Here is a 49,052-nt window from a genome sequence, read left to right as displayed (position 1 = left end):
GAAATGGCCACGCGGTATTAGATGTGTTCAATCAAGAGCCTTTACCGAGTGAACATGCTATTTGGCAATGCCCTAATGCGATCATCACTCCCCATATCGCCGCGCCAAGTTTTCCTGAACAAGTCGTAGAAGTGTTCGTCGAAAACTACCACTTATGGTGTCATCAGCAACCTCTTAACCATCAAGTCGATTTTATAAAAGGTTACTAGGGCCAGCTGATCTTTGCTGGTTAAGTTTTGTTCGAAATAAAAGCGTTTTTAATCGAGGCGAATGAATTGATGCATAGTCATCTAAGCACCTTTTATTTACAAAGATACATTCAACAAAGAGTAAAACGCTTTTAGTCGAAGCCTTCGGGCAGCAAATAAACGGGGAAGCTCAACAAGCCCTGAACATCTTCAACTCTCTCACAGCACACGTAATGACTGATTTTGTGAGCTAGTCAGCAGTTTGTAATAACCATTACTTTTCGATATTTGCCAGATTTGTTCAAAAAGTTATTAGCAATGAGAACTGTTTTCATTTACAATTGCATTATTGTTGATTAGTTAGCATATTTAATTTTCCAAACTCTGTTAAATATGTCATCAAACTTTACGAAGAGGCTTTATGTACGTTTGTCTTTGTCACGGAATTACTGATACCCAAATCAGAGAAGCAGTAAGCAAGCATGGCGATAGCTCTTTAGCTGACGTTAAAAAACGCTTAGGTGTTGCTGATCAATGTGGTAAATGTTCGCGTATGGCAACAAACATCATTAAAGCTCAAGTGGATGTTGAACCTAATTTCTACGAAGTCGCTTAATCTCTATTATATTTTCAGTCCTTCATTTCTCAATAAATATAAGCGTTAACTTCAAATCTAATTCATAAAAAATGCTGCCCTGAGGCAGCATTTTTTGTTTCAAGCGATTATTTAGATTGGAGTGTTCTAAATGCCCGACTCTTCTGTTTCATCTTCAGCGGTTTGAGCACCTTGCTCAATCTGAACACTATCGACACGCTGTAAACCTCTTGGCAATTTAGCGCCACGACGGCCTCTTTCACCACGATAATGCTCTAAGTCAGATGGTTTTAAGGTTAACTTACGTTTACCAGCCCACAGAGTGACTGACGCATCCTCAGGAATAATATCCAAATGAATGAGTAGTTCTTCACGATTTTTAGCGCGATCCGTTGGAATACCAATAATCTTGTTGCCTTTACCTTTCGATAATTGCGGCAATGCATCCACATCAAATATCAGCATGCGGCCTTCATTGGTAATGGCAATAATCGATTGCGTTACCCCTTTATTGACTAGTTTAGGCATCAATGACTGCGCATTGGCAGGTAGACTCAGTAATGCTTTACCCGCTTTGTTACGACTAATCATATCCGCGTATGAACCAATAAAACCATAGCCTGCATCACTAGCCAGTAAATAGCATTGGCTGTCCACACCCAGTAATACATGGCGCATGACTGCATCAGGAGATAGATTAAAGCGAGTAGTGATGGGTTCGCCCTGACTTCTGGCTGAAGGCAAGGTATGGGTGTCAGTTGCAAACGCCCGCCCTGTAGAGTCAATAAATACGCTTGGCTGGTTACTCTTACCACTAGCACTGCAAAGGAAAGCATCACCCGATTTATAGTTCAGCCCTTCACCATCAACATCATGGCCTTTAGCGCAGCGAACCCAACCTTTATCAGACAATACAACAGTCACTGATTCTGCAGGAGTAAGCTCTTGCTCTGTTAACGCTTTAGACTCTACACGTTCGATAATTGGAGAACGTCTATCATCGCCAAACGTTTCACCATCTTGAATTAACTCTTTTTTCACTAAGGTTTTTAAACGACGCTCAGAACCTAGAATTAATTCCAGCTTATCACGCTCAGCTGCGAGCTCTTCTTGCTCACCTTTAATCTTAAACTCTTCGAGCTTAGCTAAATGACGTAGTTTTAAATCTAATATCGCTTCAGCTTGCTTCTCTGACAACTCAAAGCGAGCCATTAACTCGGCTTTTGGCTCATCGTGGAAGCGAATGATTTCAATCACTTCATCGATATTCAAGAAGGCAATCATTAACGCATCAAGAATATGCAATCGAGCCAGTACTTTATCTAATCTGAACTGTAAACGACGGGTCACCGTTGAAATACGGTAGGTCAACCACTCGGTGAGTAACTCTTTTAATCCTTTAACTTTAGGACGGCCATCAAGACCCAAGACGTTTAAGTTAACGCGAAAGCTTTTTTCTAAATCGGTTGTAGCAAATAAGTGTGCCATCAGTTGATCGCAATCAACTCGATTAGAACGAGGAACAACCACTAAACGAACAGGATTTTCATGATCTGATTCATCACGTAAATCCGCTACCATTGGCAGCTTTTTCGCTTGCATTTGATTGGCAATTTGCTCAAGAATTTTGCCACTACCCGCTTGATGAGGCAAAGCAGTAATCACAACTTCACCATTATCGATATCGTAAACAGCGCGCATTTTGATTGAACCGCGACCTGTTTGGTAAATCTTAGCAATATCTTTACTTGGGGTAATGATCTCAGCGTATGTTGGATAATCAGGGCCTGGCACAAACTCCATCAGGCGCTCTAATTCAGCTTTAGGATTTTCAAGTAGCTCTACACATGCAGAGACTAATTCGCGCACGTTATGTGGCGGAATATCTGTTGCCATACCAACAGCAATACCGGTAATACCATTCAATAAAATATGCGGTAAGCGTGCAGGTAATGACTTGGGCTCTTTCATGGTGCCGTCAAAGTTAACGCCCCAATCTACAGTCCCTTGACCCAGCTCAGATAATAATACTTCAGAGAATTTTGATAGTTTTGCTTCGGTATAACGCATCGCAGCGAAGGATTTAGGATCATCTGGTGCGCCCCAGTTTCCTTGACCGTCGACCAAAGGGTAGCGATATGAAAATGGCTGTGCCATTAATACCATTGCTTCGTAACACGCGCTGTCACCATGTGGGTGGTATTTACCTAATACATCACCAACGGTACGGGCAGATTTCTTATGCTTTGACTGAGCTGATAAGCCAAGCTCACTCATTGCATAGATAATACGACGTTGAACAGGTTTTAAACCATCGCCAATATGCGGCAAAGCACGGTCCATAATCACGTACATTGAATAGTTTAAATAAGCCTCTTCAGTAAAGCGGCGCAGAGGCATTTGCTCTACACCATCAAGGCTTAATTCAATCGCATCACTCATTATTTCATATCCTGTGATTGTTCTGTCGCTTTGTAAAACAAGCGATATATATTGCCTTTTAAGTCATCAGAGATGAACATTGCTCCATCAGGTGCATTTATCAGGTCATAAGGTCTGGCGACGGGGAATTCTCCGTCTAAAAAGCTAACTACTCTCTCACGTTTGGTTATTTCATCACCATCAAGCGTTAACATGACAACTTGGTAACCAATCTTACTTGAACGGTTCCAAGAACCATTTTCAGCAACAAAAAGTTGATTGTGGTAACGTTCAGGGAACTGTTTACCTTCGTAAAACAGTAAACTGGTAGGTTTAACGTGCGCGGGTAATTCAAATTGCGGTACTGACACATTTAAGGTGTCAGGCTTTTTAAAAGCGGGTTCGGCGACATCGGTACCATGTATATATGGAAACCCGAAATGACTGCCTTTTACATCGATACGGTTAATTTCATCTGCGGGCATATTATCGCCCATCCAATTTCGTCCTTGATCGGCAAACCATAATTTGTCAGTACTTGGCGACCAGTCAAAACCGATAACACGACGCAACCCTGAAGCCACCTGCTCTGTGTCACCCGATTTAATATCAATCGCTAACATGCTGCCAAATGGCGCTGGCGCTTCACAAACATTACATGGTGAACCAATCGAGATATAAAGGCGACCATCTGGACCAAACTCCATACCGCGGGCATGCTTGCGTTCTATGCTAGGTAAGCCGGAATAGACTTCTTTAGGTCGACCTGGGCGGCGAAGACGGTTTTCAACATCTTGATAGCGCAGAATGCGATCATCTTCGGCTACGTATAAATCACCGTTATGAAAAGCGATAGCTTCCGGGTATTCCAAACCTTTGCCAATCAAATAACGTTTATTCACTTGGCCATCGTTATCAGAATCAACTAACGCGTAAATTGTGCCGCTCTTTCTTGAGCCAACAAATAAGGTCCCTTGGCTACCAATTGCCATCTGCTTGGAGTCACCCAAATCAGAAGCATATAAAGTGAGTCCAAATCCTTTTGTAACAGTAATCATCATAGGATCGGCAGCAAGCGCCTTAACTGCAGCAAGCTGAGCTAAAGCTATTACAGACAGTGTTTTTAAGGCTGTTGAAATTTGCTTGATATCCATTTTAATTATTATTCTCGACATTATAATTATTCTTTGCCTTTCTCTTTTTGGGCAATGTGCAATGTAATAGTACGGGTCTAACTACCCTTTTAGATCTCTGCTAAATCACCTTTAGACTCTAACCACACTTTACGGTCTGGTGAACGTTTTTTAGCTAATAACATATCCATTAATGCCATCGTATCTTCATTGTCATCAATAGTAAGCTGTACTAATCGACGTGTATTCGGATCCATGGTGGTTTCACGTAATTGCAATGGATTCATTTCACCCAATCCTTTAAATCGAGTAACCTGCACTTTGCCTTTTTTCTTTTCTGCAACAATTCTATCTAATATACCGTTTTTTTCGCCTTCATCTAGGGCATAAAAAACTTCTTTACCTAAATCAATCCTGAATAAAGGCGGCATTGCGATATAAACATGGCCTTTTTCTACTAATACGCGATAGTGCTTCATGAACAAAGCACACAATAACGTAGCAATATGTAATCCATCAGAATCGGCATCCGCTAGGATACATATCTTGCCATAACGCAGTTCAGAAATATCTTCACTGTCTGGATCGCAACCGATCGCCACTGAAATATCATGCACTTCTTGCGAAGCTAACACTTGAGATGCATCAACTTCCCAAGTATTTAAGATTTTACCACGTAGCGGCATAATCGCTTGAAACTCTCTGTCCCGTGCCTGTTTGGCACTACCACCAGCAGAATCCCCTTCCACTAAGAATAACTCACCTCGCATAGGGTCTTGGCCGCTACAGTCGGTTAATTTACCTGGTAATGCAGGTCCTGAAGTCACTTTCTTACGCGCGACTTTTTTAGCAGCTTTTAAGCGGCGCTGTGCATTACTAATACACAGCTCAGCTAATTGCTCTGCTTGCTCTGTGTTTGAATTTAACCAAAGAGAGAATGCATCTCTGACAATACCCGACACAAATGCTGAACTTTGACGGCTCGATAGCTTCTCTTTTGTTTGCCCAGAAAACTGAGGGTCTTGCATCTTAATAGATAGAATAAACGATGCTTTGTCCCAAATATCTTCTGGTGATAACTTAATGCCACGAGGAACCAGGTTTCTAAATTCACAAAACTCACGCATTGACTCTAATAAGCCCTGCCTGAAACCATTCACATGAGTTCCACCTAACGGCGTCGGGATCAAGTTTACGTAACTTTCGTAAATACTATCACCGCCTTCAGGCAGCCAAGTGATTGCCCATTCAGCCGCATCTGTCTTACCTGAGAACTCTCCAATAAAAGGCTCTTCTGGTAATAGAACGGAACCCTTCACAGCTTCTTTCAAATAATCTGTTAAACCGCTTTCGTAATACCATTCGTTAACTTCACCATTTTGCTTGTTAGTGAACTTAATACGTAAACCAGGACACAACACTGCTTTAGCACGTAATTGATATAACAGTTTAGAAATTGAGAAGTTACCCGAGTCAAAATAGCTCGCATCGGGCCAAAAATGTACTCGTGTACCTGTGTTACGTCTGCCACAGGTACCTGTCACTTTTAGGTCTTCAACTTTATCGCCATTCTCAAATGCTATCTCGTAAACTTGCGCATCACGACGGACACTAATCTCAACTCGTGCCGACAAGGCATTTACAACTGAAATACCCACCCCGTGCAGGCCACCTGAAAATTGGTAACTGTCATTAGAAAACTTACCACCAGCGTGCAATTTAGTTAGGATAAGTTCAACACCGGGGATCCCTTCTTCGGGGTGAATATCTACCGGCATACCACGACCATCATCGATAACTTCTAAGGAGTTATCAGCATGAAGCACCACATCAATTTTTGTAGCATGACCCGCCAAAGCTTCATCGACACTGTTATCAATGACTTCTTGACCTAAATGGTTAGGTCGAGTGGTATCGGTGTACATACCAGGACGGCGTTTTACAGGGTCGAGTCCATTAAGAACCTCGATAGCATCAGAAGTGTATTGATTGGTCATAGTCCACACATTTGGTCAATTGTTAGCCCACATTATTGGGCCCTAATGAAACTGATTAAGAAATCTGTAAAAAGTCACAAATCTTATCTAGCTGATTTTTATAGCCAATAAAACTGTGATCACCATTGGGCTCTAAATGCAGCTCACAACAATGATATTTGGATAACGCTTGACGATAATCTAACACTTCATCGCCAGTTTGCAAAAATACTAAGAAACGGTCGGGACGAAATATCACTTCAGTATCATACTCAGCCACATCTAACTTGTGTTGTGGCAATACTTGATAGTGCTCGTCAGTATAGGGATTATATTGAGGCCCTAAAAACTCATCAAAAAGCTCAAATGGCTTTACCGCAGGGTTAATTAAAACAGCTTTACCGCCATAGGTCTCAGCTAAATAGCTCGCAAAATAACCACCTAAAGAAGAGCCAATAAAGCCTAATGATTCACCTTCTGCTTTCGCGCGCTCTACAATACCACATAATAAGGCCATCGCTTCTTTTGGCGATGATGGTAATTGAGGTTGAATGAAGTTTAAATTAGGAAAACGGTGTTGAATATACTGAGCCGTTTCTACTGCTTTATCTGACAGAGGGGAACTATTAAATCCATGTATATAGAGAAGCATACTTCCTCTCGCTTTAAATAACCTGAAATGCCAAAGCATCAATAAAATCAGGCTAACACATGAATATTTAGCGCTTAATAACCGCTAGCATCATTGTCTGGAGAGAATTTTTCCCCAGGCACCCGATAAACGTTTGTTTGAATGCTACCATTGCTTGCTAACTCCAGCAAACGATAGCCAGGTTGAAGTCCATCTAAAGCAAAATAGGATGATTTTGGTTTAAATTGTATACAGGTGGATGGCGTGGCCATTAAATAAATCCCCCCCTCAGCAGTAGGGTACTGGGTATCTATGGTTTGATGGACATGCCCCCAAAGTGCGCCTTTAACTTGCGGATATTGACTAACACGCTTTAAAAAAGCGTCGCCATTGCTCATACAGTGCTGATCAAGCCAACTACACTCAACTAAAATGGGGTTGTGATGCATCACCAGTAAAACATGCTTATTCGGTTCAGCTTTAATGGCAGCATCAATAAGCGCAAATTGCTGCTCAGCCATATAACCGCCAGGCTTGCCCCGCACCGTAGAATCCAACATTAAAATTTGCCATTCACCAGCTAGAATACGCTGCTGGCCAAATAAATGTGGCCCTTGCATATGTAAACTCATCAAGCGTGGATCATCATGATTACCAGGTAGGTAATGACAAGGAAGGTTTAGTTCTGCAATAGTCGCGGAAAAATGTTGGTAAGACTGTGGAGAATAATCTTGGCTTATATCACCCGTAGCCAAAATCATGTCAGCTGGGTATTCGGTCGCAAGATAAGTATTTAACACCGCCTGAAAACTGGCAGCCGTATTCACACCTAACAGCTTTGCTTCAGGATCAGCAAATAAATGCGGGTCAGTAACTTGAATAAGTCGCACGACATCCGTATCAGCAATTGAATAAGACACTGGCTCTTTAAGCACTAATTAATCCCAACATAAATTAATTCAATGTTTTAGAGTGATGAAGAACAGACTTGCACTGGGCGACATCCAATCTTTAACAGCTCTTCTAGAAATGCATTAACTTGATACTTCTCATCCGTTTGATGCATATGTACATTTGGATAATCATACACTGCTTTTAACCGATAAATCTGTTGACTAGTTAACACTTCTGCTAATTGAGCATCATGATAGACTCGCACACAGGCTTTAGGTGTGATAAGGAAATCACTGTTAGGCAAATGGCGCGTTATTTCAATTAATTGAGTATATTTTGTGTTCTCTAAGATAGTGACATCCAGTAGGCCAAATTGACCTTCTACAGTCCAAGAGTCATTAACGTCAGCAACATCTGGTAGCCACTTTAAAATCAACGCATAATTACGCCCACACAATGCTAGGAAAGCACTGACGTTAGGTTGGTATTTATCTTTAGTGGTTTGTTGCTTCAAAATTAACTCACTTACTTTTGCTTATTTGACTGCAATTCTTTAACGATAAACCTATTAAGCTATGCTTGTCTTACTGTATCTAGGTTTAACGCTAACCATTGCAAGCCAATAACAGTAGATGCATTATCTATTCGACCTGAATTCACCATAGCCATCGCAGCGTCAAAGCCAACAACATGCACTTTAATATCTTCATGTTCATAATCGAGTCCATGAATACCTTCAGCTTTAGTGGCATCAACTTTAGCCCAATAAAAATGAAAACGCTCAGAAGAACCACCTGGTGTTGCTAAATAACTATTGACCAAATGCACTTCGCTGGCCGTCAAGCCAGTTTCTTCCATTAGCTCACGCTCTGCGACTTCAGCTGGAACTTCGCCGGCAGCAATCATACCTGCCACAAGCTCAAGAAGCCAAACAGAATTAGTCGTTGCTAATGCAGGTAATCTAATTTGCTCTATCAATACTACTTGGTGAGTGACTGGATCATAAGGTAAAACAACGACGGCATTGCCTCGCTCGAAAACTTCCCGTGTGACAACTTCACTCCAGCCACCAGAAAATAGCTTATGTTTGAATTTATATTCATCTAATTGAAAGAAACCTTTATATAAGGTTTTAGTGGAAATGACTTCAACATCGCTTTTTGCGTTAAATTGTTCTATTACTTCACTATCTTTCATATTTTTTCTTACAGTTTGTAAGCCCTTTGAAATATTTAATGCATTATTATATTAGCTAAGCATTTAAGCATGCGAGTTTAAAAAAGTCTGTTACAACTTGAAAGTTGATATTTAGCTTAAAGATGATAGTCTTTTTATCATACACACTAGATACATAGCGGGATTGCACAAAGTTTTAGCTGGTTCACAATATGCTAAATCAATCTTGCTTAAAATTTAAAATTGTGAACAAACAAGATCATCTTACCTCCCAAGCGGAGACTATGTCTAAAAGGGCAGCAAATGAAATTTAAAATACGTTCTTTATACGCAGCACTAACACTAGCTGTTGCTGCACCTGCAGCAAATGCTGACGATTTATTGCAAATTTATCAGCAAGCGCTGACAAGCGATACCATCGTACTTCAAGCTCAGTCTCAACGTGATGCACTATACGAAACGATTGAAGAAAACCGTGCTCCCTTACTGCCTACCATCAGCGCAAACGTAGGCTACTCTAAAGCATGGAATGATACAGATGATGGTACACCTACAGATAAACCAGAAGGCTTCACTGGTGGTGTAACCTTAAATCAAGTGATTTATGATCACAGTGCATGGGTAGGCTTAGACCTAGCTGAAATGGCAGCATCTCAGGCTGATTCAGCCTATGCATCTGCGCTTCAAGCATTAATCATTCGCGTAACTACTGCTTACTTTGATGTATTAACGGCAAAAGACAACTTTGAATTCCAAGGTGCAGAAAAACGCGCAATTGAGCGTCAACTAGAGCAAACTAAACAACGTTTTGCTGTAGGCCTTACTGCAATTACCGACGTACATGAAGCTCAAGCACAATACGATTTAGCTTCTGCAACTGAAATTCTTGCTGAAAACACATTAGCGAACAGCTATGAAGCATTACGTGAAATCACAGGGATAGATCATAAATCGATTAATACCCTTGATACCAACCGTTTCTCAGCTGGTGCTCCTAGCCCAACCAGTTCGTCTGAATGGTTGAAAATTGCTGAAACTAACAGTATTGATTTGATGACTCAGCGTATCGGTCGTGATATCGCTAGCGAAACTATCACTCTTTATAAAGCAGGCCACATGCCTTCGCTAAATTTAGGTGCTGGCTATACTAAAGGATTCGATCAAAGCCCTGGGGCTGACTACGATAATGCCAACATTGCAGTGACTTTAAGTGTACCGATTTTTGAAGGTTTCAAAGTGACTTCTCAAGTTAAGCAAGCACAGTTTGCTTATGTTGAAGCAAGTGAAAAACTGGAACAGGTTCATCGTGGTGTAGTTAAAGATGTACGTAATAACTTTAACAACGTCGGCGCATCAATCAGTTCAATCCGTGCTTATGAGCAATCAGTGATTTCATCTGAAAGTGCTTTAAAAGCGACTCAAGCAGGTTTTGAAGTGGGTACACGTACTATCGTTGACGTATTAAACCGTACACGTGACTTATATGATTCAAAGCGTCAGTTATCTGATGCTCGTTATGGTTACATCAACTCTATCTTGGCGCTTAAACAAGCTGCTGGTACCTTGAGTGAAGATGACATCATCTCAATCAATAACGGCTTAATCGCTCAGTAATATTGAGCAGATAACGCAGTAAAAAACCGCCAGTTGGCGGTTTTTTTGTTTCTGTAAACCAGCTAATCAGAAAGTCATTTCAACTCCTGCAGCTTATCTATTCAACGACAACAATTAACATCAACGCTTACTGAGTTCTGAATTAAATTGCAGGCACTTCAAGTTCGATGACATCTGCTAAAACAGCGGCTTAATGACTGAGTAAATAATATTAAATTTGAGCCACAAAAAAGCCGCCATTAGGCGGCTTTTATTGCTAATAACTTACTGGTTAGAAAGTCAGTTCAACACCGGCAAATGCACCTTTAAAGGTCATATTCTGTGTCGTACTTGAGAAGTCATCAACATCGAAGTTGAACTCACGGTAACCGACACGAACAGCAGTATCTAAAGCAACACCATCAAACTTCCAACCTAGACCTGCGTTGTAATCATAAACACTGGTTTCATCGACACCAAGCATCACATCAGCAAATGCATATAAACCTAAACCAGGTACGCCAACCTCAGCGCTTGCATATACCATAACAATACCACTATCTACGTCCACTTCTTCAGGATGACCTGGGTCTTGAACGCGCAATGAACCGTGCATTTGCTTGTAAGCAGCACCTAAATCTAACGCCACTAAATCGTTATCCAGGATTTCATAGTAAAGTACAAAATCAGTGTTACTTAGGTCGTTATATACTGTGGTGTCAGATTCAAATTGATGACCATTGAACATAAAGTTTGAGCCAACTTGACTGCCCTTACCTTCTAAACGGTTTTCACGAATTTTGATATTCGGTACCAATGGAATTGGATGCTCAATCGCAATCCAAAGGCTACCTTGAGATTTAGACTCATAGTTATAAGTTTGCGCTACACCATCATCGCTGTTGAATGAACCACTGGTGTCAGCATCCCAGTAATCACCACCAACTTTAAAACCAACAACAGTAGCTGCATGAGCAGAAGAAACGCTCAACATACCTAATAAGGCAGTGGCAAGAAGTGTCTTTTTCATCATTATCCCTGAGAGAGTAAGTTAGTTAAATCAATCACCGCGGCATTTGCACGGGATATATAATTAGCCATCACCAACGAGTGATTCGCTACCAATCCAAATCCATCACCATTTAAAACCATTGGGCTCCAAACGGTTTGCTGAGTTGCTTCCAGTTCACGAATAATTTGTCGCAAACTCACTTCAGCATTTTTCTTTTCTAACACATCGGCAAAATCAACTTCGATAGCTTTCATGAAGTTTAATAAAGCCCAAGCAGAGCCTCGACTTTCATAAAGCACATCATCAATTTTCCACCAGCTAGTTTTAATTTCTAAATTAGCCAAAGAAGGTGTCGACTGCCTTGCAGTGTTATCACCAGCTAAATCAGTATTTAAACGATCTTGACCTACGCTGGCAGATAACCGCTGCGACATACTGCCCAAACGTTTCTGAACCTCTTTTAACCATTCATTTAGATTATCAGCACGGGCATAAAACTGTGCATTACTGTTTTCAGTATCGCTAATTTTAGCGCGATATAGTTTCAGTAATTTAATTGCTTCACGGTACTCGCCTTCAGCACTTGGCACTAACCAGCTAGTGTGTTCAATATTTAACTTTGAATGTGCGGCAAGTAAATCAGCATCGGCAGTTGACTGCGATTGTGAACGACTAAACTCTTTACGCATGATTAAGGCTAAGTCACGAGATTGCTCAAGTGCACCAAACTCAAAAGCCGGCATATTATCCATCATTACTGACGGCGGCATAATATCATTGGATAACCATCCACCTGGTTTGTCCAATAGGGTTTCCATAGTCGAAATTAATGAAGATGTCGTGGCATAACCAACAATGTCATCCCCGCGTTCATTTTGAAGTACTTCTGGCTCAAGAATATCAGGCTCAATACTCCACCAAACAGCAATGAAATAACCAATTAATAAGATTACTCCAACGACTCCAAATACTTTATTCCTTGTCATTTGCATCAATACAACTCCTTAATGATGATGGTGGTGATGATTGCTTTCTTGAGTATCGTTATTCGATCTTTTTTCTACAGCCAATTCAATAGCGAGGGTTTGGCCGTCTTTAAAGGTCAATACCAACGGAACTTTATCGCCTATTGTAAGTGGCTTGGTTAATGATAGCAGCATAATATGGTCACCTGATGGCTGAAGATTCAGCGTGCCATGAGATGGAATATCGAACCCCTCAACTTGACGCATTTTAACCATGCCATTTTCTTCAACCAAGGTATGTAGTTGCGCTTCTTCAGCAACTGGCGTCGTCACAGAAACTAAAGTCACCGCATCATCGGAATGATTCATTAACGTTAAATAAGCTGCGGTATTTGGCACACTCGCAGGCATAGCTCTAACATGCCCTTCACTTAACATTATCCCTGCTGAAGCAGAAAAAGAAAATACACTTAATGCTAAAAAACTAAACAGTTGTTTGAATATTGCTTTCAATGTCATAAACTCCATTTACACCCTACTCGTGTCCATAAGGAAAACAACGAATGAGTCAGATTCAGGTTAAGGATGATCAAGGCGTACGTATTATCAGTTTCAATCGCCCTGAAAAACGTAATGCATTTAATCTTAAAATGTACCAACAGCTTACAGAATACCTGATCCAAGGTGAGGCCGACAACGACATTCGTACCTTTATGTTGCGCGGTGAAGGCAACTGCTTCACTTCAGGTAACGATATCGCAGATTTCCTTGCCAGTGGTGAGCTAAATGATACTCATCCTACTGTGAAATTTCTGCATTGCCTGCTAAACCTCAAAAAACCTATCGTTGCTGCGGTTTCTGGCGCAGCTGTCGGAATTGGCACAACCATGTTACTGCATTGCGATCTAGTTTATGCTGATAATAGCGCCAAATTTCAATTGCCTTTTGTTAATTTAGCCTTGGTTCCCGAGGCCGCATCAAGCTTGTTATTACCCTTAATTGTCGGTCAGCAAAAAGCGGCTGAGCTCATTTTATTAGGTGAAAGTTTTAGCGCTAATACTGCGAGCGAACTTAACATTATCAACCGAGTGATTGAACAGTCTGAACTAGATAGTTTTGTTTTGGCACAAGCCAAAAAACTCGCAGCGCAACCACCACAATCTCTGCAAGCATCTAAAAAACTACTACGCTACAACCAAACAGAAGTTAAACAACAAATGCTAGCTGAGTTAGACGTGTTTGGAGAAAGACTTAAAAGTGATGAAGCTAAAGCACGCTTCCAAGCTTTTTTAAATCGGTGATATTTTTTTTATTCATCACGCTAATGAAATAACGCTATAAGGCTTAGCTTTAGGAAGAATGTAACTGCACATTTAACAATGCACTGTTAATAATGCACTTTGAAGATAAAAGATAAGAAGTAGCAGCCTCTTCCTTGTACGGCCATGATGTTAGGGTATAAAAACTTACCCTAACATTAGTATTTTGTTTTTTGCAGGCTCATTACAATAGCTGTGACAAAGTAAGCTATCAGACCCATCGTCGGATTCAGAAAAATAGCGATTAACGTTAATACTCGTGTCCACATCACTGACCAACCAAATTGCTTTGATACTGACAGTGTGGTGCCACATATAATGCTTTTATCTGCTTTTAAAAACTTTTCAACATCGGACATGTTCATTTTGTTTCTCCAGCGAAATCTAAACTTGTCATCTCTTGAGAAATCGCTTCAACACTTTTAAATTGGTACCACTGCAACCCGCATATCAGTAGTGAACAAACTATAAAACTAACAACGGGAAGCAGAAGTAATGAGATTAATGGATCTGCTAAATGAAATATCATCATTAAATCCATAAATTAGTCCTCGTTACTTGCTAATACTGAATCTGTAGTCGCTTCTTGCGCTGTTTCAGCTATCTCAAGTGAGTTGTTTAACTCAAATACTTGCTCTGCAATTTGACTATGTAACGACAATACAATTTCTTGTTTTGCGGTTTGCAGCATTTCTGTTGCTGTTTCACTCATGCGTGTTTCTAGCACATTGATCATATCGTTACTGTTCAAGTCGTTTGCTTGTGCACTAACACTTGCGGTAGCAATTAATGCCACTAGAGCTGCTTTTTTCAATGCACTTTTAGCCGTTGAATTTGCGTTAGTGTCACTAGTAGAAATTAAACCAGTTGTATTATTAGTTGAGTTAAACATGATGTCTTCCTTTTCAATTGTTGGGTACACCATGGTTATTACAAGCTGCGTGCCAAGTTTTAAAATTATTTCTAACAACTGATTTTAAAGTGTTTTTTATCAACTCAAGATTTTCAACAACAAAACTTCATTGAGCAAATTTTAAACTGTTAGTATTTTTAACCACTAAAATAGTGAAATTAGCTAAAACTTAATTAGCCAAATAGCGCCCACAAAAAAAGCGCCAATAATTGGCGCTTTAAATCTCGTTTAAGACCCTTGTTAAACAATTATCTTGCGATGCTTTTACACATTATTATTAGGGTAAAAAGTCACATCCGCTGGCGGGCGGCTCTGCTCCATTCTCGCCACGGCATCCCATATAACTGAAACTCCCGCTCCTGCTTTATGGGCGTTCTCACTTAAATGTCTACGCCAGCCTCTTGAACCTGGTAATCCCTGAAATAAGCCAATCATGTGACGAGTAATATGGTTTAGCCTACCACCGTCTTTTAAATGCTGCTCAATGTAAGGCATCATTTGCTCAATCACTTGCTCACGGGTGATAACCGGCTTGTCTTCACCGTAAATCAATTGATCCACTTGCGCTAGAATGTAAGGGTTCTGATAAGCCTCACGTCCAATCATCACGCCATCAAGCTGCTTAAGATGAGTTAATGAATCCGCTAGCGTTTTAACGCCACCATTAATACTGATATTCAAATCGGCATAATCACGCTTGAGCTGATAAACACGTTCATAGTTAAGTTCAGGTATTTCACGGTTTTCTTTCGGGCTTAAGCCCTGTAACCAAGCCTTACGGGCATGCACAATAAACGTATCGCAACCAACGCCCTTAACGGTATCAACAAAATCAGTCAAAAACTCGTAGCTGTCTTGTTCATCAATACCAATGCGAGTTTTTACCGTCACCGGAATATCTGCAACTTGTTTCATCGCATCAACGCATTCAGCAACTAAAGTAGGTTCGCCCATTAAGCAAGCGCCAAAACGGCCATTCTGCACCCGATCAGATGGACAACCGACATTAAGGTTAATCTCATCATAGCCACGCTCAAAGGCCAATTTGGCACACGTCGCTAAATCTTTTGCATTGGAGCCACCTAACTGCAAAGCCACAGGATGTTCTTCTTGGTTATAGGCTAAGTAATCACCTTGACCATGAATAATGGCACCCGTGGTGACCATTTCGGTATACAGCACAGTATTTGCCGACATCAGTCTAGCAAAATATCGATAATGCCTATCCGTCCAATCCAGCATTGGGGCGATTGAAAGCGCTCGGTTAAGTGTTACAGGTGAAGTCATAAAACAACCATAATGAAGATAAGGTCAGCACACACGAAGTTGTGCTGATTTAGTGCAGCCAACATTTATTGGCTCAATTTTAAGTAATTATACCATTAAGCTCGAAGGGAGTTATAGCCATTAATCTCCGTGTTTTTTATTGTTCAATAAGCAAGCAGTTGAACTTCATACTAGACTGTTATTTTATAGCCCATATCATTGTCATTCAAACGGATACCCTAAAATGAATGTTGAGTTTATCAACCCTTTTTTGTCATCATTGCTCAACGTTACCACCACGATGGCAATGATAGAACTCACTCCAGGTAAGCCACAGCTAAAAAATCATGACCAAGCAAAAGGCGATATTTCCGGGCTAATTGGTATGATTGGTCCACAAACTAAAGGGTCACTATCAATAACATTTGATCAAGCATTAATCTTAGAAATAATGAACAAGATGTTGGGTGAAAAACCGACTAAAATTAATCAGGAAATCAGTGATTTAGTTGGAGAGATTACCAATATGGTAACAGGTGGAGCTAAGAATCTACTAAGCGATAAAGGCTATGATTTTGATATGGCGACACCGGTTGTTGTCGCAGGAAAAGATCACACCATTGCCCACAAAGCCAAAGGAAAAAAGATTTTAATGCCTTTTACTCATGAGCATGGCAATGCCTACATCGAAATATGCTTTGAAGATCTTCAAATGGATTAGAAAGGCTGATTGACCATTACCCAAAACTGGCTTTCATCACCGCCACTGACAAAATCACTTCTAATAACAATATCTTCCACTTCAAAGCGAACACTCACACCGTAAGACGTTTTCATGTCTTTGTGTAAGTCATCAAGAGTAAACTCGTCGGTCACATTCCCCGCTTCAATTAATAATGCCCACTGCCACCAAGGCACATCATATAAATTAAAAACCGGTAAATTTTGTAGTGGCTGCCAACGAGGAGTCATACGATACTCTAGCGCATAATTGACCGCGCTTCGTCCAGTAAACTGCTTAGAGTCATAACCTCTTAACCTATCGAATCCTCCGAGTGAAACACCTGCAAATGTTGGTGGTCGATGATACTGCTGATTTTCGTCATCAACACTGTTCCAACTTGGTGTATCGGCAATGTAAAAGTTGGCTGCCACTACTTGGTTTTCAAACCAAGCATTACTGCCTAGTGACATAAAAGCACTTTGCTCAAATTCCCACATAAACCAACTGGGATCGTCATTGATCTCAAGACCACGGGTGAATCTTAGGTTCGTTTGCCCGCCGTCACTGGTGTTATTAGCAGAGTCTCGATTGTCCCAGTTTAAAGCAAACTCAAAGCCGCGAGCTTCATCGGGTAGATAATCTAGCGCTTCTAATTCTCGGTACTTATTGAATGGCGTTAAGCTGAGTGTTGTAACACCTGATTCTAACGGATTCCAATTGATTGCATTTTTCTTTCTGGCTAGAGACGCAGCGGCGCCATTCACACCGCCACCAATTGGCAATACATACTTAATGTGCAGCTTTGAAAAACCTTCATCTCCCACACTGACAATACGTTCAGCATCGTTAGCTTGCTGGGCTTGAGGTAAATAGTAAATACCTTGTTCATAATGGCCACGGAATAACTCAGCGCTAAACAACCATTGATCGAGTTGGGGTATTTGATAATTGTATAATCCAGCATAGCCAAGCCAGCTGTCATTGGCAGAATATAAACCTATACCCAGTGCAACGGCTTGAGCTTGCCCTGCATGCTTTATGACACCAGCAGCGCCAAAGGTGGTACTCAGGGTTTCGGTTGAAAATACAATCGGTACTGCAACAAACTCTGGATCATATTGATGAGATGCTTGGGCTGCTTCAGACACTTTCTCTGACGAACCTTTCTGAGATGACGTCTGCTCAACAGCCTCTTTTTCAGATGAGAGCTCAACTGAAACCAGTGGACCTTCTGAAACCAGTGTACCTTCAGAAGCCAGTGTACCTTCAGAAGCCAGTACGCCTTCTGATGCCACAGTCTGAATCATGGGAGTTTGATTAGGTAGAACTTGTGATGTAGCAGATCCTGCAACAGCGCCCACGCTAAATACTACGCAATAAATCATTACGGCTGATTTATACAACTGCACTTATCTTTCCTTCTAATACAAAGCCGCCACCGTTAAACGTCTGTGGCTTTGCAACATCTAGATGCCACTAAGGGCTTTATTCTTGTAAATCGACAACAACTCGTGGGGTCAGCTTAGTGACTAATTCGTAAGCAATAGTACCAATGTGCTCGGCCACTTCCTCAACAGCAAGCGCTTTACCCCAAAGCTGAACTAAGTCACCAACGCTGTCAGTCGCATCGGCACCTAAATCAACAGTCAGCATATCCATTGAAACTCGACCGACAATAGGTACTCTTCGTCCATTTAACCATACAGGTGTACCTTCAGGCGCATTACGGGGATAGCCATCGCCATAGCCAATCGCGACGACACCTAATTTAGTATCTTTATTGGCTGTCCAATGAGCGCCATAACCCACGCTTTGACCTGCTTTATGATCGCGAACTGCAATTAAATTAGATACTAACTCCATTGCAGGAACTAAACCGTGATGGCTGCCTTTATCTCCGTAAACAGGTGATACACCATATAAAGCAATACCTGGTCTTATCCAATCACATTGGCTTTGGGGCCAAAATAATGTGCCAGCTGAATTTGCCAGGGTTCTGTCGCCGGGTAATTCTGCAATAAGTTGATTAAAGCTATCCATTTGCTGTTGGGTGAGACTATTTTCAGGCTCATCGGCACAAGCAAAGTGCGTCATTAAGTGAATCGGCTTTTTAACATTAGGACAAGCCAGTAAACGTTGATAAACGTCATTAAACTGCTCAATGCTAAAACCAAGTCTGTGCATGCCAGAATCAACTTTAAGCCAAACAGTAATTGGGGCGCTTAAGTGAGATTGCTCGAGCATTTCAAGTTGAGATTCATGATGCACGACAGTATCGATCTGATGTTTTACCAGTAAGGGCAAATCCGACTGACGAAAGCAGCCTTCAAGTAGCAGTAATTTTGCACTCACACCGCCTTCACGAAGCTGTAGTGCCTCTTCAAGCCTTGCTAAACCAAATCCGTCTGCACTTTCAACACATTGAGCTACATTGAGTAAACCATGGCCGTAGCCATTAGCTTTAACAACCGCCATAACTTTACTGTTCGGTGCTATCACTCTTAACCTTGCAAGGTTATCTTGTAAGGCTTGTTGGCTGATTTCTGCACGGGGAAACGGTTTCAAATAATTAACCTTACTTGGCAAACGGGCGCAGATAAACAGCACCATGAAAAACTAAAAAAATGAGCCTCTGTTTTATGTAAACAGAGGCTTGTTTGATAATAGCAACTTGCTAACGAAAGTCTGTTTTATGAAACAGGATTAATCTTCGTCAAATATTTGCGTACCAGAGTAATTATCAAACCGAGAAAACTGACCTTGGAAAGCTAACGGAACACGACCAATTGGGCCGTTACGTTGCTTACCAATAATAATCTCTGCGACACCTTTTTGCTCAGAGTCATCGTTATACACTTCGTCACGATAAATAAACATGATCAAGTCGGCATCTTGCTCAATCGAACCTGATTCACGCAAATCCGAGTTAACAGGTCGTTTATCAGCACGTTGCTCCAATGAGCGGTTAAGCTGTGACAGTGCAATAACAGGAATTTCGAGCTCTTTTGCTAATGACTTTAACGAGCGAGAAATTTCGGCAATTTCCAAGGTACGATTATCTTTTAATGACGGCACCTGCATTAACTGCAAGTAATCAATCATGATCATGGATAGTCCGCCATACTCACGCGCAATACGCCTAGCACGGCTTCGCACTTCTGTTGGCGTTAAGCCTGAACCATCATCAATGTACATCTTGCCTTGCTCCAGCATGATCCCCATTGTTGACGACACGCGAGCCCAATCCTCGTCATCAAGTTGTCCTGTACGAATTTTGGTTTGATCCACTCGACCTAAAGACGCCAGCATACGCATCATAATCTGTTCTGACGGCATCTCTAAACTGAAAATAAGTACCGGCTTATCCTCATTCATCGCAGCTTGTTCACACAAGTTCATCGCAAAGGTCGTTTTACCCATAGATGGACGCGCTGCCACAATGACCAAATCGCCAGACTGAAAACCAGCAGTCATTTTATCTAGGTCGCTAAAGCCACTCGACACCCCGGTCACACCGTTTTGTGGGTTATTATATAACTGCTCAATTTTATCGACAGTCTTTTCAAGAATCGATTTAATTCCTTCAGGACCTTCATTGGCATTGGCTCGCGACTCTGCAATCTTAAAGACTTTGGTTTCAGCTAAATCGAGTAAGTCACCTGAATTACGCCCTTCTGGGTTGTAACCTGCATCGGCAATTTCATGGGCAACACCAATCATGTCACGCACAACCGCACGCTCACGCACGATATCGGCATACGATAAAATGTTACCGGCACTTGGGGTGTTTTTAGCAATCTCGCCTAAATAAGCAAAACCACCGGCATCTTCAAGCTGATCTTCAACTTCAAGTCGCTCAGATACCGTAATCAAATCGATAGGTTGGCCGGTTTCAACAAGACGGCTCATCGCCGCATAAATCATTCGGTGAGAGCGAGAGTAGAAATCATCTGCCACGATAGCCTCTGAGACTCTGTCCCAAGCTTCGGCATCGAGCATCAAGCCACCTAAAACAGACTGTTCAGCTTCAATAGAGTGAGGCGGTAATTTGAGGGCATCAACTTGTGCATCTCTTAACCTTTCTTTAGCCTTAAAAGGACCTTTTTGTGACATTAAAACTCCCAATTCCCAACCTGTTTGTAAAATATGGTATAACACCGAGGTCATGCAAACATGTTGCACCTTACAATGTGCAACATTACCGCTGATGCGGACTAACAATAATAATATTTAAGGAAAGAACATGCGTATTGCACTCGTTGCAGCCCTTGTGCTGTCTTCCGGGCTAGCCCATGCCGATGAAGGCCAATGGCAACCCTATCAAATGCCTTCTATCGCAGATAAATTAGCACAACGCGGCATTGAAATTCCTGCAAAACAACTTGCAGACTTAACACAATATCCTATGAATGCTGTTGTCGGTCTCGGCTATTGTACCGCCAGTTTCGTTTCGCCCCAAGGTCTAGTTGTCACCAATCATCATTGTGCCTACCGAGCAATACAATATAACAGTAAAACTGAGCATAATTACCTAGAAGAAGGCTTTCTTGCGAATACCAAAGCAGAAGAACCTTCAGCAGGTCCTAACGAGCGATTATACATCACTGAAGCCGTAACGGATGTAACTAAAAGCGTGAATGCCAATTTAAGCGAAGAACCGTTAGCACGTTACGAAGATATCCAATCAAATCGCAAAGCATTAATTAAAGAATGTGAAACTGATGAGAACTACCGTTGCTCAGTCAGTAGCTTCCATAACGGTTTAGAATATTACTTGATTAAGCAGTTAATCATTCGTGATGTACGCCTTGTTTACGCACCACCTGAAAGTGTTGGCGCATTTGGCGGCGACATCGATAACTACGAATACCCTCGCCATTCTGGTGACTTTACCTTTTTACGCGCATATGTTGGCAAAGACGGTAAGCCAGCAAGCTATGCTGAAGACAACGTACCGTTTGAGCCTAAAAGCTATTTAAAAATTAATGCCGATGGTGTTAAAGCTGGTGATGGTGTTTTTGCTGCTGGCTACCCAGGCTCTACCAGTCGTTACCGCCTAACCAGTGAACTAGAGTTTGCCAGCGATTGGATGTACCCAACGTACGCTAAGCGATACCAGCTACAAATCGACACCATTAATCAAATGGCCGCTGACAATAATACCATTGCGATAAAATATGCAGGTAGCCTTGCGTCAATGGCTAACCGTATGAAAAAGCTCAATGGATTATTAGATGGTTTCAAAGCCACTGATATCGTGGGTATCAAACAAGCTAGGGAAGACGATTTCTTAGCTTGGCTTAAAAAAGATACTCAAGCGAACCAAAACTTAATCAGCGAACTTGAGTTGCTGTTAGCTAAGCAGCAAAACCAAATTCAAACAGATTACTTCTTTAATAACGCCCAATCGAGTTCACTGCTATCTGCTGCTAAAAAGCTTTACCGCTTAGCAAAAGAAAAGCAATTACCTGACGCGAAACGTGAGCAAGGTTTCCAAGAGCGAGACATGAAAATGTTCGCAGCGCAGCTAAAACGTTTAGAGCGCAGCTTTGATGTATCTGTTGATAAAACGCTGTGGCTACAAGATTTAAATGCTTACATGGCTCAAAATCAACGAGTGGCTATCTTGGATGAAGCGCTTAACAAGATTTCTGATGCTGAAGCATTATCTGCAAAACTTGATGGCTACTATGCGTTAACTACCCTAACCGATAAAGAGCAGCGTTTAGCTTGGATGGATAAAGATGCACAAGCTTTTGAAACAAGTTCAGATCCGTTTATTCGTTTAGCCGTTGCCTTACATGACACCAATATGGCTCAGGAAAAAACGGAGAAGTCATTAAAAGGGCAACTTTCAACAGCTCGTCCTGAGTATATGAAAGCCATCATTGCTTACTACAAAGCCAATGACTGGCCTGTGTATCCAGATGCAAACCGCACTCTACGTATCACTTACGGTATGGTTGATGGCTATCAATCCAGAGACGCACTTTACAAGCAGCCGTTTACCCGCTTAGAAGGCATTGTCGGCAAGCACACTGGAGAAGCACCATTTAATGCGCCTAAAAAGCTATTAGATGCAATCGCAACTAATGACTATGGCAAACACACTGTGGCTTCTGTTTATCAAGATCCACGCTCATGGATCTGCAGCTTGTTTTCTTGTTTAGATAAACCAGAAGAATTTAACTCAGTACCGGTTAACTTCTTATCTAGCGTTGATACTACAGGCGGCAACTCAGGTTCACCGATATTCAATGGTAAGGGAGAGTTAGTAGGCTTGAATTTTGATTCAACTTACGAAGCGATTACTAAAGATTGGTTCTTCAATCCAACAATTACCCGCGCAGTCCATGTCGACTTCCGTTACATCCTATGGATGATGGATAAGGTTGATAACGCACAAAATCTAATGGATGAGTTAGAGTTAGTCAGAGACTAATTCTGTTGTTCATTACACAAAAGGCACTTTATTGAAGTGCCTTTTTTATTGGTATTTTCCATGAGTTTTTTGTCTGAGCTTTTACCTGAATTTTTGCCTGAGCTTTTGTCTGAGTAAGTCCAAATGACTTTCGTCTAAATTGCTTTCAATGCATTGTTTCAAGTCAAACTATACTGCCCATCAGTCGCAACTTTATTTATTGCAGGCATAAAAAAACACCGCCAATTGGCGGTGTTCTCTTTAAAGCAAATTGCTATTAGTCTTCTGCAACAACAGAAACATTAACAATAGCTTTAACTTCAGTGTGAAGCTGAACTTCAACTTCGAAGTCACCTAAAGTGCGTAAAGCACCTAAAGGTAGACGTACTTCAGCTTTAGCAAGCTCAACGCCAGCAGCAGTAACTGCATCAGCGATGTCGCGAGTACCAACTGAACCGAATAGTTTACCTTCGTCACCAGCTTTAGAAGCGATAACAACTGCGTCTAATGCAGCAAGCTTTTCAGCTCGTGCAGCACAAACACCTAATTCAGCAGCTAATTTAGCTTCTAATTCAGCGCGACGTGCTTCGAAAACTTTAACGTTTTCGTCATTAGCAACAACAGCTTTGCCTTGTGGCAAAAGGAAGTTACGTGCGTAACCGGCTTTAACTGAAACTTGGTCACCTAGGTTTCCAAGGTTAGCGATTTTATCAAGCAGAATAACGTTCATTATCTAATTCCTCTGATTAATACTGCGATTACTGATGTAAATCAGTGTATGGCAGTAGAGAAAGATAACGAGCACGCTTAATCGCGCGAGCTAGTTGGCGTTGATATTTAGCACTAGTACCAGTGATACGGCTAGGAACAATCTTACCGCTTTCTGTTACGTAGTTTTTTAAAGTAACGATATCTTTGTAATCAATTTCTGCAACACCTTCAGAGGTGAAACGACAGAACTTGCGACGACGGAAATAACGTGCCATGTTGACAGTCTCCTAAGTTTTCAATTCGACATTTTCGGCGTGCATAACCAATTTATTTTGGCCATTTCGTCCTTGCTGCATAGAGATAAACCCTTCAACTTGGACCTGCACGCCTGCTTTTAATTCTTCTGTAACGCTATTAAAACGTTGGCCACTTAATATGACTTGGATGAGGCAATAAACATTTCTCAACATCTGGCCTTCATACCGCTGCGCTTTGTGCTCTAACGTGATTACCTTATGTGGAATCCCGCTTGGACTATCAAATCGCTTAGAACGAGTTATCGTTCCTGACAATACTAAGTGATTAATCACAGATTAATTATTCAGCAGATTCTTCAGCGCTTGCTTCAACTTCTTTTTCAGCAGCTGGTGCAGCAGCAGGAGCACGACGTGAATCACGCTCATCTTTTGCTTTAGCCATTGGAGAAGCTTCAGTAACAGCAGTTTTAGTGCGCATTACCATGTTACGCAGAACAGCGTCATTGAAACGGAAAGCTGTTTCTAACTCTTCGATAGACTCTGCAGTTGCTTCTACGTTCATAAGAACATAGTGAGCTTTATGTAGGTCTTGAATTGGGTAAGCCAATTGACGACGACCCCAATCTTCTAGACGGCTGATAGTACCGTTAGCATCAGTGATTAGACTGCTGTAACGCTCGATCATACCTGGGACTTGTTCACTTTGATCTGGGTGAACCATAAATACGATTTCATAATGACGCATTTATTGCTCCTTACGGTTAATTAGCCTCACGTGTGGCTCAGTCAGACCAAGTTGGAGGCAAGGAACGAAATTAAATGACTGATTTGAGCGCGACATAGTACATAAACACAACACCAAACTCAAGTAATACTTTGTCGGTCAGCTTATTAGTTTTAAATACCATTACTCTTCATATTTGATCTAAATTTACTCTGCAAAAATTCAATATAAAACTGAACAGCTTACGCAAGTCCTTTAGGGTTTTTAATGACGGTTAGCTTTGCAGCCCACGCGATTACAGGTATTATGTCGCTTCATCCGAATTTCAGGCGTTCCTAATAACAATTCATAGAAAAGCGTAATGAAAAAAGTCATCATTTTTACTTCTACTTTGCTCGCCTCATCTTCTGCGTGGGCATTAGTTCCACCAGATTACAAAGAACCGCCAAGTGACTTTAACGCTGAAATTGAAGCCGGTATGCAATTAAACACGGGTAACAACCAGTCGCAAAACTTCAATGGCCGTACTTATTTAAATTACGACACTGAAAAAGCTCGACAAGAATTAACCTTAAAAGCCTACTATGCTGCTGATGATGAATCGACAACTGCTGAAAAATACGATGTTTATGCTCAGTCTAGCTATAAACTAACTAGCGGCTATGTATTCGGACGTGGGGAATTCACTTGGGATGATTTTGGTAGTTATACCAAACTGTCAACGGTATCTGCAGGTTACGGTTTTGATATTATCTCTAACTATCAAACGAGTCTCAGCCTTGAAGTCGGTCCTGGTTACCGTTACGACCTTCCTAAAGCGACAGATTCAGATTTAAACCCAGAAGCCAACCAAGACATCATTTTACGTACTGCAGCTAAATACTCAGTAAAACTGCAAGAGTACACGAGTCTTAATGCTGATTTAACGTCAGAGGTCGGTGAAGACAATAATACGCTGACTTTAGATTTAAGTTATAAAAATACTTTCCTACAGGATTGGGCATTTAAGATTGGCGTTAATGTTAAATATACCGCCGTTGTCCCTGAAGACAGTTTTAAAACCGATACCATTACCACCTTTAACCTGCTTTATACCTTCCAGTAGTTTGTTTTTTACAGCTAAGCCATCAACTTTAAAACAAATAGCACTTTAAGCTTAATAAAACAAAAAACGGGCCGAAGCCCGTTTCAATATAGATATTTTATCTACTTGTTATTAGGGCCTGTTGACCTTTGCTGGTTAAGTTTTGTTCGAAATAAAAGCGTTTTAATCGAGGCGGATGAGTTGATGCCTAGTCATCTAAGCAAAATTCATCCAACAAAGAGTAAAATGCTTTTAGTCGAACCCTTTGGGCAGCGTTTGTTGGCCATTTTTACTGTGTTATCGACTTTTTATGTAGAATAACTACACCACAAAGCCTCTGCCTTGTATAAATGGCCAACAATTCGCTGCAAAAACAACCTTGAAAGATCAACAGGCCCTAGTTTAAGCTTTGCGCTGACGCACCGCTTCAAATAAACAAATACCCGTTGCAACCGATACGTTTAAACTTGAAACACTACCCGCCATTGGAATAGACACGATTGAGTCGCAGCTTTCACGCGTAAGGCGGCGCAGGCCTTTATCTTCAGCACCCATCGCGATAGCAAGCGGACCTTTTAAGTCAGCTTGATACAGTTCACAATCTGCTTCACCTGCAGCGCCAATAATCCACACGCCTTTTTGTTGAATATGGCGCATAGTGCGCGCTAGATTAGTGACTTGAAACAAAGGAACAGTTTCAGCTGCACCGCATGCCACTTTACTCACTGTTGCAGTTAAACCAACTGAATTATCCTTTGGAACAATTATACCTTGAACCCCAGCAGCATCGGCATTTCGTAAACATGCACCAAGGTTATGCGGATCGGTAACACCATCAAGAATAAGTAGAAATGGTTGTTCTGCTTTCTCAAGTAATGCATCTAAATCATTTTCAGTCAGGATTTTTGCAGGCTTGACTCGCGCTACAATACCTTGATGTTGACTGCTTGCAGATTTGTCATCAAGCACTTTACGGCCCGAACGCTGCACTGACACACCATATTGGTTTGCAGTGTTAATTAATGGCAATACACGCTCATCCTCGCGCCCTTGTACTACCCATAATTCAATCACACGCTCAGGTGCATTTCGTAGCAAAGCTTCAACAGCATGGATGCCAAAAATGATATCTTGTTTTTTCATTTACTTATTTTCTCTTACGCTTTGCTCTAGATGGTTTTTTTGCAGCTGTTGTAGCTGAGCTGTTTACCGGTTTTTTAGATGATTTACCTGCACTTTTTTTCTTAGCGCTAGACTTAGAACGTGGTTTTTTAGCACTTGAACCACGCTTTGTACCACGTTTATCATCTTTAGTATCAGAACTATCTTTACCCGTACCTGACTTGCTTGAGCCAGATTTTCCAGCCCCCGCTTTAGCACCTTCAAGGTTTGCCCTTTCACGTGCAGTTAACGGTTTACGATTAGCTTTTTTACGACTCTTACCGTGATCGCCGAGCATAATAAGATCTATTTGACGATCATCCAAGTTAACTGCCGCAACTTTGACACTGACTTCATCACCGACTTGGTAGATGTTCTTGGTATTTTCACCAATCAAACGTTGACGCATTGGGTCAAACTGATAGTAATCACTCACTAAACTCGAAATATGCACTAGGCCATCGATATAAAGATCTTTCAATCTCACAAACAAACCAAAGCTTGTGACAGAAGCAATAACGGCTTCAAATTCATCACCAACATGGTCTTGCATGTACTCACACTTAAGCCAGTCAGCAACGTCACGAGTGGCTTCATCTGCGCGGCGCTCGGTAGTCGAACACTCTTCGCCTAACTTATCTAACTCTTCAAGATCGTAATGGTAACCACCTTCTGGGGTCCATTTAGCTTTAACATTGCCCTCTTGTGCAGCTAATAAATAGCGGATCACACGGTGCAATACCAAGTCAGGGTAACGACGAATAGGCGAAGTGAAATGCGAGTACTCAGTCAATGCTAAACCAAAGTGACCATCATCATCAGGGCTATATACCGCTTGTCTCATTGAGCGCAGTAACATGATCTGAATTAATTCAGCATCAGGTCTGTCTGCAATTTTTAACATCACATCTTGGTAATCAGATGGTGTGGGTTCGTCACCACCGCCCATCGATAACCCGCGTTCTGCTAAAAACTCTTTAAAGTTGGCGAGCTTGGTTTCCGATGGCGCTTCATGCACTCGGTATAACACTTCACCTTTGTGCTTTTTAACAAATTTAGCAGAGGCAACGTTAGCTAGAATCATGCACTCTTCAATAATTTTATGCGCTTGGTTACGACTACGGGGCACAATCGCTTCAATCTTACGCTGTTCATTAAAAATAAACTGAGTTTCAACCGTTTCAAATGCAATTGCACCACGTTCTGCTCGGCGCTCATTCAAGGTTAAATACAAAGATTGTAAACATTGAAGGTGCGGAAATAAGCTTTCATGTTCTGGCGCAATCTCACCGCCTTCGAGCATTGCAGCGACTTGGGTATAAGTAAATCTTGCATGTGAATGCATCACTGCAGGATAAAACTTATAGCCAGATAACTTACCCGCCGCTGAAATCGTCATTTCTGCAACCATACATAAACGGTCAACATGGGGATTTAGTGAGCATAAACCATTAGAGATTTTCTCTGGCAGCATTGGGATAACTTGCGATGGGAAGTACACTGAGTTACCACGGGCACGCGCTTCTTCATCTAATGCTGAATCTGTTCGCACATAGTGACTCACATCCGCAATAGCTACCCATAAGCGCCAGCCACCACTTGGTTTTGTTTCTGCGTAAACCGCATCATCAAAATCACGGGCATCTTCACCATCAATGGTCACTAAAGGCAGATGACGTAAATCAACTCGGCCTTGCTTATCAGATTCAGGCACTTCATCAGGAATCCGTTTGAGTTTTTTCTCAATCACTGGAGACCATTTGTGCGGTAAATCGTAATTACGCAGTGCAATTTCAATTTCCATACCTGGAGCCATCGTTTTACCAAGCACTTCAGTCACTTTAGCTGCAGCTTTAACAAAACGGCCAGGTCTGCGAGTTAACTCAACTACAACAACATCGCCTGCGCGAGCACCATTGCTGTCTTCTTTCGCAATTAAGATTTCTTGGGTAATACGTCTATCATCAGCAATCACAAATGCCATGCCAGCATCAACGTGATAGCGGCCCACTAAAGGTGCAGCACGTTGTTGTACCAGTCTGACAATACGCGCTTCACGACGTCCACGGCGATCTGAGCCCGCTTTTTGCGCTAGGACTTTATCGCCGTGAAAATACATCTGCATATCGCGATTATTAATAAATAGGTCATCGCCACCTTCATCAGATTTAAAAAATCCAAATCCATCTCGGTGACCAATTACGCTGCCTGAAAGTAAATCCATCTTTTCAGGTAAACCATAGCTATGTCCGCGGGTATAAACCAGTTGTCCATCACGCTCCATTGCACGCAAGCGTCTTCTTAACGCTTCAAGGTGATCTTCATCAACCATCTTTAATGCTGCAGCAATGTGCTCTCTAGTCACAGGTGATTTTTGGGCGCGTAAATACTCTAAGATGTATTCACGGCTAGGGATTGGGTTTTCGTACTTGTCTTGCTCTCTCTCAAAATGAGGATCGTTGATCATTCAATTTCCAAATAATTTACTCCAATGTTGGAGTCTTAGCGTTTAGTGCAGCTGCGGCTGCTGTGCTCGCGCGACTATACTTGCGGGCATCTTAGCGGCTAATTTCTGCAATAATGAAGTCGCTTTTTTCTGTGTGGCTTCATCATTAAATACGCTGTTATATAACCAATGGTAACCTAACTTGTAATCTACAGGGCTACCATAACCTTCGCCAAATAGGCGAACTAACATTAATCGTGCTGGCACATCGCCATTAGCAGCAGCAGGCATCACATACTGCACTGCACGGTTTTTATCTTTGACTACCATTTTGCCGTGATAGTAATATTCGGCCAGTTTCAGCATCGCCTCTGCGCTACCTTGCTCTGCAGCAATTTGTAATTGTTTCATGCCTCTGGATGCATGCTGCGGCACACAAACACCATGATTAAGCATCTCACCCCATAAGAATTGATACATGGGCTGCTTTAGCACTTCGGCTCTCGCTTCGATGTCTTGAACTAGCTGGCAATCATCGGCTTTAACTTGTTGTAAATATTGATTCGTTCGGATCAATTTAAGTAATTGCTCATCATTATAAATATCCACTGAAGCCATTTCAGCAACAGCCATATATGGAATAAAGCACAATACTAATAAACTTAAACGCAGCATAACGATTCTCAATGACACTTTAGTTACTCAATGCATCGGCATTATAGCTCAATTCTTGAGTATTAACTGCACAAACCGCAATTATTCAGCACAATAGAAAGTGACAATAAATGTATTAGATAGGATAAAAATGACGAAAGTAACTGGAGGAAAGCAGTGAATGTTCGATTTAAATTTTCAATCTGAAAACGGTTTAACTACACAATAAAAAGGCCGCTAAGTTAGCGGCCTTAATTGTGTTAGTTAAATGGATTAACTAATACGATTGTTTCGTTTCTGTCAGGACCTGTTGAGATAACATCAACAGGAGCTTCAAGTAACTCTTCAATGCGTTTGATGTAATTTAGCGCAGCTTGTGGCAGTTGCTCAATTGACGTCGCACCGAATGTCGTCTCGCTCCAACCTGGCATAGTTTCGAAAACAGGTGTTACCTGCTCGTAACCTTCAGCCGCCAGAGGAGTGACTGTTTCAACAGACCCATCAGGGTACTGGTAACCAACACAAATCTTAACTTCTTCTAGGCCATCTAGAACGTCAAGTTTGGTTAGACAGAAGCCGCTTACACTGTTGATTTGAACTGCACGGCGCATTGCCACTGCATCCAACCAACCTGGACGACGTTTACGACCAGTGGTAGCACCAAACTCTTGGCCTTTATGACCTAAGTAGTCACCAATCTCATTCTCAAGTTCAGTTGGGAATGGACCTGCACCTACGCGAGTGGTGTAAGCTTTCATGATACCTAACACATAATCTAAGTGACGAGGACCAAAACCAGAACCAGTAGCTACGCCACCTGCAGTAGTGTTTGATGAAGTCACATACGGGTATGTACCATGGTCGATATCAAGTAATGTACCTTGCGCACCTTCAAACAAGATAGGCTCACCCGCTTTACGGGCTGTATCAAGCATTTCAGTCACATCAGTACACATGCTTTTCAGATAATCAGCGATAGCTAATGCATCATCTAGCGTTGTTTGATAATCAACAGCTTCACAATCATAGTATTCGGTCAGCATGAAGTTGTGATATTTCATCACTTCTTTTAGCTTAACAGCGAAAAGTTCAGCATTGAACAAATCACCTACACGAAGACCACGACGAGAAATTTTATCTTCATAAGCTGGACCAATACCACGACCCGTTGTACCGATAGCTTGATTACCGCGCGCTTTTTCGCGAGCTACATCAAGAGCACAATGGAAAGGTAGAATTAGTGGACATGCTTCTGAAATAAGAAGACGTTCTTCGACAGGAACACCACGCTCTTTAAGCATGTTGATCTCTTTCATCAAAGCGTCAGGAGCTAGCACTACACCATTACCGATAATGCATTTCACATTGTCGCGTAAGATCCCTGATGGAATCAAATGAAGTACTGTTTTATCGCCGTCGATAACAAGAGTATGACCAGCATTGTGGCCGCCTTGATAACGAACTACATATTTTGCCTGTTCTGTTAAAAGGTCGACAATCTTACCTTTTCCTTCGTCACCCCATTGAGTGCCGAGTACTACTACGTTTTTGCCCATCGTCTGCTGCAAGGTTGCGGTATAAAGGCGAATTTTAACAGATTTTTGGGGGTGTATTGCAAGTATTTTATGCGAAAATTATTAATAGTGCTATGCCAGCAGAGACCAAAGATCCACCTAACCTCCTGAGAACATTCTTATTTTGCACAGAAATCTCAGCTAAATATTTTTTCCATTGTTCAGGAAATAACAAAGGCCCAACACCTTCTAAAACCAAAACTAAACCAATAGCAAACATCAAGAGTTGAAAATCCATCATTCATTCCACAATTTTATATTATCCCAACAACAGAACAGAGATGATACACAACAAAAGTAACATCATTATCATTTTGTATCATAGCCGTATTTCACCAAAAAAAGGCAATAAAAAACCCAGCATATAGCTGGGTTTTTTGAACTCTGAAAACGAATTAACGTTTTGAGAATTGTGGCTTACGACGTGCTTTACGTAGACCAACTTTCTTACGCTCAACTTTACGAGCATCACGGGTAACGAAACCAGCGCCGCGTAATGAAGGACGTAGAGCTTCGTCTAACTGAAGCAATGCACGAGTAATACCGTGACGAATTGCACCTGCTTGGCCAGTGGTTCCACCGCCTTTAACAGTTACATAGATGTCAAGTTTGTCAGTCATTTCAACTAGCTCTAGTGGTTGACGAACAACCATACGAGCAGTTTCACGACCAAAATATACATCTAGTGGACGTTGGTTAACAACGATTTGACCACTACCTGCTTTAGCGAATACGCGAGCAGTTGATGTTTTACGACGGCCAGTGCCGTAGTACTGAGTTGCAGACATTAGCTTACTCCCGGATTAGATATCAAGAACTTGTGGTTGTTGTGCAGCGTGGTTATGTTCAGCGCCAGAGTAAACTTTAAGTTTACGGAACATAGCGCGGCCCAAAGGACCTTTTGGTAACATACCCTTAACTGCTTTCTCGATAATCATCTCAGGCTTATGATCTTGCAGCTTTTCAAAAGTAATCTGCTTGATACCACCGATGAAACCTGAATGTGAGTAGTAAACTTTGCCTTTAGCTTTGTTACCAGTCACTGTAACTTTCTCAGCGTTAATAACGATGATGTAGTCACCAGTGTCAACATGAGGAGTATACTCTGGCTTATGCTTACCGCGTAAACGAGTAGCAATTTCAGTAGCGATACGACCTAAAGTTTTACCTTCAGCATCAACGACGAACCAGTCACGTGTGACTGTTTCTGGTGTAGCAGTAAATGTAGTCTTCATTTTACAAAAACCCAATGATTAAAATTCTGTCTCAATGCTGACTGCACATGCAATCAACACAATGACCATTTCAAAGCCCCTTCGAGCTGAAATTGGTTTAAATCTTCCACCCAAATTCGGTGGAGTAACGAGGGCAGGTGGCGGATTATAGACAAAGCTGAGTTAAAAATCACCTAATTTTTTCATAATTATAAAAAAATCACCTATGAAGGTGATTTCTAGATTTTGCACCGAATTTTCACAGTCCCATAGACATGAGGCGTTCAATAAACGTACAGAGTTAGCAACTCAAATATAAGTTATCTATATAAGCAAACCTGAACAGCCATTTGGGGAAAGTCCTATTTAAGGAAGATGCTCTAAAGTTAAATAGTCATGAGACTGCATTTCAATCAGCCTTGAGCGGCAACGTCTAAACTCAAAACTTAATAAACCATCGGTATAAATATCTTCTAACGAGACTTCTGCAGAAATAATCAGTTTCACATTACGTTCATAAAACTCATCAACCATCGCTAAGAAACGTCTAGCGATATCATCACCAGTGGTTGAAGAGCCCATTTGCTCTAGGCCACTGACTAAGACAGTATGATACAGTCTCGCCACTTCCATATAATCGCGCTGCGATCGAGGACCGTCACAAAGGTCTCTGAAGTTCGCTAATAAAACGCCTTGAGATTGCTGACGAATGCCAATTTCACGCCCTTCAATTTCAATAGAGCCTGTTAACACTTCTGACTCTGGTGCTAATTGGCCAAAATAAGTGATTAAGTTTGCATCAGCTTGGGCATCTAACGGATAGTGATATATCTCTGCTTGCTCAAGTGTGCGTAGACGGTAATCAATGCCTGAGTCGACATTTAAGATTTCACAGTGTTCATTAATTAATTTAATCGCTGGCAAAAAACGGGCGCGTTGTAATCCGTTCTTATATAAGTCGTCTGGAATGATATTGGAGGTCGCGACTAGCGCCACACCTTCTTTAAATAAGTATTGAAACAAAGTACCCAGTAACATGGCATCGGTAATGTCAGAGACAAAAAATTCATCAAAACAAATAATCTTATATTGCTGCGCCATTTTCTTTGCAATGCTAATCAGAGGATCTTGCACCCCTTCCATTTCGCCTAAATCATGGTGTAACTGGTGCATAAAACGATGGAAATGTGCGCGTAGTTTTTTATCTGTAGGCAGCGCATCATAAAAGGTATCCATCAGATAAGTCTTGCCACGCCCTACTCCGCCCCACAAATATAATCCCTGTACAGAAGAGCTAGACTGTTTTAAGCCGAAAGCCCCTAAAAGCTTGCCAATACCAGAAGGTTGAATATCTGCGGCAATCACTTCTTCATATACACGTTGCAATGACTTTACTGCTTGCTCTTGTGCCAAGTCGTGAGAAAAACCATCACGGGTTAAATCTTGTTGATAATGCTGCCAAGGGCTTAACTGCGACACAGGAATGACTCTCTTATACTGCTGAAAATTCGAAGCAATCATAGCATGCAGCTACAATAGAGGTAACGCCTATACCTACAAAAAATTAACCTTTGTTAATAAACGCTGAACTTATTGAAACTTCATCGACTCCGAGGTTATATATTTAGTGTAAGTTTATCTGATTAATCTCATCTAAGGCCGCCGTTTAAGCGTATTGCCAGAGACATGATTTAATTTTCAAGGAGCAAGAATTAATGAAACCAAAATTAACATTACTCTCAGCAGCTATTTTATCAGCATCACTTTCTTTAATGCCGGCAATATCTCAAGCGGCAATGCCACACTCGGTTGATGGACAAGCGCTTCCCAGCCTTGCACCCATGCTAGAAAGAACAACACCCGCGGTCGTTTCGGTAGCAGTGAGTGGCACGCAAACTTCAAAACAACAAATTCCAGATGTATTTAAATATTTTTTCGGACCCAATGCCCCTCAAGAGCAAGTGCAAGAACGTCCGTTTAGAGGCTTAGGTTCAGGCGTAATCATTGATGCAAAGGAAGGTTACATCGTCACTAATAACCATGTGATTAACGGCGCTGATGAAATTAAAATTGGTTTACATGATGGTCGTGAAATTGATGCTAAGTTAATTGGCTCAGATCCTGAGTCTGATATTGCATTACTGCAAATTGAAGCTAAAAACCTAACTGCGGTTAAACAAACCAACTCAGATGATATTCGTGTCGGTGATTTTGCTATCGCTATTGGTAACCCATTTGGCCTTGGACAAACTGTGACCTCAGGAATCGTCAGTGCCTTAGGTCGTAGCGGCCTTGGCATTGAAATGCTGGAAAACTTTATTCAAACCGATGCAGCGATTAATAGTGGTAACTCTGGTGGGGCACTGGTGAATTTAAACGGTGAGCTCATTGGGATTAATACCGCCATTGTCGCCCCTGGTGGGGGTAACGTCGGTATTGGTTTTGCGATTCCGGCCAATATGGTTAATAACCTGATCAATCAGATTATTGAGCATGGCGAAGTCAAACGCGGCGTACTTGGCGTCACAGGACGAGATTTAGACAATGAACTGGCAAAAGCTTTTGGACTGGAGACTCAGCACGGTGGCTTTATTAGTGAAGTGATGCCAGACAGCGCCGCTGACAAAGCAGGATTAGAGGCTGGTGATATCATTGTCAGTGTTAATGGTAAGAAAATTAAAAACTTCCAAGAACTTAGAGCTAAAGTCGCCACTATGGGCGCTGGTGCGAAAGTTAAAATTGGATTCATTCGAGATGGTGATAAAGAGACCACCAATGTAGTGCTAGGTGAATCAACCTCAAGTAGCGGCGCTGGAGATGATGCTTTGCATCCAATGCTAGAAGGCGCTCAGTTAAACAACACCCGTAAAGGTATTGAAATTACAGAGGTTGCACAAGGTTCACCTGCTGCTAGAAATGGCCTAGAAAAAGGTGACCTCATTGTTGGCTTAAACCGCAGTAAAGTGAAAAACCTTAAAGCACTAAAAGAAGAGTTAAAGAGCCCACAGGGCGCTGTTGCGTTAAAGATACTGCGTGATAACAAGTTGATGTACTTAGTACTGAGATAACAGCTTAATATCAGTCCGATAATCAAACTGAAATTAAGCATCGTGATTTGTCACCACGATGCTTAATTTTTTTAATCGTGATAATATATTTTATTAACTTTTCTAATATAGTCGACCAATGAATTTCAAAGACACTATTCTGTATTTAAGCAAGGCTGTGGTATTTGGTTTGGTCATGGCTGCTGTATTCTTATTCGTTAATTCTATTACCAATAACAACAGCTTCAATAATGGTTTAACTGCGACTCAACATAACAATGAATTGTCATTTGCTAGTGCTGTACGCCGAGCTGCCCCAGCTGTTGTTAATATTTACAGTCTGAGTTTAGATCAAAATAGCCCCCTTAATTCAAGCTCACTTCAAGGCCTTGGCTCTGGCGTCATAATGAGCAAAGAAGGCTACATTTTAACAAACTATCATGTGATCAAAAAAGCGGATGAGATTGTTATCGCGCTTCAAGATGGTCGCAAGTTTACGTCTGAAGTTGTTGGTTCTGATCAAATCACTGATTTAGCTGTACTTAAAATTGAAATCGATGGCGACAATGTGCCTATTGTTCCCATTAACCTCAACAACCCAGCTCAAGTTGGCGATGTCGTCTTGGCAATTGGTAACCCGTACAACTTAGGCCAAACCATCACCCAAGGGATCATTAGCGCAACTGGTCGAAATGGCTTAAGTTCTGGTTACCTTGATTTCTTACAAACTGATGCCGCAATTAATGCTGGTAATTCAGGTGGCGCATTAATAGATACTGGTGGCGAACTCATTGGTATCAATACTGCTGCGTTTCAAATCGGCGCTGAAGGTGGTGGACACGGTATTAACTTCGCCATTCCAATTAAACTTGCCCATAGCATTATGGGTAAGCTTATTACTCATGGCCGTGTTATTCGTGGGGCATTGGGAATTTCAGGCGAACCACTTAGCCCTGTTATGGCGCAAATATTAAACTTACCCGATCTTAAAGGCGTACTCGTGACAGGTGTCGATCCCAGTGGCCCTGCTGCTAAAGCAACGCTGCAACCTCGTGATGTCATCATTCAATATGCTGAAGAGAGTGTACCCGGCGTTGAAATGCTAATGGACAGAATCGCAGAAACACCACCTGGCAATAAAGTCAGCATTACTATCATTCGAGAAGGTAAACCCATTGAGCTGCCGGTTGTTATCGGTGAGAAGCTAGCTGAAAACAGCTAAATTGAGCGACTTTATTTTAGGATGAAGTCGCAATAAGCGAATTTTAAAATCACTCCCTTCTTACTATGTCACTCTCTTATTTTTTTAATCTATTACTCACAACAATCACTAATCAATACCTTCAAGCCAAGATCTTTAAGTTAAGAGCTCACCTTAGTACTAATTAACAAAATCTCAGCCCCAATTTGCAGCCATTAATCGTTGTTACGCCAATAATCACCTTTTGGTGAATTTCTTGCTCATAACTCAATTGAATATTCTTAACTAATCGGGCTTACTCAACGGACTTAAATACTGACTAAAGTATCGGTTTGTTTTTATGAAAAAGCCCTACAGAGTAGGGCTTTGTGGGGATGTTTGAGTGATGTGTTATAGCTAGGTCAATACATTATTGGCTAACTAATTTTTATGCATCTTACCGCCGTAGTTGTTTTGCAAACTATCTAATTTAGATCCTTGCTGATGACATTCGCCACAGGCAAAACCATCTTGAAGATACGGATACATAAAGGTGTCTTTCGCTTTTGCATCTTGGAATTGACCTTTTTCGTTATAAAGATCAATGGCGAATGTATGAATACGGATATCACCAACCTTGTTTCCTTGATCATTTGTATATGACACAGCGTTTTTCACTACATCGGGCATATGACAGTCAATACATTCTTTAGCAAAATAGCCATCAGGGCCGTGTCCTGCATTCATTTCTACTTTATCAGCATGACAAGTAGCACAGTCCATTTTTATCGCGCCCATATGCTCAGGTTCATCTTGATAAACTGCAGACTTATGGCTGTCATGGCAAGTACTACAAGTCATGCCTGCGTTGAACTTAGCGCTCATAATGTCGCCAGAATCAGGATCTATTCCCATAAACTCATCATGGCTTTGATGATGACGTGGTAAACCACTTCTCACCGCAACACGAGCACCATATTCAGGACCTTCAGGGAATGCTTTATTGAAGCCACTAGTGTAATCGTTGCCAGCATTACGGTCTCCATCGCGGGTATGGCATTCAGCACAATGCATCGCCTCACCGTAACCCATAGTGTCAGACTTTAATGACGCTGTTGTACGTGGAGTTGCTTTACGAACAATATCTTCAGGCTTACCCGTATTCGAGTGGGTTAACCCCGCGCCATGACATGCTTCACACTGAACCCCAGCTTCAAAGAATGTTCCATGTACTCCGGGCAAATCATCCTGCTTTTGCGCATACAAACCTTCTGAATAAGGTTTCCAACCTGTGTTATGACAATTACCACAGGTATAAGGTTTATCAACAGAGCCACCGTTATAGTTGACCATGATTTGATCGTCTAATCCTAACTCCTCCGCATGAATGTTAAATTGTGCTTCACTGCCAGTCAGAATATAGCCATCTTTATCTAACCAACGGTACTTCCATGCAAAACCACCAGAGGTGTATGTGACATCAGCATAGGACTCAGGTTTACCTAAACTATTATCGGTGGCCTCTGATGAATTAAGCAGTTTATCAATCGCCCCTTCAACACTTGAATACGGAAAAGCGGGTGTTTCATCATTAGCTATTTTACTTATCTTAAAATTATGGCCATGAAGTTGATGGCTAGAAATATCATTAAATGGACTGCCTTCTCCATGACAATCTAAACAACGTTGAGTACCTACATACATAGCTTCGTGAGCTGTAACGATGATCTCGGCAGTGGCTTCATCGATGCCATCTGTCACGGTATAGGTAATAGTAATGTCGCCCGCTTGAAACTCTGGGTTAATTTCAATCAAGTTGTCATCGAGTAAGCTGAGCTCACCTTTATCTGCGATCGCAGATACTAGGCTAAGTACATCCCCTTCATCTGCATCTGAAGCATGTAGCATAGGATTAATTATCAGCGTACGGTTGGCATCTGTAATACGCAGTGCATTTTCTGCTTCAGGAGGAGTATTATTAGGTGGTGTAACGGGTTTATCATCTGAATCGTCACTACCGCAAGCAGATAGCATGGTAATCATACTTGCTAACAGCAGTGTTTTACTTGGAATATGTGTATTCATTGTTCATCCTCAAAATGGTATCTCAATTGCGCCGCTTAGAGCTGCAATTGATATGTCTCTTTGGACATACGCGAAGTATTCGCTTAATACTCATAAAGGGATAGATAACTGAACTTCACAGGCACTTCATTCTTGTGAACTTTTATTATCAAAAACAAATTAACAATATGAATTTATTAACTTATAAACAGTTATGATAAGTTGTGATTTTGTAGAACAAATTGACCTGTATTTGTCAAAATGTAGACCTTGTTCTCATTTTGTGTAACTAAACCTGCCTTTTTTAGCTGCCGTAAATGAAAGTTAAATTTAGTATGATCTTCAACTCCGACCAAACGACACAAATCCATAAACTTCAATTTTTTATGGCTCCCTAACTGCTTTAATGTCTCTCTTCTTAGGCTGTTTGCTAACGCTGAATACACACTGTCGGGATCAATATCGCTAGTGCTTTTAAGTAATTGCTTTTCTTGAATACTTCGCTTGATAGTGACGATCAATTCCACACTATTAAACGGTTTGGTGATAACGCTATCTGCCCCCTTTTTCATTGCATCCACTGCAGTATCGACTGTCGCATACGCGGTGACGATAACAACAGCCATAAAAGCATTCAACTGACGTAAATTAGATATCGCCTCAACACCAGTCATACCTGACATAACTAAATCTAATAGTGCAATATCATAGCTTTGCTGCTCACAGGCATGAATGGCAGCTTCAGCACTATCGACATCTGTGACTTGATAACCTTCAAGCTCAAGAATATCTACCATATTTCTCCGAAGTTCTTGATCGTCTTCAGCAATCAGTATTCTAATCATGGGCGTTGCTCCGTGAAGGAAGATCGATTAGCACTCTTGTGCCGACACCTTTAGCACTCATAAACTTCATACTGCCATGGTGGTTACTCACGATTTGCTCACAAATGGCCAAGCCAAGTCCGGTACCTTTACCTATGGGTTTTGTTGAATAAAACAGTTCTGTTGCTCTTTTCAATGTAGATTCATCCATTCCTTCACCATAGTCTCTGACTTCTATAACGACACCGGCCTCATCAGCCACGACCCTAATATCGATACTTCCTGAATTTCCACTCGCGTCCATCGCATTATTTAGCAAATTTATAAGTAACTCTTCTAATTTTACTTTCTGACCAATAACCGCTGCTTTTGAATCACAATGAACCGACAACGAATAATCTGACAGTTTGTGACTCAATAGCTGTTTGGCACCTGCAATCACATCACAAATAAAAACCTTACGAGTATCAGTTAAATCTGAACGAGCATAAGTCAGCAGCTCTTTACTAATGATTGATGCTCTATCGATACCTAGTCGAGCACGCTGGATGTAATCAGATAGATCTGATTGCGGCTGAGGCATTTTTCTCTCAAGTAAATCTAGCGCCAACATCGATGAAGCTAATGGGTTATTAATTTCATGCGCCACCCCCATCGCTAAATGACCAATAGCTTTATATTTATCAGCTTCTATAGCGCGTTTTAATTTCGCCTCTGTGGCTGCTTCTTTTTCAATATCAAAAATTTTAAGTGCTTTATATAGAGTGACTAGCACAAGGCCTGCCGCTATAGTTCTAAATATGGGTACACTTGAATGAAAACTTGTAGGAATGAGCCCTGCAAGCACACCGTAAATAACTAATCCAAAGCCAGTAGCAATAAAGTATTGACCATATTCGTGGTTGTCTTGACGTAGCTGGTAGCCATAAATTGCAATCCCCACACCCGCAAGCGTTGCGCTTCCAAAGCCTAACAGTACTCTTGTATAACTGGCGGCTTCCGAAAAAGTATCTGCAAGTATTGATGTTCCTTGGTAAAAAATCAGCATGACCAGTGTGTATGTAATAACGATTAACCCGATAAGTATCTGACCGAGTTTTGAATAAGGTTTGGGAATAATTCGAAATAACAACCAAGCAAAAATCATTAAACCAGCAAAAGACAGGGATAACTTGATTAGCCTCAACCATTGCACGATATATTGATATTGAGTGGGTAAATCATCTTGAAACAGGATGACATAAAGTTCAGACCATTCATGAAAGGCATGAGAAAACCCAAACAAGGCTAAAGCCCAAAGTGTTGAAGAGATTGACAGCTGGCTATATTTAAAATGACGAAATACCACTACGCAGCCAATCGCAAAAAATACGAGACCGTAAAAGAGATAAATATTAAAAGTGATAAATGTTGCCATGACAGCACAGTATCAGTTATGCCAAATAGAATAAGTGATCAGGCTGGCAATAGAATCAGTCTATAACATACTTTATTACGAACTTTTGAGGCTCATCAAACATAAAAAAGCCGTGCTAAAAAAGCACGGCTTTATAAATTGGTCATTAAGCCTCAGCTTAACTCACACGAACAACCTTACCGCCTAAGCCTGCAAACTTATCTTCGATATGTTCGTAGCCGCGGTCTAAATGGTAAATACGATCGACAGTTGTGATCCCATCAGCCATTAACCCTGCAATAACTAAGCTCGCAGAAGCGCGTAAATCGGTCGCCATCACTTGTGCGCCATTCATACGTTCAATGCCTTTAATGATGCAAGTGTTACCCTCAAGCTCCATCTCTGCGCCCATACGGCTTAGTTCAGGTACATGCATAAAACGATTTTCGAAAATCGTTTCAGTGACATGACTTGTCCCTTCTGCTAGCGCATTTAGCACGCAAAACTGAGCTTGCATATCAGTTGGAAAAGCAGGATAAGGCGCTGTTTTAATATTGACAGCGACAGGACGCTTCCCTTGCATATCAAGTTCAATCCAGTCTTTACCCGTAGTGATTTTCGCCCCTGCATCTTCAAGTTTGGCAAGTACAGCTTCAAGTGAAGAAGGGTCTGCATCAACACAACGAATACTTCCGCGAGTAACCGCAGCAGCAACTAAGAATGAACCCGTCTCGATGCGGTCAGGCATCACTCTATGCTCACAACCAGATAAACGTTCCACACCTTCAATGTGCAAGGTTGCAGTGCCAACACCGGAAATTTTAGCGCCCATAGCAATTAAGCAATGGGCTAAATCATTAATTTCAGGCTCACGCGCCGCATTTTCAATAATGGTGACACCATCTGCAAGTGTGGCAGCCATAAGTAAGTTTTCAGTCGCGCCGACGCTGACCATATCCATAAAGATATGAGCGCCTTTAAGACGGCCATCTACGCGAGCTTTGATGTAACCTTCTTTCACTTCAATCTTAGCGCCCATTTGCTCTAAGCCTTGTAAGTGAAGGTTCACTGGACGAGCACCGATAGCACAACCGCCAGGTAGTGATACGTCTGCTGTGCCGAATCTCGCTAATAACGGGCCTAAGATTAAAATAGAGGCACGCATGGTTTTAACTAAGTCATAAGGAGCACAAAACTCATTTAAGTTTTGAGTCGAAATGCAATATTTGCTATCGCCTAACTCAGTCACTTCCGCGCCTAAACAACGTAATAACTTACACGTTGTATTGACGTCACGAAGGCTAGGTACGTTAGATACGACAAAGTCAGTCTCAGCGAGCACACCAGCAAATAGAATTGGCAAAGCTGCATTTTTTGCGCCAGAAATGGTGACATCTCCAGCAAGCGGCTGACTGGCTTGAATTGTTAATTTATCCACACTTACTCTCTGAATTACATATTAAATAGTTTTTCACGCTTCCACTGAGTCGGCGTAAAAGTTTTGATCGTCAGCGCGTGCAACTCACCACTAGCAATGTGCTCATTCAATGGTGCATAAATCGTTTGTTGTTGCTTTACTTTGCTCATGCCGTCAAAACACTCGCCTACGGCAACGACCTTATAGTGACTGCCATCTGAAGTAACGTGTACTTCGTCAATGGTTAATGCGTCTGATAAAATTTGCTCGATTACTTTGCAATCCATGGAATTTGCTACCTTAAATTCAATGCTAGTTTTCTAGAAAAAAGGATTCTAAATCATATAACTCAATGAGTCTTTTTAGATGTTTACTCGGATTTGCCAATGTCCTTGGCTGAGTGGTGCTTTTACTGCAATTACCTAAGCATATTAGCTCAAGTAAAAATGCGACGCCTGCGCTGTCGGCATACTCTAAAGCAGACAAGTCTAACACCTGAGTGCTGTCAGTAAACAACTGTTGTCGTTTTGGCCATAAATCTATGACCTCTGTTTGCCTTAATTGCCCTTTAATTTCACAAGTGTCACCTTGTTGTAAAAACTCAATCACGCAGCATTTTCCTTATCCTGTTTGTAATTGATTTCTTGTTCCGTGCGCTCTTTTAACATATCAATCACCGAATCCACCCCTTTTTGGCGAATGAGATTGGAGATTTCTGATTGCTTAGACGCTAATAAACTGACCCCCTCGGCCACTAAATCAAACGCCTTCCAACTATCATCTTTAAGGCGTCTTGCTTTAAACATCACTTTAATCGGCGGGCGACCATCTTCAATAATTTGCACATTCACATCAACAAACTTTTCGTCAGCAAAGTCACTGGCTGGTGAGAATTGAACTTTTTGACCGGTATACTCAGTAAAAGCTTGGGCATAAGTTGCCACTAAATAACCTTCAAATGCATCAACAAATCTTGCTCTTTGCTCTGGTGTCGTGTCACGTAAATACTGCCCCATCACTTTGTAGGCAGCATACTTATAATCGACATAAGGCATAAGCTCTTCACGAACAATCACTTTCAAATGGCCTAAATCGGCATCAATGAGTGCTTTATCTGTGTCAAAACGATCAAAGGTTTTATTGGAAACTTGCTGAACTAATTTGAAAGGATCATGGGTATCAATCTCTTCTGCAGCCACTGCAGAAAATGCAAATATATTTGCAGCAATAAACATCACGACTCGCATAAACGGTTGTAATAACTGGCTCATATAACTCTCCTATTAATCCTTTGAAGATACGCTATAAAGTAACTGTCCAATCAAATCTTCTAAAATAAGCGCAGAACGAGTGTCATGCACCCTATCGCCATCAGCTAACATCTCAATATCATCATCCATAAAACCTGGGGTTAATCCTAAGAATTGCTCACCTAATAACCCAGAGGTTAAAATAGATAAGCTACTGGTTTCAGGGAATTGATCATATTGCTTGTCCATGGTTAGCGTGACAACTGGCACTAGCTTTTTCGTATCGAGGGTAATGTTAGATACTCGTCCAACTACAACGCCACCCACTTTAACTGGCGAACGTACTTTTAAGCCGCCAATATTGTTAAACTCAGCCTTTAAAATATAGGTTTCTTTACCCGATTTTAGTTCAACATTGGCAACGTTAAACACCAGCACACAAAATGCCAACAACCCTGTTAGCAAAAAGAGTCCCACTAATAATTCTACTTTCCTTGTCAACATATGCTTCAACCACTTAAATTAATGAATGCAAAAATTACTGACCAAACATGATTGCAGTGAGCAAAAAGTCGAGTGCGAGTACAGCTAAACTTGCTTGAACAACTGTAGATGTTGTTGCCTTACTTATTCCTTCAGGATTTGGCGTCACCTCATAACCACGATATAGGGCAATCCAAGTCACTACTATTCCAAATATAGTGCTCTTGATTAAACAGTTCACAATATCTTGGCGCCATTCAATCGAAGACTGAAGGATTGACCAAAAAGACCCGCTATCAATACCTTTCCATTCAACACCCACAAGATGACCACCTAAAATACCTACAAGACAGAACATCATGGTCAATAAAGGTACACTGATGACTCCGGCCCAAAAGCGCGGCGCAATAACTTGTCTTAATGGGTCAACCGCCATCATTTCGAGGCTAGAAAGTTGCTCTGTCGATTTCATTAAACCGATTTCAGCAGTCAGAGCCGACCCCGCACGCCCAGCAAATAAAAGTGCAGTCACTACAGGTCCAAGTTCACGTAATAAGCTTAACGCAACCATTGGGCCTAAACTCTCGACAGTGCCGAAATCCGCTAATACCGTATAGCCTTGTAGTGCCAATACCATGCCGATAAACAGTCCTGACACTACAATGATGACCATGGAGCGAACCCCAAGCACATACATTTGTTTTATAAGTAACGGTAAGCCTTTGGCAAAGTTGGGGACATTGAAAATTGCGCCCCAAAGCATTAAACCTGCGCGGCCTAGGCCAGCGACAACATCTAATGCAATACGGCCTAGATTGGCAATCTGATTAATTACGCCCACTTAACATCTCCTGTTGGTAATCTTCTGCAGGAAAATGAAATGGAACAGGTCCATCAGGTCTACCATTAATAAATTGCTCGATTTGCGGGTTGTTAGATGCCCTTAGTTCATCTGGCGTACCCGATGCAATGACTTTCTTTTCTGCAATCACGTACACGTAATCAGCGATACTCAGCACCGCATCAACATCATGCGAAACCACCACAGAAGTTAATTTTAACGTACTTGAAAGTTCGCCAATTAACTTCACCAGCATCCCCATAGAAATGGGGTCTTGGCCTGCAAAAGGTTCATCATATAGAATCATTTCAGGTTCAAGGGCAATAGCGCGAGCAAGTGCTGCACGGCGTTGCATCCCACCAGATAACTCATTGGGGTTCATTAAAGCTGCGCCTCGCAAGCCAACCGCTTGCAGCTTCATCATCACCACTTTACGGATAATCGTTTCAGGCAAGCCAGAATGTTCACGTAGTGCAAAGGCGACATTGTCAAAAACATTCATATCGGTGAATAATGCGCCACTTTGAAATAGCATACTCATGCGTTTACGCAGTTCAAATAACTGCTGGCGCTTTAGCTGATGCACATTTTGACCACTAAATAACACTTCACCACTATCCGGAGTAAGTTGACCACCAATGAGCTTGAGCAAGGTGGTTTTACCTATCCCACTTGGGCCCATAATTGCTGTCACTTTACCTTTGGGAATATTCAGACAAATATCATCAAAAATGACACGTGAACCACGGTTGAATTTCATATGACGAATTTCAACCAAAGGTGAGGTTATATTTACTAAACTTGAATCTGACATAGAGGAAATAATAGCCTTCCTGGCCCGCAAGATGTAGATCTGAATTGTACGAAATTGTGTAAGAACCTACAACAAATCAATCACCATGAGTTACAATCCACAACAATTATCGCATCTGCTAATATTTTTGTTAAAATTCTGCACAAATATCGCTATCAACACATTTTTGGAACAACATGCTTTTTAATATTTTGATGCTAATCGCTGGCTTAGGCGTTTTAGTTTGGAGCGCAGACCGCTTCGTATATGGTGCGGCAGCTTTCGCTCGAAACCTTGGGCTACCGCCAATGCTGATTGGTTTAACGATTGTGGCGATGGGCAGCTCTGCGCCTGAAATGTTTGTTGCAGCCACAGCATCGATGGAAGGCATGAGTGATACCGCTGTGGGTAACGTCCTAGGTTCTAACGTTGCTAATATCACTTTAATCTTAGGTATAACCGCCTTACTCGGGGCGATTTCAGTCAGTTCGCAGACCTTAAAACGTGAAATACCATTAATGTTAGCCGCGACTGTGTTAGCAGGTTACCTGATCCATGATGGCATGCTCACCCGCGTTGAAGGTGGCATTTTATTGGTCGCCTTTTTTGCGTTAATGGGCTTCTTCATATGGCAAGCCATGAGAAATAAACAAATAGATCCATTATCTGACGAATCTGATGCAGAGATCCCTAAAAATGTACCCACATTACATGCTATTATCTGGATCATTGTGGGCATGATACTGTTACCCTTGTCAGCGGACTGGATGGTCAGTGGCGCAGTTGGCATTGCCAAGACATTTGGGCTTTCAGATTTAGTGATTGGTTTAACCATTATTGCTGTTGGCACAAGCTTACCAGAGCTCGCTGCTTGTATTGCTGGCGTGCTTAAAAAAGAAGATGACCTTGCCATTGGTAACATTGTCGGGTCGAACTTATTTAATATTTTAGCTGTATTGGCTATCCCAGGGCTTATTGCACCTGGTGAAATAGATGCCCAAGCGAGCAGCCGTGATTTTTACATGGTGCTTGGTACCAGTACCGCATTAGCAGTTCTAGTATTATCCAGTGGCGCTAAAAAACAGCTTACTCGCTGGCATGGCGCCATTTTATTAGTCGTCTTTATTGCGTACCAGATTGTCTTATTTCAATCTCAATAACGGGGCATAAAGACTTTTATCTCACCAAAGCTATTATTTAATTAGCTTTGGAACAGAGCGAGAGACCTATGATAGATCAGAAACAATTGCGTCAATGGGGCCGTCAGGTCATTGATATTGAGAAAACCGCTTTAGATAATCTATATCAATACGTTGACTCCGATGCATTTGGACAAGCTTGTGAACTTATTTTGCAATGTAAAGGCAAAGTCATTGTCATGGGTATGGGGAAATCAGGCCATATAGGCAATAAGATTTCTGCCACTCTTGCAAGCACAGGGACACCTGCTTTTTTTGTTCATCCTGGTGAAGCAAGCCATGGTGACTTAGGTGCATTGGCTAAAAACGATATTATTCTCGCCATCTCTAACTCTGGCGAATCCAGTGAAATCCTCACCTTGCTACCTGTGATCCAGCGTATGGGCGTGCCCGTAATTGCCATAACTGGCAAACCTGAATCCAATATGGCGCGCTTATCTAAATTGCACCTTTGTATTGAAGTACCTGAAGAAGCTTGTCCATTAGGGTTGGCACCTACATCAAGTACCACTGCGACATTGGTTATGGGCGATGCATTAGCAGTAGCATTGCTTCAAGCAAAAGGGTTCACCCGTGATGACTTTGCATTATCGCACCCTGGCGGTTCTTTAGGGCGTAAATTATTGTTAAAAGTGTCGGACGTTATGCATCAAGGCAATGATGTTCCGCAAGTTAATAGCAAGGTTTGTATTACCGAGTCGTTATACGAGATCTCTAATAAAGGTTTAGGTATGACTGCAGTTACTGATGACAGTGGCAAACTCGTCGGCATTTTTACAGACGGTGATTTACGTCGAGTGATTGATGCAGAAAAAAATCTTCGTACTACAGCCATTGCCGATGTCATGACGCCTAACTGTATAACAATCAGTGCCGATATTTTAGCTGCACAAGCACTACAAATTATGGATGAGAAAAGCATCAATGGCTTAATTGTTGTTGATGGCAACCAACAACCTGTTGGCGCACTTAATATGCTAGACATGGTCAAAGCAGGAGTAATTTAATATGTCAGAAGCACAAGTTCATCAAGGCTTATACGGCCCAGTTAGCGATGATGTATGGCAACGAGCTAAAAAAATTAAACTCCTTATCTGTGATGTTGACGGTGTATTTTCAGATGGCCGTATCTACTTAAGTAATGCAGGTGAAGAACTTAAAGCATTTCATACCCGTGATGGTTATGGCGTACGTTCAATATTAACCAGTGGAATTAATGTTGCTGTTATCACAGGGCGTAAGTCAGCCATTGTAGAAAACCGCATGACCGCCTTAGGTGTCAGTCATATTTATCAGGGCGTAGACGATAAACTCACACCATTTAAAGACTTACTAAGCATTTATAATGTCACTGCTGATGAAGTTGCTTACATTGGTGATGATATGGTCGACTTACCTGTAATGAAACAAGTCGGTTTAGCGGTTTGTGTTGCCGACGGTCATCCATTTGTAAAGCGTCATTGCCATTGATACTAGTAATCATTTGGCAATGACGCTTTACAAATG

The 49,052-nt window shown here is 41.5% G+C and carries 49 protein-coding genes and 1 pseudogene; 12 read left to right on the top strand and 38 right to left on the bottom strand.

Translation table 11 applies throughout. The features are described 5' to 3' along the window. Together FNZ24_RS14650 and FNZ24_RS14645 are read left to right on the top strand one after the other, a co-directional pair. Positions 1–209: NAD(P)-dependent oxidoreductase (locus FNZ24_RS14650; protein WP_267463734.1), on the top strand; the 209-nt coding region annotated here is incomplete at its 5' end. Between the two features lie 400 nt (positions 210–609). After that, positions 610–804, top strand: a complete 195-nt coding sequence (locus FNZ24_RS14645) for a bacterioferritin-associated ferredoxin (protein ID WP_055023428.1) — start codon at positions 610–612, stop codon at positions 802–804. 126 nt (positions 805–930) lie between these two features. On the opposite strand, the gene parC is transcribed toward FNZ24_RS14645, so the two are convergent. The 7 genes from parC to nudF all read right to left on the bottom strand — a co-directional run bounded on the left by parC (position 931) and on the right by nudF (position 9,035). After that, the gene (gene parC, locus FNZ24_RS14640; RefSeq protein WP_153915477.1) at positions 931–3,225 is read right to left on the bottom strand and encodes a DNA topoisomerase IV subunit A; all 2,295 of its coding nucleotides are present in this window, start codon (positions 3,223–3,225) and stop codon (positions 931–933) included. Continuing rightward, the gene (locus FNZ24_RS14635) at positions 3,225–4,265 is read right to left on the bottom strand and encodes a PQQ-dependent sugar dehydrogenase (RefSeq protein WP_228768502.1); all 1,041 of its coding nucleotides are present in this window, start codon (positions 4,263–4,265) and stop codon (positions 3,225–3,227) included. Before FNZ24_RS14635 ends, parC begins: the two co-directional genes overlap by 1 nt. Positions 4,266–4,447: 182 nt before the next feature. Continuing rightward, the gene (gene parE, locus FNZ24_RS14630; protein WP_153915476.1) at positions 4,448–6,334 is read right to left on the bottom strand and encodes a DNA topoisomerase IV subunit B; all 1,887 of its coding nucleotides are present in this window, start codon (positions 6,332–6,334) and stop codon (positions 4,448–4,450) included. Between the two features lie 55 nt (positions 6,335–6,389). Next, on the bottom strand, positions 6,390–6,965 hold the full coding sequence (locus FNZ24_RS14625) for a YqiA/YcfP family alpha/beta fold hydrolase (RefSeq protein ID WP_153915475.1): 576 nt from the start codon (positions 6,963–6,965) through the stop codon (positions 6,390–6,392). A gap of 74 nt (positions 6,966–7,039) precedes the next feature. After that, on the bottom strand, positions 7,040–7,879 hold the full coding sequence (gene cpdA / locus FNZ24_RS14620) for a 3',5'-cyclic-AMP phosphodiesterase (protein WP_153915474.1): 840 nt from the start codon (positions 7,877–7,879) through the stop codon (positions 7,040–7,042). 32 nt (positions 7,880–7,911) lie between these two features. Further along, complete coding sequence (locus FNZ24_RS14615) at positions 7,912–8,352, bottom strand: DUF1249 domain-containing protein (RefSeq protein WP_153915473.1); 441 nt, start codon at positions 8,350–8,352, stop codon at positions 7,912–7,914. 59 nt (positions 8,353–8,411) lie between these two features. After that, positions 8,412–9,035, bottom strand: a complete 624-nt coding sequence (gene nudF / locus FNZ24_RS14610) for an ADP-ribose diphosphatase (protein ID WP_153915472.1) — start codon at positions 9,033–9,035, stop codon at positions 8,412–8,414. A 282-nt stretch (positions 9,036–9,317) separates the two neighbouring features. On the opposite strand from nudF, the gene tolC reads away from it, so the two are divergent. Next, positions 9,318–10,628 (top strand): outer membrane channel protein TolC, encoded by a 1,311-nt coding sequence (gene tolC / locus FNZ24_RS14605; protein ID WP_153915471.1) that lies wholly within the window; start codon positions 9,318–9,320, stop codon positions 10,626–10,628. A 271-nt stretch (positions 10,629–10,899) separates the two neighbouring features. Here tolC and FNZ24_RS14600 read toward each other — a convergent pair whose 3' ends face one another. Genes FNZ24_RS14600 through FNZ24_RS14590 form a run of 3 tightly spaced genes read right to left on the bottom strand, consistent with a single transcriptional unit; the run spans position 10,900 to position 13,112 of the window. Next, a complete protein-coding gene (locus FNZ24_RS14600) occupies positions 10,900–11,637 on the bottom strand; it encodes a TIGR04219 family outer membrane beta-barrel protein (protein WP_153915470.1) in 738 nt (245 codons plus the stop codon). 2 nt (positions 11,638–11,639) lie between these two features. Continuing rightward, positions 11,640–12,611 (bottom strand): DUF2333 family protein, encoded by a 972-nt coding sequence (locus FNZ24_RS14595; protein ID WP_153915469.1) that lies wholly within the window; start codon positions 12,609–12,611, stop codon positions 11,640–11,642. 12 nt (positions 12,612–12,623) lie between these two features. Beyond that, positions 12,624–13,112, bottom strand: a complete 489-nt coding sequence (locus FNZ24_RS14590; RefSeq protein ID WP_153915468.1) for a copper chaperone PCu(A)C — start codon at positions 13,110–13,112, stop codon at positions 12,624–12,626. Positions 13,113–13,147: 35 nt separating this feature from the next. On the opposite strand from FNZ24_RS14590, the gene FNZ24_RS14585 reads away from it, so the two are divergent. After that, positions 13,148–13,885, top strand: coding sequence for an enoyl-CoA hydratase (locus FNZ24_RS14585; protein WP_153915467.1), 738 nt, complete (start codon positions 13,148–13,150; stop codon positions 13,883–13,885). A gap of 176 nt (positions 13,886–14,061) precedes the next feature. Here FNZ24_RS14585 and FNZ24_RS14580 read toward each other — a convergent pair whose 3' ends face one another. From FNZ24_RS14580 to dusA, 3 genes are all read right to left on the bottom strand, one after another. After that, positions 14,062–14,268 (bottom strand): PspC domain-containing protein, encoded by a 207-nt coding sequence (locus FNZ24_RS14580; RefSeq protein WP_153915466.1) that lies wholly within the window; start codon positions 14,266–14,268, stop codon positions 14,062–14,064. A gap of 179 nt (positions 14,269–14,447) precedes the next feature. Then, entirely contained in the window at positions 14,448–14,795 is a 348-nt protein-coding gene (locus FNZ24_RS14575) for a hypothetical protein (RefSeq protein ID WP_153915465.1), read from the bottom strand. Between the two features lie 285 nt (positions 14,796–15,080). Next, positions 15,081–16,103, bottom strand: a complete 1,023-nt coding sequence (gene dusA / locus FNZ24_RS14570) for a tRNA dihydrouridine(20/20a) synthase DusA (protein ID WP_153915464.1) — start codon at positions 16,101–16,103, stop codon at positions 15,081–15,083. A 223-nt stretch (positions 16,104–16,326) separates the two neighbouring features. Here dusA and FNZ24_RS14565 point away from each other — a divergent pair, with 223 nt between their 5' ends. After that, positions 16,327–16,803 (top strand): chemotaxis protein CheX, encoded by a 477-nt coding sequence (locus FNZ24_RS14565; protein ID WP_153915463.1) that lies wholly within the window; start codon positions 16,327–16,329, stop codon positions 16,801–16,803. Here the strand turns inward: FNZ24_RS14565 and FNZ24_RS14560 are convergent. From FNZ24_RS14560 to dnaB, 3 genes are all read right to left on the bottom strand, one after another. Beyond that, the gene (locus tag FNZ24_RS14560) at positions 16,800–18,215 is read right to left on the bottom strand and encodes an outer membrane protein assembly factor (RefSeq protein WP_228768500.1); all 1,416 of its coding nucleotides are present in this window, start codon (positions 18,213–18,215) and stop codon (positions 16,800–16,802) included. The two genes, FNZ24_RS14565 and FNZ24_RS14560, sit on opposite strands and share 4 nt — an antisense overlap. 76 nt (positions 18,216–18,291) lie before the next feature. Beyond that, a complete protein-coding gene (gene alr / locus FNZ24_RS14555; RefSeq protein WP_153915462.1) occupies positions 18,292–19,371 on the bottom strand; it encodes an alanine racemase in 1,080 nt (359 codons plus the stop codon). Positions 19,372–19,509: 138 nt separating this feature from the next. Then, positions 19,510–20,919 (bottom strand): replicative DNA helicase, encoded by a 1,410-nt coding sequence (gene dnaB, locus FNZ24_RS14550; RefSeq protein ID WP_153915461.1) that lies wholly within the window; start codon positions 20,917–20,919, stop codon positions 19,510–19,512. A 130-nt stretch (positions 20,920–21,049) separates the two neighbouring features. Between dnaB and FNZ24_RS14545 the strand changes: the two genes are divergently transcribed. Further along, on the top strand, positions 21,050–23,248 hold the full coding sequence (locus FNZ24_RS14545) for a S46 family peptidase (protein ID WP_153915460.1): 2,199 nt from the start codon (positions 21,050–21,052) through the stop codon (positions 23,246–23,248). Between the two features lie 256 nt (positions 23,249–23,504). Here FNZ24_RS14545 and rplI read toward each other — a convergent pair whose 3' ends face one another. The 4 genes from rplI to rpsF are packed head-to-tail and all read right to left on the bottom strand — an operon-like array spanning position 23,505 to position 24,940. After that, positions 23,505–23,957: a 50S ribosomal protein L9 gene (gene rplI / locus FNZ24_RS14540; protein ID WP_153915459.1), complete on the bottom strand. Its 453-nt coding sequence runs from the start codon at positions 23,955–23,957 to the stop codon at positions 23,505–23,507. A 28-nt stretch (positions 23,958–23,985) separates the two neighbouring features. Next, entirely contained in the window at positions 23,986–24,213 is a 228-nt protein-coding gene (gene rpsR, locus FNZ24_RS14535; RefSeq protein ID WP_055023454.1) for a 30S ribosomal protein S18, read from the bottom strand. 12 nt (positions 24,214–24,225) lie between these two features. Beyond that, a complete protein-coding gene (priB, locus tag FNZ24_RS14530) occupies positions 24,226–24,528 on the bottom strand; it encodes a primosomal replication protein N (protein ID WP_153915458.1) in 303 nt (100 codons plus the stop codon). A gap of 7 nt (positions 24,529–24,535) precedes the next feature. Further along, positions 24,536–24,940: a 30S ribosomal protein S6 gene (rpsF, locus tag FNZ24_RS14525; protein WP_153915457.1), complete on the bottom strand. Its 405-nt coding sequence runs from the start codon at positions 24,938–24,940 to the stop codon at positions 24,536–24,538. Positions 24,941–25,280: 340 nt separating this feature from the next. On the opposite strand from rpsF, the gene FNZ24_RS14520 reads away from it, so the two are divergent. Continuing rightward, entirely contained in the window at positions 25,281–26,024 is a 744-nt protein-coding gene (locus FNZ24_RS14520) for a DUF481 domain-containing protein (RefSeq protein WP_153915456.1), read from the top strand. Positions 26,025–26,405: 381 nt separating this feature from the next. On the opposite strand, the gene rlmB is transcribed toward FNZ24_RS14520, so the two are convergent. From rlmB to zapE, 8 genes are all read right to left on the bottom strand, one after another. Continuing rightward, positions 26,406–27,146, bottom strand: coding sequence for a 23S rRNA (guanosine(2251)-2'-O)-methyltransferase RlmB (gene rlmB, locus FNZ24_RS14515; protein ID WP_153915455.1), 741 nt, complete (start codon positions 27,144–27,146; stop codon positions 26,406–26,408). A 4-nt stretch (positions 27,147–27,150) separates the two neighbouring features. Beyond that, the gene (gene rnr / locus FNZ24_RS14510) at positions 27,151–29,631 is read right to left on the bottom strand and encodes a ribonuclease R (protein ID WP_153915454.1); all 2,481 of its coding nucleotides are present in this window, start codon (positions 29,629–29,631) and stop codon (positions 27,151–27,153) included. 42 nt (positions 29,632–29,673) lie between these two features. Continuing rightward, a complete protein-coding gene (locus tag FNZ24_RS14505; protein WP_153915453.1) occupies positions 29,674–30,285 on the bottom strand; it encodes a tetratricopeptide repeat protein in 612 nt (203 codons plus the stop codon). 239 nt (positions 30,286–30,524) lie between these two features. Then, positions 30,525–31,820, bottom strand: coding sequence for an adenylosuccinate synthase (locus FNZ24_RS14500; protein ID WP_153915452.1), 1,296 nt, complete (start codon positions 31,818–31,820; stop codon positions 30,525–30,527). A 67-nt stretch (positions 31,821–31,887) separates the two neighbouring features. Then, complete coding sequence (locus tag FNZ24_RS14495) at positions 31,888–32,076, bottom strand: DUF2065 domain-containing protein (protein ID WP_153915451.1); 189 nt, start codon at positions 32,074–32,076, stop codon at positions 31,888–31,890. 157 nt (positions 32,077–32,233) lie between these two features. Next, positions 32,234–32,626 (bottom strand): 30S ribosomal protein S9, encoded by a 393-nt coding sequence (rpsI, locus tag FNZ24_RS14490; protein ID WP_102528011.1) that lies wholly within the window; start codon positions 32,624–32,626, stop codon positions 32,234–32,236. Between the two features lie 15 nt (positions 32,627–32,641). Next, positions 32,642–33,073: a 50S ribosomal protein L13 gene (gene rplM, locus FNZ24_RS14485; protein WP_102528012.1), complete on the bottom strand. Its 432-nt coding sequence runs from the start codon at positions 33,071–33,073 to the stop codon at positions 32,642–32,644. A 345-nt stretch (positions 33,074–33,418) separates the two neighbouring features. Continuing rightward, positions 33,419–34,531 (bottom strand): cell division protein ZapE, encoded by a 1,113-nt coding sequence (zapE, locus tag FNZ24_RS14480; RefSeq protein WP_153915478.1) that lies wholly within the window; start codon positions 34,529–34,531, stop codon positions 33,419–33,421. Positions 34,532–34,767: 236 nt separating this feature from the next. On the opposite strand from zapE, the gene FNZ24_RS14475 reads away from it, so the two are divergent. Together FNZ24_RS14475 and degS are read left to right on the top strand one after the other, a co-directional pair. Further along, a complete protein-coding gene (locus FNZ24_RS14475; protein WP_153915450.1) occupies positions 34,768–36,120 on the top strand; it encodes a DegQ family serine endoprotease in 1,353 nt (450 codons plus the stop codon). Positions 36,121–36,238: 118 nt separating this feature from the next. Further along, positions 36,239–37,321 (top strand): outer membrane-stress sensor serine endopeptidase DegS, encoded by a 1,083-nt coding sequence (degS, locus tag FNZ24_RS14470; protein ID WP_153915449.1) that lies wholly within the window; start codon positions 36,239–36,241, stop codon positions 37,319–37,321. A gap of 399 nt (positions 37,322–37,720) precedes the next feature. Here degS and FNZ24_RS14465 read toward each other — a convergent pair whose 3' ends face one another. The 10 genes from FNZ24_RS14465 to FNZ24_RS14420 form a co-directional block, all read right to left on the bottom strand. Beyond that, positions 37,721–39,364, bottom strand: a complete 1,644-nt coding sequence (locus FNZ24_RS14465) for an Ig-like domain-containing protein (protein ID WP_153915448.1) — start codon at positions 39,362–39,364, stop codon at positions 37,721–37,723. A 191-nt stretch (positions 39,365–39,555) separates the two neighbouring features. Beyond that, the gene (locus FNZ24_RS14460) at positions 39,556–40,188 is read right to left on the bottom strand and encodes a response regulator (RefSeq protein WP_153915447.1); all 633 of its coding nucleotides are present in this window, start codon (positions 40,186–40,188) and stop codon (positions 39,556–39,558) included. Then, positions 40,181–41,584, bottom strand: coding sequence for a sensor histidine kinase (locus tag FNZ24_RS14455; RefSeq protein WP_153915446.1), 1,404 nt, complete (start codon positions 41,582–41,584; stop codon positions 40,181–40,183). The genes FNZ24_RS14460 and FNZ24_RS14455 overlap by 8 nt, the downstream gene beginning before the upstream one ends. A gap of 157 nt (positions 41,585–41,741) precedes the next feature. After that, positions 41,742–43,001 carry a UDP-N-acetylglucosamine 1-carboxyvinyltransferase gene (gene murA, locus FNZ24_RS14450; protein WP_153915445.1) on the bottom strand — a complete coding sequence of 420 codons (1,260 nt, stop codon included), beginning with the start codon at positions 42,999–43,001 and terminating at the stop codon, positions 41,742–41,744. A 14-nt stretch (positions 43,002–43,015) separates the two neighbouring features. Next, positions 43,016–43,267, bottom strand: coding sequence for a BolA family protein (locus tag FNZ24_RS14445; protein WP_153915444.1), 252 nt, complete (start codon positions 43,265–43,267; stop codon positions 43,016–43,018). A 25-nt stretch (positions 43,268–43,292) separates the two neighbouring features. After that, positions 43,293–43,589 carry an STAS domain-containing protein gene (locus tag FNZ24_RS14440; protein WP_153915443.1) on the bottom strand — a complete coding sequence of 99 codons (297 nt, stop codon included), beginning with the start codon at positions 43,587–43,589 and terminating at the stop codon, positions 43,293–43,295. Next, positions 43,586–44,215 carry an MlaC/ttg2D family ABC transporter substrate-binding protein gene (locus FNZ24_RS14435; RefSeq protein ID WP_228768501.1) on the bottom strand — a complete coding sequence of 210 codons (630 nt, stop codon included), beginning with the start codon at positions 44,213–44,215 and terminating at the stop codon, positions 43,586–43,588. Before FNZ24_RS14435 ends, FNZ24_RS14440 begins: the two co-directional genes overlap by 4 nt. A 48-nt stretch (positions 44,216–44,263) precedes the next feature. Beyond that, the gene (mlaD, locus tag FNZ24_RS14430; protein ID WP_153915441.1) at positions 44,264–44,734 is read right to left on the bottom strand and encodes an outer membrane lipid asymmetry maintenance protein MlaD; all 471 of its coding nucleotides are present in this window, start codon (positions 44,732–44,734) and stop codon (positions 44,264–44,266) included. A gap of 34 nt (positions 44,735–44,768) precedes the next feature. Further along, entirely contained in the window at positions 44,769–45,554 is a 786-nt protein-coding gene (mlaE, locus tag FNZ24_RS14425) for a lipid asymmetry maintenance ABC transporter permease subunit MlaE (RefSeq protein WP_153915440.1), read from the bottom strand. Next, positions 45,541–46,368 carry an ATP-binding cassette domain-containing protein gene (locus tag FNZ24_RS14420; protein WP_153915439.1) on the bottom strand — a complete coding sequence of 276 codons (828 nt, stop codon included), beginning with the start codon at positions 46,366–46,368 and terminating at the stop codon, positions 45,541–45,543. Before FNZ24_RS14420 ends, mlaE begins: the two co-directional genes overlap by 14 nt. 176 nt (positions 46,369–46,544) lie before the next feature. On the opposite strand from FNZ24_RS14420, the gene FNZ24_RS14415 reads away from it, so the two are divergent. The 3 genes and pseudogenes from FNZ24_RS14415 to kdsC form a co-directional block, all read left to right on the top strand. Continuing rightward, positions 46,545–47,507 (top strand): calcium/sodium antiporter, encoded by a 963-nt coding sequence (locus FNZ24_RS14415; RefSeq protein ID WP_153915438.1) that lies wholly within the window; start codon positions 46,545–46,547, stop codon positions 47,505–47,507. A gap of 68 nt (positions 47,508–47,575) precedes the next feature. Beyond that, a complete protein-coding gene (locus FNZ24_RS14410) occupies positions 47,576–48,553 on the top strand; it encodes a KpsF/GutQ family sugar-phosphate isomerase (protein ID WP_153915437.1) in 978 nt (325 codons plus the stop codon). Between the two features lies 1 nt (position 48,554). Continuing rightward, positions 48,555–49,013, top strand: a pseudogene (gene kdsC, locus FNZ24_RS14405) (3-deoxy-manno-octulosonate-8-phosphatase KdsC); the annotation flags it as partial. Positions 49,014–49,052 lie beyond the last annotated feature (39 nt).

The sequence above is a fragment of the Shewanella sp. TC10 genome, assembly GCF_009663145.1.
Classification (GTDB): domain Bacteria; phylum Pseudomonadota; class Gammaproteobacteria; order Enterobacterales; family Shewanellaceae; genus Shewanella.
The sequence above is the reverse complement of the archived record's forward strand: the minus strand, read 5'-3'. Positions and strand labels throughout refer to the sequence as shown.

Excerpts from the sequence above, each read along its gene's own strand:
- FNZ24_RS14625 (WP_153915475.1), bottom strand. The coding sequence starts at position 6,965 with ATGCTTCTCTATATACATGGATTTAATAGTTCCCCTCTGTCAGATAAA.
- FNZ24_RS14595 (WP_153915469.1), bottom strand. The coding sequence starts at position 12,611 with ATGCAAATGACAAGGAATAAAGTATTTGGAGTCGTTGGAGTAATCTTA.
- FNZ24_RS14410 (WP_153915437.1), top strand. The coding sequence starts at position 47,576 with ATGATAGATCAGAAACAATTGCGTCAATGGGGCCGTCAGGTCATTGAT.
- FNZ24_RS14415 (WP_153915438.1), top strand. The coding sequence starts at position 46,545 with ATGCTTTTTAATATTTTGATGCTAATCGCTGGCTTAGGCGTTTTAGTT.
- FNZ24_RS14645 (WP_055023428.1), top strand. The coding sequence starts at position 610 with ATGTACGTTTGTCTTTGTCACGGAATTACTGATACCCAAATCAGAGAA.
- rpsR (WP_055023454.1), bottom strand. The coding sequence starts at position 24,213 with ATGGCACGTTATTTCCGTCGTCGCAAGTTCTGTCGTTTCACCTCTGAA.
- rlmB (WP_153915455.1), bottom strand. The coding sequence starts at position 27,146 with ATGAAAAAACAAGATATCATTTTTGGCATCCATGCTGTTGAAGCTTTG.
- rplI (WP_153915459.1), bottom strand. The coding sequence starts at position 23,957 with ATGAACGTTATTCTGCTTGATAAAATCGCTAACCTTGGAAACCTAGGT.
- FNZ24_RS14455 (WP_153915446.1), bottom strand. The coding sequence starts at position 41,584 with ATGGCAACATTTATCACTTTTAATATTTATCTCTTTTACGGTCTCGTA.
- rnr (WP_153915454.1), bottom strand. The coding sequence starts at position 29,631 with ATGATCAACGATCCTCATTTTGAGAGAGAGCAAGACAAGTACGAAAAC.
- FNZ24_RS14505 (WP_153915453.1), bottom strand. The coding sequence starts at position 30,285 with ATGCTGCGTTTAAGTTTATTAGTATTGTGCTTTATTCCATATATGGCT.
- tolC (WP_153915471.1), top strand. The coding sequence starts at position 9,318 with ATGAAATTTAAAATACGTTCTTTATACGCAGCACTAACACTAGCTGTT.
- FNZ24_RS14420 (WP_153915439.1), bottom strand. The coding sequence starts at position 46,368 with ATGTCAGATTCAAGTTTAGTAAATATAACCTCACCTTTGGTTGAAATT.
- FNZ24_RS14565 (WP_153915463.1), top strand. The coding sequence starts at position 16,327 with ATGAATGTTGAGTTTATCAACCCTTTTTTGTCATCATTGCTCAACGTT.
- FNZ24_RS14500 (WP_153915452.1), bottom strand. The coding sequence starts at position 31,820 with ATGGGCAAAAACGTAGTAGTACTCGGCACTCAATGGGGTGACGAAGGA.
- dnaB (WP_153915461.1), bottom strand. The coding sequence starts at position 20,919 with ATGTCACAAAAAGGTCCTTTTAAGGCTAAAGAAAGGTTAAGAGATGCA.
- FNZ24_RS14575 (WP_153915465.1), bottom strand. The coding sequence starts at position 14,795 with ATGTTTAACTCAACTAATAATACAACTGGTTTAATTTCTACTAGTGAC.
- FNZ24_RS14580 (WP_153915466.1), bottom strand. The coding sequence starts at position 14,268 with ATGAACATGTCCGATGTTGAAAAGTTTTTAAAAGCAGATAAAAGCATT.
- FNZ24_RS14495 (WP_153915451.1), bottom strand. The coding sequence starts at position 32,076 with ATGGATTTTCAACTCTTGATGTTTGCTATTGGTTTAGTTTTGGTTTTA.
- FNZ24_RS14445 (WP_153915444.1), bottom strand. The coding sequence starts at position 43,267 with ATGGATTGCAAAGTAATCGAGCAAATTTTATCAGACGCATTAACCATT.
- FNZ24_RS14465 (WP_153915448.1), bottom strand. The coding sequence starts at position 39,364 with ATGAATACACATATTCCAAGTAAAACACTGCTGTTAGCAAGTATGATT.
- FNZ24_RS14475 (WP_153915450.1), top strand. The coding sequence starts at position 34,768 with ATGAAACCAAAATTAACATTACTCTCAGCAGCTATTTTATCAGCATCA.
- FNZ24_RS14460 (WP_153915447.1), bottom strand. The coding sequence starts at position 40,188 with ATGATTAGAATACTGATTGCTGAAGACGATCAAGAACTTCGGAGAAAT.
- dusA (WP_153915464.1), bottom strand. The coding sequence starts at position 16,103 with ATGACTTCACCTGTAACACTTAACCGAGCGCTTTCAATCGCCCCAATG.
- FNZ24_RS14590 (WP_153915468.1), bottom strand. The coding sequence starts at position 13,112 with ATGGAGTTTATGACATTGAAAGCAATATTCAAACAACTGTTTAGTTTT.
- FNZ24_RS14585 (WP_153915467.1), top strand. The coding sequence starts at position 13,148 with ATGAGTCAGATTCAGGTTAAGGATGATCAAGGCGTACGTATTATCAGT.
- degS (WP_153915449.1), top strand. The coding sequence starts at position 36,239 with ATGAATTTCAAAGACACTATTCTGTATTTAAGCAAGGCTGTGGTATTT.
- parC (WP_153915477.1), bottom strand. The coding sequence starts at position 3,225 with ATGAGTGATGCGATTGAATTAAGCCTTGATGGTGTAGAGCAAATGCCT.
- FNZ24_RS14600 (WP_153915470.1), bottom strand. The coding sequence starts at position 11,637 with ATGAAAAAGACACTTCTTGCCACTGCCTTATTAGGTATGTTGAGCGTT.
- FNZ24_RS14545 (WP_153915460.1), top strand. The coding sequence starts at position 21,050 with ATGCGTATTGCACTCGTTGCAGCCCTTGTGCTGTCTTCCGGGCTAGCC.
- nudF (WP_153915472.1), bottom strand. The coding sequence starts at position 9,035 with ATGAAAGATAGTGAAGTAATAGAACAATTTAACGCAAAAAGCGATGTT.
- FNZ24_RS14435 (WP_228768501.1), bottom strand. The coding sequence starts at position 44,215 with ATGTTTATTGCTGCAAATATATTTGCATTTTCTGCAGTGGCTGCAGAA.
- FNZ24_RS14520 (WP_153915456.1), top strand. The coding sequence starts at position 25,281 with ATGAAAAAAGTCATCATTTTTACTTCTACTTTGCTCGCCTCATCTTCT.
- parE (WP_153915476.1), bottom strand. The coding sequence starts at position 6,334 with ATGACCAATCAATACACTTCTGATGCTATCGAGGTTCTTAATGGACTC.
- rpsI (WP_102528011.1), bottom strand. The coding sequence starts at position 32,626 with ATGTCTGCAACTCAGTACTACGGCACTGGCCGTCGTAAAACATCAACT.
- FNZ24_RS14635 (WP_228768502.1), bottom strand. The coding sequence starts at position 4,265 with ATGATGATTACTGTTACAAAAGGATTTGGACTCACTTTATATGCTTCT.
- rpsF (WP_153915457.1), bottom strand. The coding sequence starts at position 24,940 with ATGCGTCATTATGAAATCGTATTTATGGTTCACCCAGATCAAAGTGAA.
- rplM (WP_102528012.1), bottom strand. The coding sequence starts at position 33,073 with ATGAAGACTACATTTACTGCTACACCAGAAACAGTCACACGTGACTGG.
- mlaD (WP_153915441.1), bottom strand. The coding sequence starts at position 44,734 with ATGTTGACAAGGAAAGTAGAATTATTAGTGGGACTCTTTTTGCTAACA.